Annotated in this window: 46 protein-coding genes and 2 pseudogenes (1 of these 48 running past the window's edge); 24 read left to right on the top strand and 24 right to left on the bottom strand. The window is 59.2% G+C overall.

Features of this window, described 5'->3' with window-relative positions:
- From BK659_RS22760 to BK659_RS22715, 8 genes are all read left to right on the top strand, one after another.
- Positions 1-474 carry the 3' portion of a fatty acid desaturase gene (locus BK659_RS22760; RefSeq protein ID WP_123427283.1) on the top strand. Its footprint begins 600 nt before the window's first position, so only the last 474 of its 1,074 coding nucleotides appear in the window; the start codon falls outside the window, past its left edge; the stop codon is at positions 472-474.
- A 531-nt stretch (positions 475-1,005) separates the two neighbouring features.
- A complete protein-coding gene (locus tag BK659_RS22750) occupies positions 1,006-1,587 on the top strand; it encodes an alpha/beta hydrolase (protein ID WP_123427279.1) in 582 nt (193 codons plus the stop codon).
- A gap of 56 nt (positions 1,588-1,643) precedes the next feature.
- Positions 1,644-2,576: a sigma 54-interacting transcriptional regulator gene (locus tag BK659_RS22745; RefSeq protein WP_123427277.1), complete on the top strand. Its 933-nt coding sequence runs from the start codon at positions 1,644-1,646 to the stop codon at positions 2,574-2,576.
- A gap of 239 nt (positions 2,577-2,815) precedes the next feature.
- Positions 2,816-3,598 (top strand): MetQ/NlpA family ABC transporter substrate-binding protein, encoded by a 783-nt coding sequence (locus tag BK659_RS22740; RefSeq protein WP_033058537.1) that lies wholly within the window; start codon positions 2,816-2,818, stop codon positions 3,596-3,598.
- 528 nt (positions 3,599-4,126) lie between these two features.
- On the top strand, positions 4,127-4,792 hold the full coding sequence (locus BK659_RS22730) for an amino acid ABC transporter permease (protein WP_054595068.1): 666 nt from the start codon (positions 4,127-4,129) through the stop codon (positions 4,790-4,792).
- On the top strand, positions 4,773-5,432 hold the full coding sequence (locus BK659_RS22725; RefSeq protein WP_123427273.1) for an amino acid ABC transporter permease: 660 nt from the start codon (positions 4,773-4,775) through the stop codon (positions 5,430-5,432). The genes BK659_RS22730 and BK659_RS22725 overlap by 20 nt, the downstream gene beginning before the upstream one ends.
- Positions 5,429-6,211, top strand: coding sequence for an amino acid ABC transporter ATP-binding protein (locus tag BK659_RS22720; protein ID WP_123427271.1), 783 nt, complete (start codon positions 5,429-5,431; stop codon positions 6,209-6,211). Before BK659_RS22725 ends, BK659_RS22720 begins: the two co-directional genes overlap by 4 nt.
- Positions 6,208-7,092 (top strand): transporter substrate-binding domain-containing protein, encoded by an 885-nt coding sequence (locus BK659_RS22715; RefSeq protein WP_123427269.1) that lies wholly within the window; start codon positions 6,208-6,210, stop codon positions 7,090-7,092. Before BK659_RS22720 ends, BK659_RS22715 begins: the two co-directional genes overlap by 4 nt.
- Before the next feature lie 102 nt (positions 7,093-7,194).
- Here BK659_RS22715 and BK659_RS22710 read toward each other — a convergent pair whose 3' ends face one another.
- Entirely contained in the window at positions 7,195-8,355 is a 1,161-nt protein-coding gene (locus BK659_RS22710; RefSeq protein ID WP_123427267.1) for an AAA family ATPase, read from the bottom strand.
- 264 nt (positions 8,356-8,619) lie between these two features.
- On the opposite strand from BK659_RS22710, the gene BK659_RS22705 reads away from it, so the two are divergent.
- From BK659_RS22705 to BK659_RS22695, 3 genes are read left to right on the top strand one after another with little or no spacing between them, the layout of a single operon-like run.
- Positions 8,620-9,720 carry an efflux RND transporter periplasmic adaptor subunit gene (locus BK659_RS22705; protein WP_123427265.1) on the top strand — a complete coding sequence of 367 codons (1,101 nt, stop codon included), beginning with the start codon at positions 8,620-8,622 and terminating at the stop codon, positions 9,718-9,720.
- Positions 9,717-10,787 carry an efflux RND transporter periplasmic adaptor subunit gene (locus tag BK659_RS22700; protein WP_123427263.1) on the top strand — a complete coding sequence of 357 codons (1,071 nt, stop codon included), beginning with the start codon at positions 9,717-9,719 and terminating at the stop codon, positions 10,785-10,787. Before BK659_RS22705 ends, BK659_RS22700 begins: the two co-directional genes overlap by 4 nt.
- Complete coding sequence (locus tag BK659_RS22695; RefSeq protein WP_123427261.1) at positions 10,784-13,837, top strand: efflux RND transporter permease subunit; 3,054 nt, start codon at positions 10,784-10,786, stop codon at positions 13,835-13,837. The genes BK659_RS22700 and BK659_RS22695 overlap by 4 nt, the downstream gene beginning before the upstream one ends.
- 107 nt (positions 13,838-13,944) lie before the next feature.
- Here the strand turns inward: BK659_RS22695 and BK659_RS22690 are convergent, their stop codons facing one another.
- Positions 13,945-14,574, bottom strand: coding sequence for a class I SAM-dependent methyltransferase (locus tag BK659_RS22690; protein WP_123427259.1), 630 nt, complete (start codon positions 14,572-14,574; stop codon positions 13,945-13,947).
- Here BK659_RS22690 and BK659_RS22685 point away from each other — a divergent pair.
- The 3 genes from BK659_RS22685 to BK659_RS22675 all read left to right on the top strand — a co-directional run bounded on the left by BK659_RS22685 (position 14,573) and on the right by BK659_RS22675 (position 23,482).
- The gene (locus BK659_RS22685) at positions 14,573-17,569 is read left to right on the top strand and encodes an RHS repeat domain-containing protein (protein ID WP_259740297.1); all 2,997 of its coding nucleotides are present in this window, start codon (positions 14,573-14,575) and stop codon (positions 17,567-17,569) included. The two genes, BK659_RS22690 and BK659_RS22685, sit on opposite strands and share 2 nt — an antisense overlap.
- A gap of 89 nt (positions 17,570-17,658) precedes the next feature.
- Positions 17,659-20,568, top strand: coding sequence for an RHS repeat domain-containing protein (locus BK659_RS22680; RefSeq protein WP_123427257.1), 2,910 nt, complete (start codon positions 17,659-17,661; stop codon positions 20,566-20,568).
- A gap of 88 nt (positions 20,569-20,656) precedes the next feature.
- On the top strand, positions 20,657-23,482 hold the full coding sequence (locus tag BK659_RS22675) for an RHS repeat domain-containing protein (protein ID WP_123427256.1): 2,826 nt from the start codon (positions 20,657-20,659) through the stop codon (positions 23,480-23,482).
- A 111-nt stretch (positions 23,483-23,593) separates the two neighbouring features.
- Here the strand turns inward: BK659_RS22675 and BK659_RS22670 are convergent, their stop codons facing one another.
- The 11 genes and pseudogenes from BK659_RS22670 to BK659_RS22620 all read right to left on the bottom strand — a co-directional run bounded on the left by BK659_RS22670 (position 23,594) and on the right by BK659_RS22620 (position 35,291).
- A complete protein-coding gene (locus tag BK659_RS22670) occupies positions 23,594-24,238 on the bottom strand; it encodes a methionine ABC transporter permease (RefSeq protein WP_123427253.1) in 645 nt (214 codons plus the stop codon).
- Complete coding sequence (locus BK659_RS22665; RefSeq protein WP_123427252.1) at positions 24,228-25,352, bottom strand: methionine ABC transporter ATP-binding protein; 1,125 nt, start codon at positions 25,350-25,352, stop codon at positions 24,228-24,230. Before BK659_RS22665 ends, BK659_RS22670 begins: the two co-directional genes overlap by 11 nt.
- Before the next feature lie 2 nt (positions 25,353-25,354).
- On the bottom strand, positions 25,355-26,164 hold the full coding sequence (locus BK659_RS22660; RefSeq protein ID WP_123427250.1) for a MetQ/NlpA family ABC transporter substrate-binding protein: 810 nt from the start codon (positions 26,162-26,164) through the stop codon (positions 25,355-25,357).
- 129 nt (positions 26,165-26,293) lie between these two features.
- Positions 26,294-27,661 (bottom strand): LLM class flavin-dependent oxidoreductase, encoded by a 1,368-nt coding sequence (locus BK659_RS22655; protein WP_123427248.1) that lies wholly within the window; start codon positions 27,659-27,661, stop codon positions 26,294-26,296.
- Complete coding sequence (locus BK659_RS22650; protein ID WP_123427246.1) at positions 27,661-28,854, bottom strand: SfnB family sulfur acquisition oxidoreductase; 1,194 nt, start codon at positions 28,852-28,854, stop codon at positions 27,661-27,663. Before BK659_RS22650 ends, BK659_RS22655 begins: the two co-directional genes overlap by 1 nt.
- A gap of 39 nt (positions 28,855-28,893) precedes the next feature.
- Complete coding sequence (locus tag BK659_RS22645) at positions 28,894-30,135, bottom strand: SfnB family sulfur acquisition oxidoreductase (RefSeq protein WP_123427244.1); 1,242 nt, start codon at positions 30,133-30,135, stop codon at positions 28,894-28,896.
- A gap of 402 nt (positions 30,136-30,537) precedes the next feature.
- A pseudogene (locus BK659_RS22640) lies at positions 30,538-31,301 on the bottom strand (hypothetical protein).
- A gap of 510 nt (positions 31,302-31,811) precedes the next feature.
- Positions 31,812-32,558 carry an L-cystine ABC transporter ATP-binding protein TcyN gene (gene tcyN / locus BK659_RS22635; RefSeq protein WP_123427240.1) on the bottom strand — a complete coding sequence of 249 codons (747 nt, stop codon included), beginning with the start codon at positions 32,556-32,558 and terminating at the stop codon, positions 31,812-31,814.
- A 4-nt stretch (positions 32,559-32,562) separates the two neighbouring features.
- Entirely contained in the window at positions 32,563-33,228 is a 666-nt protein-coding gene (gene tcyL, locus BK659_RS22630) for a cystine ABC transporter permease (protein WP_123427238.1), read from the bottom strand.
- Positions 33,228-34,022 (bottom strand): cystine ABC transporter substrate-binding protein, encoded by a 795-nt coding sequence (gene tcyJ / locus BK659_RS22625; RefSeq protein WP_123427236.1) that lies wholly within the window; start codon positions 34,020-34,022, stop codon positions 33,228-33,230. Before tcyJ ends, tcyL begins: the two co-directional genes overlap by 1 nt.
- Before the next feature lie 276 nt (positions 34,023-34,298).
- Positions 34,299-35,291, bottom strand: a complete 993-nt coding sequence (locus tag BK659_RS22620) for a D-cysteine desulfhydrase (protein WP_123427234.1) — start codon at positions 35,289-35,291, stop codon at positions 34,299-34,301.
- Positions 35,292-35,485: 194 nt separating this feature from the next.
- On the opposite strand from BK659_RS22620, the gene epsC reads away from it, so the two are divergent.
- Positions 35,486-36,412, top strand: coding sequence for a serine O-acetyltransferase EpsC (gene epsC / locus BK659_RS22615; protein WP_123427232.1), 927 nt, complete (start codon positions 35,486-35,488; stop codon positions 36,410-36,412).
- A 425-nt stretch (positions 36,413-36,837) separates the two neighbouring features.
- Entirely contained in the window at positions 36,838-38,799 is a 1,962-nt protein-coding gene (betT, locus tag BK659_RS22610; protein ID WP_185015450.1) for a choline transporter BetT, read from the top strand.
- A gap of 16 nt (positions 38,800-38,815) precedes the next feature.
- Here the strand turns inward: betT and BK659_RS22605 are convergent, their stop codons facing one another.
- Together BK659_RS22605 and BK659_RS22600 are read right to left on the bottom strand one after the other, a co-directional pair.
- A complete protein-coding gene (locus tag BK659_RS22605) occupies positions 38,816-39,073 on the bottom strand; it encodes a hypothetical protein (protein WP_123427228.1) in 258 nt (85 codons plus the stop codon).
- 64 nt (positions 39,074-39,137) lie between these two features.
- Positions 39,138-39,440, bottom strand: a pseudogene (locus BK659_RS22600) (SDR family oxidoreductase); the annotation flags it as partial.
- A gap of 133 nt (positions 39,441-39,573) precedes the next feature.
- Between BK659_RS22600 and BK659_RS22595 the strand changes: the two are divergent.
- From BK659_RS22595 to mgrA, 3 genes are all read left to right on the top strand, one after another.
- On the top strand, positions 39,574-39,756 hold the full coding sequence (locus BK659_RS22595) for a type II toxin-antitoxin system HicA family toxin (RefSeq protein WP_123427226.1): 183 nt from the start codon (positions 39,574-39,576) through the stop codon (positions 39,754-39,756).
- Positions 39,757-39,848: 92 nt separating this feature from the next.
- Positions 39,849-40,250 carry a type II toxin-antitoxin system HicB family antitoxin gene (locus BK659_RS22590; RefSeq protein WP_123427394.1) on the top strand — a complete coding sequence of 134 codons (402 nt, stop codon included), beginning with the start codon at positions 39,849-39,851 and terminating at the stop codon, positions 40,248-40,250.
- A gap of 125 nt (positions 40,251-40,375) precedes the next feature.
- Positions 40,376-41,413 (top strand): L-glyceraldehyde 3-phosphate reductase, encoded by a 1,038-nt coding sequence (mgrA, locus tag BK659_RS22585; protein ID WP_123427224.1) that lies wholly within the window; start codon positions 40,376-40,378, stop codon positions 41,411-41,413.
- 163 nt (positions 41,414-41,576) lie between these two features.
- On the opposite strand, the gene tauD is transcribed toward mgrA, so the two are convergent.
- From tauD to BK659_RS22550, 7 genes are all read right to left on the bottom strand, one after another.
- A complete protein-coding gene (gene tauD / locus BK659_RS22580; protein ID WP_123427222.1) occupies positions 41,577-42,419 on the bottom strand; it encodes a taurine dioxygenase in 843 nt (280 codons plus the stop codon).
- A 59-nt stretch (positions 42,420-42,478) separates the two neighbouring features.
- On the bottom strand, positions 42,479-43,318 hold the full coding sequence (gene tauC, locus BK659_RS22575) for a taurine ABC transporter permease TauC (protein WP_123427220.1): 840 nt from the start codon (positions 43,316-43,318) through the stop codon (positions 42,479-42,481).
- Complete coding sequence (gene tauB / locus BK659_RS22570; protein WP_123427218.1) at positions 43,318-44,097, bottom strand: taurine ABC transporter ATP-binding subunit; 780 nt, start codon at positions 44,095-44,097, stop codon at positions 43,318-43,320. The genes tauC and tauB overlap by 1 nt, the downstream gene beginning before the upstream one ends.
- A 16-nt stretch (positions 44,098-44,113) precedes the next feature.
- The gene (gene tauA / locus BK659_RS22565) at positions 44,114-45,091 is read right to left on the bottom strand and encodes a taurine ABC transporter substrate-binding protein (protein WP_123427392.1); all 978 of its coding nucleotides are present in this window, start codon (positions 45,089-45,091) and stop codon (positions 44,114-44,116) included.
- 247 nt (positions 45,092-45,338) lie between these two features.
- Positions 45,339-46,922 (bottom strand): glutamate--cysteine ligase, encoded by a 1,584-nt coding sequence (gshA, locus tag BK659_RS22560; protein ID WP_123427216.1) that lies wholly within the window; start codon positions 46,920-46,922, stop codon positions 45,339-45,341.
- A gap of 273 nt (positions 46,923-47,195) precedes the next feature.
- Positions 47,196-47,579 (bottom strand): PaaI family thioesterase, encoded by a 384-nt coding sequence (locus BK659_RS22555; RefSeq protein WP_123427214.1) that lies wholly within the window; start codon positions 47,577-47,579, stop codon positions 47,196-47,198.
- A complete protein-coding gene (locus BK659_RS22550) occupies positions 47,579-49,903 on the bottom strand; it encodes a Tex family protein (RefSeq protein WP_123427212.1) in 2,325 nt (774 codons plus the stop codon). The genes BK659_RS22555 and BK659_RS22550 overlap by 1 nt, the downstream gene beginning before the upstream one ends.
- Positions 49,904-50,262: 359 nt before the next feature.
- Here BK659_RS22550 and ompR point away from each other — a divergent pair, with 359 nt between their 5' ends.
- Positions 50,263-51,003, top strand: coding sequence for an osmolarity response regulator transcription factor OmpR (gene ompR, locus BK659_RS22545; RefSeq protein ID WP_123427210.1), 741 nt, complete (start codon positions 50,263-50,265; stop codon positions 51,001-51,003).
- Between the two features lie 108 nt (positions 51,004-51,111).
- Positions 51,112-52,425, top strand: a complete 1,314-nt coding sequence (locus BK659_RS22540) for an ATP-binding protein (protein WP_123427209.1) — start codon at positions 51,112-51,114, stop codon at positions 52,423-52,425.
- A 156-nt stretch (positions 52,426-52,581) separates the two neighbouring features.
- On the opposite strand, the gene rimK is transcribed toward BK659_RS22540, so the two are convergent.
- Together rimK and rimB are read right to left on the bottom strand one after the other, a co-directional pair.
- Positions 52,582-53,487: a 30S ribosomal protein S6--L-glutamate ligase gene (gene rimK / locus BK659_RS22535; protein ID WP_123427207.1), complete on the bottom strand. Its 906-nt coding sequence runs from the start codon at positions 53,485-53,487 to the stop codon at positions 52,582-52,584.
- The gene (gene rimB / locus BK659_RS22530; RefSeq protein ID WP_123427205.1) at positions 53,484-53,966 is read right to left on the bottom strand and encodes a retropepsin-like aspartic endopeptidase RimB; all 483 of its coding nucleotides are present in this window, start codon (positions 53,964-53,966) and stop codon (positions 53,484-53,486) included. Before rimB ends, rimK begins: the two co-directional genes overlap by 4 nt.
- A 219-nt stretch (positions 53,967-54,185) precedes the next feature.
- On the opposite strand from rimB, the gene BK659_RS22525 reads away from it, so the two are divergent.
- The 3 genes from BK659_RS22525 to BK659_RS22510 all read left to right on the top strand — a co-directional run bounded on the left by BK659_RS22525 (position 54,186) and on the right by BK659_RS22510 (position 57,400).
- On the top strand, positions 54,186-54,593 hold the full coding sequence (locus BK659_RS22525; protein WP_054595099.1) for an RNA-binding S4 domain-containing protein: 408 nt from the start codon (positions 54,186-54,188) through the stop codon (positions 54,591-54,593).
- 183 nt (positions 54,594-54,776) lie between these two features.
- Positions 54,777-55,679: an Hsp33 family molecular chaperone HslO gene (hslO, locus tag BK659_RS22520; protein ID WP_123427203.1), complete on the top strand. Its 903-nt coding sequence runs from the start codon at positions 54,777-54,779 to the stop codon at positions 55,677-55,679.
- Positions 55,680-55,858: 179 nt separating this feature from the next.
- A complete protein-coding gene (locus BK659_RS22510; RefSeq protein WP_123427201.1) occupies positions 55,859-57,400 on the top strand; it encodes a phosphoenolpyruvate carboxykinase in 1,542 nt (513 codons plus the stop codon).
- Positions 57,401-57,671 lie beyond the last annotated feature (271 nt).

Raw genomic sequence — 57,671 nt, 5'->3', positions numbered from 1 at the left:
GCGTGGTACATGTTTCTTGGTTTCCATGCGGCCAACGGCATTGCGTATTTGCTGGGTACCTCGGTGGAGTGGTCGGCGACCACGCTGTCGGTGATGCAGGTGATCAATATCGCTGCGGTGGTGATCATCGGCCCGAACGTGCTGCGCACCTTCTGCCTGCACTTCATCAGTTCGAACATGCACTACTACGGCGACATTGAGCCGGGCAACGTGATCCAGCAGACCCAGGTGCTCAATCCATGGTGGATGTGGCCGTTGCAGGCGTTCTGCTTCAACTTCGGCAGCAGCCACGGCATCCATCATTTTGTGGTGAAGGAACCGTTTTACATCCGCCAACTGACCGTGCCGGTGGCGCACAAAGTGATGCGCGAGATGGGTGTGCGCTTCAATGATTTCGGTACGTTTGGACGGGCGAACCGGTTTGAGCGCAAGGAGCAGCAGACAACCGAAACGGTGCGGGAAGCTCAAGCGTAGATCGTTCTCAGGCGTGTTCCTCGGCAGCCCTTTGATTCCGGGCGCTGGCAGGAAATGTTGATTTTTTATACGATAAAATTATATATAAATCATAAAATATTACTTTCGGAAATAAGTCATTGAAGCAATGATTCATCCGTCGAAGCGGTCACGTGGGGGCGTCAGGCGCAGGCGGATCTATTCATTGAACCGCAACCTGTCCGTGTTAAACATTTGAGGATTACCGAGCTGTCGGTGATTACCGCGGGTTAACAGATTTTCGATTTCCGGGGCCGTCTCCTTGGCAGGGTGCGGCCCCTTTTTTTTTGAAAGCAAAACACAATCCCTGTGGGAGCGAGCCTGCTCGCGATAGCGGAGTGTCAACGGGCACCAATGTTGACTGACACGGCCCCATCGCGAGCAAGCTCGCTCCCACAGGGTGATTAGTTAATATTCGATATAGATCTTAATAAATAGCTTCTTATTCCTTAACGAATATAAATCCCGTCCCTATACTCGATCAGGAACAGACACGCACCGGAGAGCTCCCCCATGCGCAACGAATCAATTCGCTACCTGATCGTGCCGGGCTGGCAAGGATCGCCAGAGGATCATTGGCAAAGCCATTGGCAGAACAGCCTGCCGAACAGCGCACGAGTGGAGCAGGCCGACTGGCTGAAGCCACGCCGTGAGGATTGGGTGGCGGCGCTGGCTGAAGCGATTGATGCCGACAGCACGCCGGTGATCCTGATTGCCCACAGCCTGGGTTGCATCACGGTTGCCCATTGGGCGGCCACGGCGCCATTGCAGGCGTTGCGTCAGGTTCGCGGAGCGTTGCTGGTGGCGCCTGCAGACGTCGAACGCCCGGCCTGCGCGCCAGCGTTGCGCAACTTTGCGCCGATTCCGACGCACCTGCTGCCGTTCCCGAGCCAGGTTGTGAGCTCCGACAACGACGCCGCCGTCAGCGCTCCACGGGCGCTTGAGTTGGCACGCAACTGGGGCGCCGAAGCGGGAATTCTGGCGGGTGCCGGGCACATCAACGTGAAGTCCGGCCACCATCGTTGGGAGCAAGGTTTCGCCTACCTGTATCGCCTGCAAAACCGCATGGAACATCACGCCCTGCGCCGCGCTTGAACCTGTTTTTTATTTAAACGCCCCCGTCTCCCGGCGGTTATGGGCGGGAGTCTGCCATGAGTTTGCATGAATCTTTCGGTCAGCCATTGCTGACCTTTCCCGATGCTGAAAAAAGTCCGCTAAGCATTCGCGCCAAGGCACTGGTGTTCGTCGACCCACGCTCGCGACAGTTGCGCCAGGAGCTGGAGCAACTGGCGCCGCGCTCGATTTCGGTGTTGATTCGCGGTGAAACCGGCAGTGGCAAAGAGCTGTTGGCACGGCACATTCACCGCGCCAGTGATCGTGGCGGTTTGTTCGTGTCGGTCAACTGCGGTGCCATCAGCCCGACCTACGCCGATGCCGAGTTGTTTGGTTATGCCGGCGGCAGTTTCAGCGGCTCGGCCAGCAGTCGTGCCGGGTGGTTTGGTTCGGCCAATGGCGGGACGTTGTACCTGGATGAAATCGGCGATTTGCCGTTGCCGATTCAGATCAAACTGCTCGCCGCCCTGGAGAATCACGAAGTCACCCGCGTGGGTGCCCAGCAACCGAGCCCGGTGGATGTGCGACTCGTGGCGGCGACCAGCATCGATCTGGCACAAGCCGTGACGGCCGGTAAGTTCCATGAGCGGCTCTATCACTACCTGAGCGAAGGACAGCTCGAATTGCCGGCCTTGCGCGAGCGAGTCGGTGATATTCAATCACTGGCCGAGTATTTCCTCGGTATCTACAGCCAGCGCCTCGATCTGCCGGTGCCGTTTATCAGCGACGCGGCACAGCAGGTTCTGGAACGGCACAGCTGGCCGGGCAATACCCGTGAGCTGGAAAACGTCATTCACTTTGCGTTACTGGTCAGCAGTGGCGAGGAGATAAAGCCTGCGCATTTGAATCTGCCGCAGGTGTTGTCGCCGCTCGAACAGATCGAGCAGCAACTCAAGCGCATAGTCGACAACGGTTCAGCGCCAGAGCTGCAAGCCCTGAAACGACTTCTCGAACAAACAGGGCTCGCGTAGGAGCTGGCGCAGCCTGCGATCTTTCTGCATTCAACGGAGCCTGAAGATCAAAAGATCGCAGCCTTCGGCAGCTCCTACGGGCGTGGTTTTGCTGTATGAACAAAATGGAATATGGAAGTGAATAAAAGATATTGTTCGGGAATAAAAAATCTCGGTATTGTCCGCTCCACACCAGCGATAGCACTTCACTGGCACTTCATTTTTTAGCCGTTGTCGACAACGACAAATAAGGACACTGCATGAAAAAGGTTCTGTTGTTCACCGCATTGGCGGCTGCCCTGACTGCGGGCTTGGCCCAGGCTGGCGAAAAACTGGTGGTTGCCGCAACGCCGGTGCCGCACGCCGAGATCCTCGAACTGATCAAACCGACCCTCGCCAAAGAAGGCGTGGATCTGGAAATCAAGGTCTTCACCGACTACGTACAACCGAACGTGCAGGTCGATCAGAAGCGTCTGGACGCCAACTACTTCCAGACCCTGCCGTACCTGAAAAGCTTCAACGAAGGCAAAGGTACTCACCTGGTGACCGTGATCGGCGTACACGTCGAACCGTTCGGCGGCTACTCGAAGAAAGTCAAAACCCTGGCTGAGCTGAAAGACGGCGCAACCATCGCTATCCCGAACGAAGGCAGCAACAGCGGCCGTGCGCTGATCCTGTTGCAGAAGGCCGGCCTGATCGAGTTGAAAGACCCGAAAAATGCCCTGGCTACCCCAAAAGACATCGCCAAGAACCCGCACAACTTCAAGTTCAAGGAACTGGAATCGGCCATGCTGCCGCGTGTGCTGGATCAGGTCGACCTGGACATGATCAACACCAACTACGCACTGGAAGCGGGTCTGAACCCGGCTAAAGACGCGCTGGTGATCGAAGGTGCAGATTCGCCATACGTGAACTTCCTGGTCGCGCGTCCAGACAACAAGGACAGCGTGGCGATCCAGAAACTGGCCAAGGCCCTCACCAGCCCTGAAGTCAAAGCGTTCATCGAGAAGAAGTACAGCGGCGCGGTACTGCCAGCGTTCTGATTGAGCGGTAAAACCCTTCAAGGTTTCAACGCCGACGGCTTTCGATAGCGTCGGCGTTTTTTATTGCACGCGAAAATCAAAAGATCGCAGCCTGCGGCAGCTCCTACATTAGATCGGCGTAGGAGCTGCCACAGGCTGCGATCTCTTTGTTCAGGCCACTCTGGCCCTCAACGCCCGGCGCAACGCCGTCAATAACTTCACGATGTCCTGCGGATCCAGCCGCTGGGGTGTTTTCACGTCTGCCATTTTTATCGTCCTTGTGATGGTTCGACCGGGGAGTGTGGCCGCACGCTGCATGTCCTTGGAGGGGGATTTTGAAAAATAGATCCCTCCTACAGCGAAAAGGAAAATAGCTGTCTCCCGCTGACAGCGCCAACCCATCAGATAGTTTTTTGCGTGATATCAATATGCTTTATCGGTATTTAAATGTTTCTTTTTATACCTTTAAAGTCAGTGCCTGCCGGGCTGTTATCCACAGCTCAATGGACTGCGCCACCGTCGCTTACCCTGCGGCGTTCAGGATCTTCAATGACGTTCGATTACGCTTTCATCCTCAGCACCCTGCCGGCGTTTCTCCGCGCCGTGGGCGTGACGCTGCAGGTCGGCCTGATCGCCATCGGCACTTCGTTGCTGGTAGCACTGATCAACGCGACCCTTCTGGTGTTCCGCACGCCGTATTTGCAGCGCCTCGTGGCGTTGTACGTGGAACTGGCGCGCAACACTCCGCTGCTGATTCAACTGTTTTTCGTCTACTTCGCGTTGCCGGCACTGGGGGTGAAGGTTTCCGGCTTTGCGGCGGCGATCATCACCATGACGTTTCTTGGCGGTGCCTACCTCACTGAGGTACTGCGGGCCGGCGTTGAAGCGGTGCCTGCGGCGCAACTGGAATCGGGGCGCTCCATCGGTCTGTCCCACTGGCAATTGCTGCGTTACGTGATCCTGCCGCAAGCGGGGATCCTCAGCCTGCCTTCGCTGTTCGCCAACTTCATTTTCCTGCTCAAGGAGACCACCGTGGTGTCGGCGGTGGCGGTGCCGGAGATTCTCTACACCACCAAGAGCTACATCGCGCTGTATTACAAAACCTACGAAATGCTCGCTGTATTGACGCTGATTTGCGTGCTGCTGTTCTTGCCGTTGTCGCTGCTGCTGAGCCGTCTGGAAAGGAGGCTCCAGCATGGCCAGTTCGGGTCTTGAGCTGCTTTGGGTGTCCTTGCCTCAGTTGGCCAAAGGCGCCGGACAAACCTTGTCGATTTCGTTTTTGAGTATCGCCATCAGCACCGTGGGCGGGGTGCTCTACGGCGTGCTGTGCAGTCTGAACTCGAAGTGGCTGAACGCGTTGCTTCGGGTCTATCTGGAACTGTTTCGGGCGATCCCGGTGCTGGTCTGGCTGTATTTGCTGTTCTTCGGCCTGCCGATTTTTTTCGGCCTGAGCCTGCCGAGTTTCTGGTGCGCGGTGCTGGTGTTGTCGTTGTGGGGCGCCAGTGAAGTCGGCGAAGTGGTGCGCGGCGCATTACATTCCTTACCGCGAGGCCAGCGTGAAGCGGGGCTGTCGATCGGGCTGTCCGGCCCACAGCTCTTCGGTTACGTGCTGCTACCCCAGGCACTGAAACGCATGACGCCGCCGACCATCAACGTCTACACGCGAATCATCAAGACCAGCTCGCTGGCGGTGTTGATCGGCGTGGTCGACGTGATCAAGGTCGGCCAGCAGATCATCGAGCGCACCTACGAATCGGTGTTGATCTACGGCGCACTGTTCCTGTTTTTCTTCTTTATCTGCTACCCGCTCTCGGCCGCTTCCCGCGTGCTGGAACGGCGCTGGACGCAAGCATGAGCGCATTGATCGAGTTCAAGGGTTTCAACAAATTTTTCGGTGAGCATCAGGTCCTCAACAGGATCGACTTGAGCGTCGAAGCCGGTGAGGTGATCGTCATCCTCGGCCCTAGCGGCTGCGGTAAAAGCACCTTGCTGCGCTGCCTCAATGGCCTGGAAGTCGCCCACAGCGGCGAGCTGCGGTTTGCCGGGCGCGAGTTGCTGAGCAAGGCCACCGACTGGCGCGAAGTGCGCCAGCAGATCGGCATGGTGTTCCAGAGTTATCACCTGTTCCCGCACATGAGCGTGCTCGACAACCTCCTGCTCGGCCCGCTCAAGGTGCAAAAACGCCCAGCGCGTGAAGCTCGCGAGCAGGCCTTGGCGTTGCTCGAACGGGTAGGTCTGGCAGACAAGCGCGACGCCTTCCCGCGTCAGCTTTCCGGTGGTCAGCAACAACGCATCGCCATCATCCGTTCACTGTGCATGAACCCGCAGGTGATGCTGTTCGATGAAGTCACCGCAGCCCTTGATCCGGAGATGGTCAAGGAAGTGCTGGAAGTGATTCAGGGCCTGGCCCGCGATGGCATGACCCTGTTGATTGTCACCCACGAGATGGCTTTCGCCCGCGCTGTGGCCGACCGCATTGTGTTCATGGATGCCGGGCGCATCCTCGAACAAAACCCTCCCGAGATTTTCTTTACGAACCCGCAAACCGCACGAGCGCAGCAGTTCCTGGAGAAGTTCTCCTACGTCGAAGCACTGCCTAAAAAGACTCTTGTAAAGGAACTGGAACCCTCATGAAAACTGCCAAGTCTTCACTGCTGCTACTCCCGTTGTTCGGTCTCGCACTGCTGGCCGGTTGCAACAAATCCGAAGAGGCTGCCAAGCCTGCGACCTCTACCGCCAGCGCCAGGCCTGCGGCCAGTTACCTGGAAAAAATCAAAGCCCGGGACAAACTGATCGTCGGCGTGTTCACCGACAAACCGCCGTTCGGTTTCGTCGATGAAACCGGTCGTTATGTGGGTTTTGATACCGATATCGGCCGTCAATTCGCCAAGGATCTGTTGGGCGACGAGAATAAGGTCGAGTTCGTCGCGGTCGAGCCGGCGAGCCGGATTCCGTTTCTGCAAAGCGACAAGGTCGACCTGATTCTCGCCAACATGACCGTCACCCCGGAGCGCAAGGAAGCGGTGGAATTCACCAATCCGAACCTCAAGGTTGCGGTGCAGGCGCTGGTGCCGCAGGCCAGCGTGGTCAAAAGCCTCGATGACCTGGCAACCCGCACCACTATCGTCACCACCGGCACCACCGCCGATATCTGGCTGACCAAGAACCACCCGGACTGGAAGTTGCTCAAGTTCGAGAAAAACTCCGAGTCCCTGCAAGCCCTGGCCAGCGGGCGCGGCGATGCTTATGCACAAGACAACCTGGTGTTGTTCAGCTGGGCAAAACAGAACCCGGGTTACCGTGTGTTGACTGAAACCCTCGGTGCCGAGGCGCCGATTGCGCCGGCGGTGAAGAAAGGCAACATCGAGCTGCGTGACTGGGTCAACGCCGAGCTGGCAAAGCTGGGTGAGGACAAGTACCTGCTCAAGCTATACGACCAGTACGTGCGTAAAGAACTGAGCGATGACACCAACCCTGAGAGCGTGATTGTCGAAGGCGGGAAGTGGCAGGGCTGATCCGCTCGGATATCTGACTGACCGCTAAAAGATCGCAGCCTGCGGCAGCTCCTACGGGTGTACGTCATTCCCCTGTAGGAGCTGCCGCAGGCTGCGATCTTTTCAATCCGGCCAGTTCCAGGCAGGTGTATCCAGTATCCCCTGACCGACGATCCCGGTCTGACCGAAGCTTTTCTCCAGCACGATGGAGTTGCATTCAGGGGCTTGCTGCAACGCCGCGATCAAGCGGCTGGCATGAGACACCACCCACACCTGACACTGCTCAGAGGCGCGGACGATCAGTCGCGCCAATGCCGGCAGCAGGTCAGGGTGCAGGCTGGTTTCCGGTTCGTTGAGCACCATCAACGTCGGCGGCCTTGGTGTCAGTAGCGCGGCGATCAGCAACAAGTAACGCAAGGTCCCGTCCGACAGCTCGGCGGCGGACAGCGGTCGCAATAATCCTTCCTGATAAAACTCGATGGCAAACCGCGCTCCTTGCAGCGGCTGGATGTTCAGCCTGGCGCCGGGGAACGCGTCGCTGATCGCCGCGTGCAGAGCCTCTGGATCGCCGATTTCGAGGATGGTTTGCAACGCTGCCGCCAGGTCGCGACCATCGTGATGCAGCACCGGCGTGCGAGTACCCAGTTGCGGTTGACGCACTGGTGCGTCGGCGTCGCTGCGAAAGTGATCGTAAAAGCGCCAGCGGCGAATGAACTCGCGCAGCTGCAATACCTCTGGCGAGGCACGCAGGCTGCCGACCTGATCGAACAGGCTGTCGAATGCCGGTGTGTGCTGGGCCAGCACATCCCAATCGCGCTCGACCCGCGAGCGAATCACCGCCCCGGCACGATTCACCAGCAGACTCGCCGGGCGGTACAGCTGACCCGACCAGATGCATTCACGCTTGATTTCCGGGTCCAGGGAAAACGCTGAGCGCGACGGTTCCGGCAGGCCCAGGGCGATCGCGTAACTGAAATCCTCACCGGCGAAGCCCAGGCGCAAGCGCTTGGGCGACTGGCGCACGCTGGCTTCGACTGCCACCTCACCGTTGCGCATGCGCCGGCTGATGTTTTCCGGCCCGGCCCAGAAGGTCGAGTCCAGCCCACCCTCGCGCGCGAGTGCGTTGACCACGCCGCCCTGAGCGGTCTCGGCTAATAGCCGCAGAGCGCGGTAAAGGTTGGATTTTCCGCTGCCATTGGGCCCGGTGATCAGATTCAACCGCCCGAGCGGAATCACCAATTTATTGATCGAGCGGTAATTGGCCACAGCAAGGGTTTTGAGCATGGAAGACTTTCTCTGTGGCCCTGAGTCGGCATCAGGATAACTGCGTTAGTGAATTTACAACGTAGGAGCTGCCGAAGGCTGCGATCTTTCACACAGGTTTACATGAGAGGCTCAAAGATCGTCCGAACGCGGCCCGAACCTTCGGCAGCTCCTACGGGGACCCTATCAGACCGAGGCGAAACTGGAACCCTGATCTAAGCTCTCAGTCGTATCGTCACGTGTCCGCCCGCATCACGCCCGCCCGTATAACGCAAAGGAGCTTGCATGGCCGGTCCCGGATTGAAATGTATCGTTGGCCTGAGTCTCTTTGCTCTGCTGGCCGCGTGCGGCGATAAGAAGCCGGTCGAGAAGGAACGCCCACGGGTGTTCGTGCAAGAGGTAAAACCCACGGATTTCGCCGCCTCGGTGACCCTGACCGGGGATGTTCAGGCGCGGGTTCAGACCGAGTTGTCGTTTCGCGTTGCGGGCAAGATCATCCAGCGCATGGTGGATGTCGGCGATCGTGTTTCCGCCAGGCAGGTGTTAGCCAGACTCGACCCGAAAGACCTGCAGACCAGCGTTGACTCAGCGCAGGCCCAGGTGGTCGCCGAGCAGGCGCGGGTCAAACAGAGCGCGGCCGCGTTCGTGCGCCAGCAAAAACTCCTGCCCAAGGGCTACACCAGCCAAAGCGAATACGATTCTGCCCAGGCTGCATTGCGCAGCAGCCAGAGCGCGTTGACCGCAGCACAGGCGCAGTTGGCCAATGCCCGCGAGCAACTGAGTTACACCGCGCTGGTTGCCGACGCGCCCGGCGTGATCACCGCGCGTCAGGCTGAAGTCGGTCAGGTGGTGCAAGCCACGGTGCCGATATTCAGCCTGGCTCGGGATGGCGAGCGTGACGCGGTGTTCAATGTCTACGAATCGCTGTTGAGCGCGCCGCCATCGAATCGGTCGGTGGTGGTCAGCCTGCTCGACAACCCGAAGATCAACACCACTGGCACGGTGCGCGAAATCACCCCGGCGGTATCGGCGCAAACCGGTACGGTGCAGGTCAAGGTCACCCTCAGCGCATTGCCGGCAGGCATGCAACTGGGCTCGGTAGTCAGTGCCACGGCCAAGGTACCGGGCAAGCCTGCGGTCGAGTTGCCTTGGTCAGCGCTGACCAAGAACCTCAGCGAGCCCGCTGTGTGGCGGGTGGATGCCAATGGCAAGGCGCAGTTGCAGACCGTCAAAGTGGGGCGTTACCTGACTGGCAAAGTGATCATCAGCGAAGGCCTGAATGGCGGCGAAAAAGTCGTCACTGCCGGCGGCCAGTTGTTGCACCCCGACGTGTTGGTGGAGATTGTCACGCCGCCCGCCGAAGGTTCGACGGGAGCACAGCCATGAAGCGCGTGTTACTGCTGTTGTCGGCGGGGCTGTTGCTGGCCGCCTGCTCGAAAAAGGAAGAACCCCCGGAGCCTGTGCGTCCGGTGCTGTCCATCGAAGTGCGATCCTTTGACCAGCAGGACCTCGGGCGTTTTGCCGGGAGCATTCAGGCGCGCTTCGAAAGCAACATCGGTTTCCGTGTGCCGGGACGTATCGCCAGCCGTAATGTCGACGTTGGCAGTGAGGTCAAGAAGGGCGCGTTGCTGGCAACCCTCGACCCGACCGATCAGCAGAACCAGTTACGTGCCGCCGAGGGCGATCAGGCGAAGGTCGAGGCGCAGTTGATCAATGCCCGGGCCAGTGCACGCCGTCAGCAGGAACTGTTCAACAAGGGAGTGGGCGCCCAGGCGCAGCTGGACATTGCCCAGACCGAACTGAAAACCACCCAGGCTTCACTGGATCAGGCCAGGGCGTCGGTCAGTCAGGCCAGGGACCAGCTCAATTACACCGAACTGCGTACCGATCACGCCGCCATCGTGACGGCCTGGAACGCCGAGGCCGGACAGGTGGTGACGGCGGGGCAGCAAGTGGTGACGCTGGCGCGGCCGGACATCAAGGAAGCAGTGATCGATCTGCCGGCGGGCCTCGCCGAGCAACTGCCTGCCGATGTGGTGTTTGAAGTCGCAGCGCAACTTGATCCGAGTATCCACAGCACGGCGATCATCCGCGAGATCGAGCCGCAGGCGCAAAGCGCGACCCGTACTCGCCGCGCGCGTCTGACCCTGGCCGAGACCCCGCGGGGCTTTCGTCTCGGCACGGCAATCAGCGTGACCTTGAGCTCGGCCATCGAGCCGCGTATCGAATTGCCGCTGACGGCCTTGCAGGAAGTCGACGGTAAAACCCGTATCTGGGTGGTCGACAAACAGACCCGGACCGTTTCCCCGCGAGACGTCACCCTGCTCAGTCGTGGCGTTGACAGCGTGATCGTCGGGCACGGGGTCAAAAGCGGTGAGCGAGTGGTCAGCGCCGGTGTGAACAGCCTCAAACCGGGGCAGAAAGTCAAAGTCGACGAGGACAGCCCGCGATGAAAGGGAGCTTCAACTTATCCGAATGGGCCATCAAGCATCAGTCCTTCGTCTGGTATTTGATGTTCGTCGCCTTGCTGATGGGTGTTTTCTCCTACCTCAACCTGGGGCGCGAAGAAGACCCGTCCTTCACCATCAAAACCATGGTGATCCAGACCCGTTGGCCCGGTGCGACCCAGGAAGAAACCCTCAAGCAGGTCACTGACCGTATCGAGAAAAAACTCGAAGAGCTCGACTCGCTCGACTATGTGAAAAGCTACACCCGGCCCGGTGAATCCACGGTCTACGTCAACTTGCGTGACACCACCAGTGCCAAGGACGTCCCGGAAATCTGGTACCAGGTGCGCAAGAAGATCAACGACATTCGCGGCACCTTCCCCCAGGGCATACAGGGTCCGTCGTTCAACGACGAGTTCGGTGATGTATTCGGCTCGGTGTACGCCTTTACCTCCGACGGCCTGTCGATGCGCGAATTGCGCGATTACGTCGAGCAGGCTCGCGCCGAGATCCGCGACATACCGGGGCTGGGCAAAATCGAGATGGTCGGCCAGCAGAATGAAGTGCTCTACCTGAATTTCTCCACCCGCAAACTGGCGGCGCTCGGCATCGACCAGCGTCAAGTGGTGCAGAGCCTGCAAACCCAGAACGCGGTGACCCCGGCCGGGGTGATCGAGGCCGGTCCAGAGCGAATCTCCGTGCGCACGTCCGGGCAGTTCGCCTCGGAAAAAGACCTGGCGGCGGTCAATCTGCGGCTCAATGATCGCTTCTACCGTTTGGCCGATATCGCCGAAATCACCCGTGGCTACGTCGACCCGGCATCACCGCTGTTCCGCTTCAACGGGCAACCGGCCATCGGCCTGGCGATTGCCATGCAGAAGGGCGGCAACATTCAGGCCTTTGGTAAGGCTCTGCACCAGCGCATAGACGAACTGACAGCCGAGCTGCCGGTGGGCGTCGGTGTACACAACGTGTCGGATCAGGCTTCCGTGGTGGAAGAGGCGGTCGGTGGCTTTACCAGTGCGTTGTTCGAGGCGGTCATCATCGTGCTGGCGGTCAGCTTCATCAGCCTTGGCGTGCGTGCCGGGCTGGTGGTGGCCTGTTCGATTCCACTGGTGCTGGCGATGGTCTTCGTGTTCATGGAATACAGTGGCATCACCATGCAACGGATTTCCCTCGGTGCGCTGATTATCTCCCTCGGGCTGTTGGTGGACGACGCGATGATCACCGTCGAGATGATGGTCACGCGTCTGGAAATGGGCGAAACCAAGGAACAGGCCGCGACCTTCGCCTACACCTCGACCGCGTTCCCGATGCTGACCGGGACCCTGGTAACCGTCGCCGGCTTCGTGCCGATTGGTCTGAACGCCAGCTCTGCCGGTGAGTACACCTTCAGCTTGTTTGCGGTCCTTGCCGTGGCCATGCTCGTGTCGTGGATCGTCGCGGTGCTGTTCGCCCCGGTGATCGGCGTGCACATCCTCAGCGCCAACATAAAACCCCATTCCGAGGAGCCTGGGCGTATCGGCAAGGCCTTCAACAGTGGCTTGTTGTGGAGCATGCGCAATCGCTGGTGGGCTATCAGCATTACGGTGCTGTGCTTCCTGCTGGCGGTGTTTTCCATGCGTTTCGTGCAGAACCAGTTCTTCCCGTCGTCGGACCGCCCGGAAATCCTCGTCGATCTCAACCTGCCGCAAAACGCCTCGATGGATGAAACCCGCAGGGCCGTCGACCGTTTCGAAGCGACCCTCAAGGGCGATCCGGACATCGTGCGCTGGAGCAGCTACATCGGCCAGGGCGCGATTCGTTTCTACCTGCCCCTCGATCAGCAATTGCAGAACCCGTACTACGCGCAACTGGTGATCGTCAGCAAGGATTTCAAAACCCGACAGGTGCTGAGCGAGCGCTTGCGCGAACGGCTGCGCAAGGACTTCGTCGGCATTGGCAGCTTCGTGCAAGCCCTGGAAATGGGGCCGCCCGTAGGCCGGCCGATCCAGTACCGGGTCAGCGGCAAAGACATCGATCAGGTGCGCAAGCACGCCATCGACCTGGCCAGCGAACTGGACAAGAGTCCGCACATCGGCGAGATCATTTTCGACTGGAACGAACCGGGCAAAGTCCTGCGCATTGACATCGCCCAGGACAAGGCGCGGCAACTCGGGTTGTCATCCGCAGACGTGGCGAACCTGATGAACAGCATCGTCAGCGGCTCGGCGGTGACTCAGGTCGACGATGACATCTATTTGATCAACGTGGTTGGACGCGCCGTGGACGCCGAGCGCGGTACGCCGGAAACCCTGCAAAACCTGCAAATCGTCACGCCCGGCGGAACGTCGATCCCTCTACTGGCCTTTGCCACCGTGCGTTATGAACTGGAGCAGCCGCTGGTCTGGCGTCGCGACCGCCAACCGACCGTCACCATCAAGGCGGCGGTGCGCGACGAGATTCAACCGACCGACCTGGTGATGCTGCTCAAGCCTGCGATCGAGAAGTTCACTGCCGGGTTGCCGGTGGGCTATAAGGTCGCCACCGGCGGTACGGTCGAAGCAAGCGGCAAGGCCCAAGGGCCGATCGCCAAAGTCGTGCCGCTGATGCTGTTCCTGATGGCGACCTTCCTGATGATCCAGTTGCACAGCGTGCAGAAGCTGTTTCTGGTGGCGAGTGTCGCGCCGCTGGGTTTGATCGGTGTGGCGCTGGCGCTGATTCCGACGGGGACGCCGATGGGCTTTGTGGCGATTCTCGGGATCCTGGCGCTGATCGGCATCATCATCCGCAACTCGGTGATTCTGGTGACTCAGATTGATGAGTTCGAGAGCAACGGATATTCACCGTGGGACGCCGTAGTGCAAGCCACCGAGCACCGGCGCCGACCGATCCTGCTCACCGCCGCATCGGCCTGCCTGGGCATGATCCCGATTGCCCGGGAAGTGTTCTGGGGGCCGATGGCCTACGCGATGATTGGCGGGATCATCGTCGCCACCTTGCTGACGCTGCTGTTCCTGCCAGCGCTGTATGTGGCCTGGTACAAGATCAAGGAACCGAAGAAAACCGCACAGTAACGGCGAGCGCTTCGCGCTCATCGCGAGCAAGCTCGCTCCCACACTGGATCTGTTAACGACGAAGAACCCTGTGGGAGCGAGCTTGCTCGCGAAGGCGTCCGAATTGACTACGCCGCTTTACGCCAGACACTCGCCAACCAAGGCTGCTGATCACGTGGCAGCCCGGCCGGCCGGTAGTAATGCTCCAACTCGACAAACCCCGCCTCTGTCAGCAGTTTCTGCCACGCCGCCAGATCGTGATACGCGCCAAAGCGCTCACCATTCCAGCCTTCACGGTTATCCCCGCGCGGATTCGAACTGAACAACACACCGCCCGGTTTCAACGTCCCGTGCAACTGCTTCAGCACCCTAGGCAGTTCCTGAACAGGAACGTGAAACAGCACCGCGTTGGCGAAGATCCCGTCGAAGCGTTCGGCCGGCAGATCGAGTTTCAGAAAGTCCTGCTGCCAGACCTCGCAACCACTGTCCTCGCGGGCCATCTGGGCGAACCGTTCCGAACCGTCGAGGCCGATGGCGATGTGGCCCATGTGGGTGAAGGTTTGCAGATCGCGGCCCGGGCCACAGCCAAAGTCGAGCACGGTGAACGGCGCCGTGCCCTGAATGTGCCGCAACAGCGCGTCGATGTTCTGGCTGACATCGTGATCGCGCGTGCCTTCACGGAAACTCTCGGCCACCTGGTCGTAGTGCCCCAGTGTGGTCGCGGTGATCTGTTTGAGGTCGTCTGGGGTGTGTTTCATGGCGGCTGCGCAGGCAAAGGGAGATGTGTCGACTATAAGCGCTTTTGCGCCTTTGAATCATCGTTGCACCTGTTACTTCTTACAGTATCGGTCAGACGAAAAATCACCCATTCTTCAGGGAGGCTCAGGCAAGCAAGGGATCGCGATGGTCGTCCAGACTTCTCACGACACAGCCACACCGACATTGTCGGTCATGGACCCGCGTGGGTTGGCGATCCGCAGCGTGGGGTACTGTCGTCAGCGCGTCGAGCAAGCGATTGATACACGGATTACCCGGCAGAGCTTTGATACGGCGGGGCGGTTGATCGAGAGCTGGGATCCGCGATTGTGGGGAACTGCGTCGAAGCCGAACCTGGCGACCGTCTATGACTTGACGGGCCAAAGCCTGCTGACCGATAGCGTCGACGGTGGTTGGCAGTTGGGTTTGCTGGATGAAACGGGTCAGTTGCTGTCGAGCTGGGACAGCCGCGGCAGCCAGCGCCACACCGAATATGACGGGCAACAGAGACCGCTTGAGGTTCGGGAGTGGACAGACGACGAGCAGCCCTGTGTGGTCGAACGCTTCACTTACGCCGAGGCCAGCGAACAGTGTGCCGTTCACAATCAGTGCGGTCAGCTGATTCGTCATGACGACCCGGCAGGAACTCAGCGGTTTGCCGAGTACGCGTTGAACGGCCAGAGGCTTTCGGAACAAAGGCATTTTTTGCTCAGCCGGGGTCGGCCCGACTGGCCGCTCGATAGCGATGCGCGTGACGTGTTGCTGGAAACACGTAGCTACGTCAGCGCTCAGGTCTACACCGCGTCAGGGGAAATACAGAGCCACGCTGATGCCAAGGGTAATAACCGGGTGTTTAGCCATACGCGGGCGGGCCAACTGAAGGACGTCCGACTGCAACTGGCGGACCCTTTAGAACCTGCCAGATTGCTGGTCAGCGGTATTCGTTACAGCGCCTTTGGTCAGGTCGAAAGTGAAATGGCCGGCAACGGTGTGAAGACCTCCACTGAATACGCCACCGACGATGGACGACTGACCCGTTTGCGGGTTTGCAACGCTGCCGGTAAACCCTATCAGGACCTCCACTATTGCTACGACCCTGTCGGCAATATTCGCCGTATCGAAGACCGGACTCAGTCGGTTCGTTACTTCAAGAATCAACAGGTCGAAGCGATCAGCGATTTCCGCTATGACAGCCTCTATCAGCTGGTCGAAGCCAGTGCTCGGGAAGTCAACACACCGAGCTACGGCCCCGCGCTGCCGGTGATGCAACCATCACCGCTGGACCCTAACCAGCTGCGCCGTTACACCCGGACGTTCGACTATGACCGGGCTGGCAATCTGCTGAGCCGGCATCACAGTGGCACCAACACGTTCACAATGTTCAGCTCATTCAGCAGCAACCGTAGCCTGGCCCAGCATGAGGACGGCTCATTGCCCGATGAGCAAGACATCCTTGACCGCTTCGATGCCTGCGGCAATCAACGGCAACTTCAGCGCGGTCAGGCAATGCGCTGGGACGCGCGTAATCAGTTGCGCGAAGTGACGCTGGTGGAGCGCGACGATGGGTCGCCAGACATCGAGCAGTATGTCTATGACCGTCCCGGTCATCGCCTGCGCAAAGTGAGGCTCACACAGGCGCACAGTCGCACATTGCTGAGCGAAGTTCGTTATCTGCCGGGGCTGGAAGTGCATTGCAACACGGCCAACGACGAGGAGCGCCACGTTATAAGCGTCGAAGCCGGACGCGGCAGTGTGCGGGTGTTGCATTGGCCGGGAGAACGGCCCAAAGGGCTTAGTAACAACCTGGTGCGTTTTGGCTTTCACGATCACTTGGGTTCCAGCAGCCTGGAGCTGGATGAAGATGCCAGGGTGCTGAGTCAGGAAGCTTATTACCCGTTTGGTGGAACGGCGTGGTGGGCGGGGGAAAATGCGATTGAGGCCAAATACAGGACCATTCGTTATTCGGGAAAAGAACGGGATGCGACGGGGCTTTACTATTATGGGTATCGGTATTACGCGCCTTGGTTGCAGCGGTGGGTGAGTCCGGATCCGGCGGGGAGTGTTGATGGGCTCAATCTCTTCAAAATGGTTGGTAATTGTCCGGTTAACTATTACGACATGGAAGGAACTAACAAGGTTTCTTCAGGGATTAGACCTCCCGTAGATGTGTTCGTCGAAGATATTCTTAATCCAGGCGCAAAAGGTTTAGGGACGGGCTGGTTTGAGGAGCTGGTCTGGAATGAGCAGAGTATGCGGTTGGAAAGTGTGGGGGGCGTTTACACTCGAAATATGGGGCTACTTAGTGAGGGGGATTCAGACTGGTATCACGATATTGAAAACTCCTCTCGTGCTTTTGCTGTTTTTCTGGATGGGAAAAATAAGCCGCGTTTGTTTATGAATGCGTACGAACAGCACATGGGTATTCAACCAGGAATGGGTTTGCCGATCATGGCCGGGCTGTTAACGGTTGCACCTGGAGTACCCTCCACGATCACCATCAGCAATCACTCAGGACATTACAAACCAGACGGTGCCATCGACGCGAAATCGTATTTAAGCGAGATAGCCCCGGGCGCAACAATAAACTACGAGTCCGTGAGTGTGTCGGATGCGTTTTCTTCTGCCATCAGACTGCCCGATATAAAGTCACCTGAGGAGTATGTGGATTTGGTTAACCATTTCAAAGGTGCTGGAAAGCAGGTGGAATTAGTCGAGTATTTAAAGGGGCAGGGTGTTTGGGATGGTTTTGTTGGGACACAATCAAAGAACTGGTTCGCAAAGGCGCTGTCTGTAATGAGTGAAACAGGAGCATCGTTCAGTGAAGCGTTCAATGCACATGTTGCCAAAGAAACCGCAACGGCAACTTCCTCTCCCCAAGCAGCTGCTCAACCTTCTCGAAGGGCTTTGAGTGTCAGGCCCCCAAACAACACTCCCTTGCCGCGACAGAAGCATTCATCTTTTTTTGGCGGTATCAGGAAAATTTTTGGCAAACGGTAGTCGACACGATCTACCTGTTACTTCTTACAGTATCGGCCAGATGAAAAATCACCCATGCTTCCGGGCACTCAAGCGAGCAAGGGATCGCGATGACCATCCAGGCTTCTCACGACACAGCCACACCGACGTTGTCGGTCATGGACCCGCGTGGGTTGGCGATCCGCAGCGTGGGGTACTGCCGTCAGCGCGTCGAGCAAGCGATTGATACACGGATTACCCGGCAAATCTTTGATGCGGCCGGACGGTTGAGCGAGAGTTGGGACCCTCGACTGTGGGGTGTTGCGTCGAAGCCGAACCTGGCGACCGTCTATGACTTGACGGGCCAAAGCCTGCTGACCGATAGCGTCGACGGTGGTTGGCAGTTGGGTTTGCTGGATGAAACGGGTCAGTTGCTGTCGAGCTGGGACAGCCGCGGCAGCCAGCGCCACACCGATTACGACGGTTTACAGCGCCCGGTTGCGATCACGGAACAGGCCAGTGACGAACCTCCCCGAATAGTCGAACGCCTCAGTTATGGCGGTTCGGACGAAGGATTCGCTGAACACAATCAGTGCGGGCAAGTCATTCGCCACGACGACCCTGCCGGTACTCAAGTCTTCACTGAATACGGCCTCAATGGCCTGGCACTGAGCGAAAGCCGGCGCGTACTCGCTGACCTGGAAACACCCAATTGGCCGCTGACAGTCGACGCTCGGGACGCATTGCTGGAAGAAACCTCTTTCGTCACCACGCAAACCTGCAATCCCCTCGGTGAGCTTCAGACTCAGAGCGATGCGAAACGCAACGTCAGAACCTTCGCCCACACCGTCGCGGGCGAGCTCAAGGCGGTTTGGCTGAAACAGGCAGCGTCCAACGAACCGCAGCTGCTAGTCAGCCATATCCGCTACAACGCCTTCGGCCAGATCGACAGCGAAACCGCGGGCAATGGCGTGGTGACCAACATCGAGTACGCGGCCGACAATGGGCGGCTGATCAGGCTGGTGGCCGGTCTTGCACAGCAAAAGCCCTTGCAGGATCTGAACTATGCCTACGACCCGGTGGGCAACATCGTCGAGCTGGAAGACCAGGCGCAGACGGTCAGTCATTTCAATCATCAACGCATCGAGCCGATCAACCGCTACCGCTACGACAGCCTCTATCAACTGGTCGAAGCCAAGGGCTGGGAGGTCAGTAGCCCAAGCCATGGGCCGGCGCTGCCGGCGGTGTTGCCGACGCCGCTGGACCCCAACCAGCGGCGCACTTACACCCAGACGTTCGACTATGACCGGGCGGGCAACCTGATCACCCGCCATCACAGCGGCGCCCCGAGCTTTTCGATGTTCACCTCCAGCCGCAGTGATCGCAGCCTTGGCCAACGCGACGACGGCGGGTTGCCGGGGGAGGAGGAAATCGCCCAGAGCTTCGATGCCAACGGCAACCAGCAGGAACTGCAACGCGGCCAAACGATGAGCTGGGACACGCGCAATCAGCTGAGCCGGGTGACTTTGGTCAAGCGTGACGACGGACCGGATGATGACGAACATTACGTCTACGACCGCCCTGGCCATCGCTTGCGCAAGGTGCGTCTCACCCACACCGGCGCCCGAACCTTGCGGGCTGAAGTGCGTTATCTGCCGGGTCTGGATATCCACCGGGATGCCGATGGCGAAGAGCACCATGTCATCAGCGTGGACGCCGGACGCAGCAGCGTGCGGGTGCTGCATTGGCCGAGCTCCGCGCCCGAGGGTGTCGACAACGATCAACAGCGCTACAGCCTGAGTGATCATCTGGGCTCCAGTACTTTGGAGCTGGATGATCAGGCGGGTGTACTGACGCAGGAACACTATTACCCGTTCGGTGGCACGGCCTGTTGGGCGGGTAAAAGTGCAGTGGCGGCGAAGTACAAGACGATTCGATATTCGGGGAAAGAGCGGGATGCGACCGGGCTTTATTATTATGGGTATCGGTATTACGCGCCGTGGTTGCAGCGGTGGATATGTCCGGATCCAGCCGGTGATAGAGATGGGCTCAATCGTTATGAGATGGTAGGCAATAACCCGATAAACCTCATTGATCGATTCGGGCTGGAGGGGGAGCGAGCTCTCGGCACCCAAATGTTGGGGGGGATCATAATAATGATTCTGCTGGCCATGATCGGGGCTGGACTCGGTTGGCTAGCGGGTGACGCCGGGACGGGTGCTGCCATTGGTGCACTATTAGGGGGCGCTTTGTATGCAACCAGCCGATGGCATGACTATCAACAGTCACGACCGGAGTCTATTGCTGCAAAAACCGAAGAGGTGCAAAGGCAGTTTGGCGAAGCTGTAACGAACCTGGCTATTGGTCTTGCGACACAGGGTGGATTGACGCACAACGAAACCAGCAGACTTGTGACGTTCGCGTATGAACGACGTAATGCTCACGGAAGTGACGGTGTGGCCATCAATCTTTTCAACACTGCAGCAGGGCGTACTTATGGGTATGTAGGGCCAGCGGAAACAGGTAGGCAGGCGCAGCAAATCCTTCACTCCGACAAGAATCCGGTTCGTGCACTAAAACAACTGGGCCACAGCTCACTGCTGCTTCGAGACACGCCGCGCGAGCAATCGCCCACCACCACGGGAAGCACCAACGCTGGTCAATTTGAGGTGGGAGTTGCTACACGAGTCACGAGCAGGCGGGGAGGTGGCAGATCTTCACCGCCAGGTACGAGCTCGATCCAACCGCAAAGAATGGGGCCCGCATCGGCCGAAAACTGGGATATCGATACTCGAGAAGTGGACACGATTCTTGGCGATTTGGCTGACCCTCGCAGCAGGAGCATTTCCTTAGCGATTGGTCATGTGAATGAAGGCCGTACTGGAGCGGTCAATTGGCATCGGCATAGTGACGGTCTCTGGTCCGCGGACTTGCATGGATTTCCGGGAAATCGAGGACGGGGAGCCCACAGGCTTATGTTTGAGCACTTGGGGGGACCTCGCTACAAGGTCGTGGGGATACGCGACCCACATAGCCGTTGAATCACCGTCGTACCTGTTACTTCTTACAGTATCGGCCAGATGAAAAATCACCCATGCTTCCGGGCACTCAAGCGAGCAAGGGATCGCGATGACCATCCAGGCTTCTCACGACACAGCCACACCGACGTTGTCGGTCATGGACCCGCGTGGGTTGGCGATCCGCAGCGTGGGGTACTGCCGTCAGCGCGCCGGGCAAGCGATTGATACACGGATTACCCGGCAAATCTTTGATGCGGCCGGACGGTTGAGCGAGAGTTGGGACCCTCGACTGTGGGGTGTTGCGTCGAAGCCGAACCTGGCGACCGTCTATGACTTGACGGGCCAAAGCCTGCTGACCGACAGCGTCGACGGTGGTTGGCAGTTGGGTTTGCTGGATGAAACGGGTCAATTGCTGTCGAGTTGGGACAGCCGCGGCAGTCAGCGTCACACCGATTACGACGGTTTACAGCGTCCGGTTGCGATCGCGGAACAGGCCAGTGACGAACCTCCCCGGATAGTCGAACGGCTAAGCTATGGCGGTTCGGATGCAGGATTCGCCGAGCACAATCAGTGCGGGCAAGTCATTCGCCACGACGACCCTGCCGGTACTCAAGTCTTCACTGAATACGGTCTCAATGGCCTGGCACTGAGCGAAAGCCGGCGCGTGCTCGCTGACCTGGAAACACCCAATTGGCCGCTGACAGTCGACGCTCGGGACGCATTGCTGGAAGAAACCTCTTTCGTCTCGACGCAAACCTGCAATCCCCTCGGTGAGTTTCAGACTCAGACCGATGCCAAACGCAACGTCAGAACCTTCGCTCACACCGTCGCGGGCGAGCTCAAGGCGGTTTGGTTGAAACAGGCCGCGGCCAACGAACCGCAGCTGCTGGTCAGCCATATCCGCTACAACGCCTTCGGCCAGATCGACAGCGAAACCGCGGGCAATGGGGTGGTAACCAACGTCGAGTATGCGGCCGACAATGGGCGGCTGATCAGGCTGGTGGCCGGTCTTGCACAGCAAAAGCCCTTGCAGGATCTGAACTATGCCTACGACCCGGTGGGCAACATCGTCGAGCTGGAAGACCAGGCGCAGAGCGTCAGTCATTTCAATCATCAACGCATCGAGCCGATCAACCGCTACCGCTACGACAGCCTCTATCAACTGGTCGAAGCCAAGGGCTGGGAGGTCAGCAGCCCAAGCCATGGGCCGGCGCTGCCGGGGGTGTTGCCGACGCCGCTGGACCCCAACCAGCGGCGCACTTACACCCAGACGTTCGACTATGATCGGGCGGGCAACCTGATCACCCGCCACCACAGCGGTGCGGCGAGCTTCTCAATGTTCACCTCCAACCACAGTAATCGCAGCCTTGGCGAACGGGATGACGGCGGGTTGCCGGGGGAGGACGAAATCGCCCGTGGCTTCGATGCCAACGGCAATCAGCGCGAGCTGCAACGCGGACAAACCATGAGTTGGGACACGCGTAATCAACTGAGCCGGGTGGCTTTGGTCAAGCGTGACGACGGGCTCGATGATGACGAGTGTTACGTCTACGACCGTCCTGGGCATCGCTTGCGCAAGGTGCGTCTCACACACACCGGCGCCCGAACCTTGCGTTCCGAAGTGCGTTATCTGCCGGGTCTGGAAATCCACCGGGATGCCGATGGCGAAGAACACCATGTCATTAGCGTAGAAGCCGGCCGCAGCAGCGTGCGCGTTTTGCACTGGCCGACATCCGCGCCCGAGGGCATCGACAACGATCAGTTGCGCTACAGCCTGAGTGATCACCTGGGTTCCAGCACTCTGGAGCTGGATGATCAGGCCGGTGTGCTGACGCAGGAACAGTATTACTCGTTCGGCGGCACGGCGTGTTGGGCGGGTAAAAGTGCGGTAGTGGCGAAGTACAAAACGATTCGGTATTCGGGGAAAGAGCGGGATGCAACGGGGCTTTATTATTATGGGTATCGGTATTACTCGCCTTGGTTGCAGCGTTGGATTAATCCGGACCCCGCGGGGCCGGTAAATGGACTTAATTTCTTTTGCTTTGTTGCAAATAAACCTATCGATATAAAAGATGTAGATGGGCGGTTTTATCAGGGGCGGGATGATGAATCTGAGCGGAAAATAACTTCAAAGGGTGGAAAAATTATTGCGCGCGGGTTGGAACAATTTTCGCCCGAGTACAGTAATAGCATCATGTCGGGGCTGGTAGAAGTTGAGAGCGTGTACTCCGGTGCTCTCGCTGCGCTAAATATGCAGCTTTCAGGAAGCTCCAAGATTTTGCAAGATTATTTTGGTCCAAGGTATTCAATGATTACAGATAATCTTATGTACTTTTGGGGGCGAGGGGCGTCGCTGGCCAATGACTATCAAACGCCTTTAGGGCAATCTAAGTTTGTGGGTGCTGTTATGGAGTCTGAGTCTAGTGCACATGTTGATCCCGAAGATGTTCACGGTCGCGTGGTCCTTAATATGAAAAACATACAGTATCTTCCTATGGTCCATATTTTGGCTCATGAGCTCATGCATGTAAGTCAAGTCGATGAGGTGGGCAACTTTGTGCTGGGCGCGGTGGATTATTTTTATTTGAATGGCTCTGCGGCACCAGCTCCCGGGGTTAATGCGGTTCATCACGCTGATCCACATCAGCGTCTATCCGAAGTTATTATGCAAGGTGGATTAACTGTGGAGTATCTGAAAGGTTCTACCAGTCCGCCGGAATATTTTATTGCTGCTGTTGCCGAAGCTTCTGGGTTAATCGATATCCCTATAGAGCTTGATTTTGCGGTGGGCTATTTTAATGGCGATGATATGTTACGCGCCAGGGTGGGAGCCTCAAATCCTGACAATATTGCGTATGCAGCAAAAAGCATGAATGATTTATTGCGCTCCAAAAGTGAAGGTAGCCAACTTTTTCTAAGTCTTCTTAATGAGTGAGTTTTGTATGATGCAAGTAAAACTAATATAAATGGCCTTATAGGGGAGACTAATTACTCTCAGTCGCCCTGCATCCTCTGGGTCTTTGAGTTTTTCATCGGTAAGTCGACTTCAACGCTTATTCAACCCCCTTGCCAACCGATCCCCACCCAATTGAATCACCGCCACCAGCACCACCAACAACACAATCACCGTCAGCATGATCTGGCTATCGAACCGCTGGTACCCGTAGCGGTACGCAATATCGCCCAGCCCACCGGCACCAATTGCCCCGGCCATGGCCGACGAGTTGATCATCGTAACCAACGTGATGGTGAAACCACCGACGATTCCCGGCAGCGCCTCGGGCAACAACACATGCCAGACGATGTGCCAGCGCCGGCAACCCATGGCCTGGGCGGCTTCGATCAAGCCGTGGTCGACCTCGCGCAGGCTGACCTCGGCGATACGCGCAAAGAACGGCGTGGCGGCGATGGTCAGCGGCACCACGGCAGCCCAGACGCCGTAGGTGGTGCCGACGACCAAGCGGGTGAACGGAATCAGCGCGACCATCAGAATCAGAAACGGAATCGAGCGGAACAGGTTGACGAAGGCCCCCAGCGCACGGTTCAGCGCCGGTGCTTGGTAGATACCGCCCTTGGAACTGGTGACCAGAATCACCGCCAGCGGAATGCCCGCCAACAGCGCGATCAGCGATGACACGCCGACCATCAGAAAGGTGTCGATAGCGCCTTGCAGCAATCGATCAAACCACATAACCGAGCACCTCCACGTGTTGCGCCCAGTGACTGGCGCGCTGGCGCATTTCTTCGGCACCCAAGGACGAGCCGGTCACTGCCAACAACAATTGCCCGAGGGCGTGGCCCTGAATCCGTTCGACGCCGCCTTGCAGCAAGCGCACTCGCCCGCCGAGCATACTGAACAGCGCCGCCAGGTCCGGTTCATCATGGCTGCTGCCGGTGAACTGCAAGCGCAGCACTACCGCGGATTCCGCCGAGCGTGGTTGGGCCTGCAAACGGCGTTGCAGTTCTTCCGGCAAGCTATGTTGCAGAGGCGCCAGCAGGGTTTTGCTGACCTCGTGCTGCGGATTGCCAAACACTTCCCAGACCGGCCCTTGCTCAACAATTCGTCCATGTTCGAGCACCACTACCCGATCGCAGATATCGCGGATCACCGCCATTTCGTGGGTGATCAGAATGATCGTCAGCCCCAGGCGCTGATTGATCTCGCGCAGCAGGCCGAGGATCGACTGCGTGGTCTCCGGGTCGAGGGCCGAAGTGGCTTCGTCACAGAGCAGAATCGCCGGGTCGTGCACCAGCGCCCGGGCGATGCCGACGCGCTGTTTTTGCCCACCCGAGAGCTGGGCCGGGTAGGCCTTGTGTTTGCCTTGCAGGCCGACCAGCTCCAGCAGTTCACGAACCTTTTTTTCACGCTCGGCTTTCGGCACACCCGCGACCTTGAGCGGCAGTTCGACGTTCTGCCACACGGTTTTGGCCGACATCAGGTTGAAGTGCTGAAAGATCATGCCGATCCGCCGCCGCAGCGCCACCAGACGGTCCTCATCGAACTCGCCAATGTCCACCTGATCAATCAGCACCCGACCGGTGCTCGGTTGTTCGAGACGGTTGATGGTGCGGATCAGTGATGATTTGCCGGCACCGCTGCGGCCGATGATGCCGAACACTTCACCGTGCTGGATCGCCAGGTCGATGCCCTGCAGCGCAGCGACCGGGCCTTGTTGGCCGTTGTAGGTTTTGCCGAGGCCGATAAATCGTACGTGGGCGCGATTGAGCTCTGGATGCAGTTCAGTCTGTTCAGCGCTGCGAGACGGCGCAATTTCCAGTCGAAGCTGGGCGTTGGCGGCATTCATGGTCAGCCTTCCCAGCCAGCTTGATAGAGCTTGCCGTGAGCTTTATCCAAAGCGGCGCGAACCACCGGCGAATGCTGGTAGATGTCGACGAACTTGATCAGGCGCGGGTCGGTTTTGCTTTTCGGCTGGATCACGAACTGAATCACGTATTCCTTGTGATCGAGGCCGTCGAACAGCAGCGCCGAGCCGGCATCGAAGGTCTTGGCCAGACGAATGTAGGCCGGGTAGCCCTGCACCAGGTCGGCGTCCTCATAAGCGCGCACCAGTTGCACGGCTTCGACCTGAAGGATTTTCAGTTTTTTCGGATTGGCGACGATGTCGTCTTCGGTGGCCTTGTAACCGACTCCCGGTTTGAGGCTGATCAACCCGGCCTTGGCCAGCAGTTGCAGCCCACGACCGCTGTTGATCGGATCGTTGGCGATGGCCACGCTGGCTCCGATGGGAAGCTCGTCGAAGCTTTTGTATTTCTTCGAGTACAGGCCGACGTTGTTGATGATGCCCGGCGCGAACGGCACCAGATCAAAACCGGCGGCGGCCTTGGCGTTTTCGAGGAACGGGATGTGCTGGAAATAGTTCACGTCGATGTCGCCCGAGGCCAGGCTGACGTTCGGCGCGATCCAGTCGCTGAACTCCACCAGTTCGACCTTCAGGCCTTGTTTACCGGCTTCTTCGACCGCCGCTTCCAATGGGATAGCGAAGGCGGCGGTGGTGCCGATTTTCAGCGGTGCGTCGGTGGCGAAAGTCATGGAACTGAAGAGGCCGAGGGCCAGGGCCAGTGCTTTGACTGGGTGTTTTAAGAGCTTCTTGGTCATGATGGGTTTTCCAGTCAGTGCATGAAATGTGGGGTGTCTGGTCGGGCCTCATCGCGAGCAAGCTCGCTCCCACAGTGGATCTCCGGTGTTCACAAAACCCATGTGGGAGCGAGCTTGCTCGCGATGCTTTTAGCGTCGGAACGCCGAGCCGGTGTGTTGCTCGGGCAAATGCGCCTCTGCGTGAAACAGCTTTTCGCGCAAGGTGCCTTCGTCGTAAGCAGTCTTGTACGAGCCGCGTCGTTGCAACTCGGGGATCACCAGGTCGATGAAATCGACATAGCTTTCCGGGGTGACGATGCGGGTCAGGTTGAAGCCGTCCAGGCCGGTTTCAGCGATCCAGGATTCCAGCTCGTCGGCGACCTGTTCAGGCGAGCCGACTACGGTGATGTAGCGGCCGCCCAAGGCGTGTTGCTCAAGCAACTTGCGCCGGGTCCAGTCGTTGTTTTGCAGGTTCTTGGTAGCGGACTGGATGGCGTTGCTTTTCACGTACTGGATCGGCTCGTCGAGTTCGTACTCGGAAAAGTCGATCCCGGTCGACGCGGAAAAATGCGCCACCCCGGCCTCGGCGCTGGCGTAGCTCAGGTACTCGGCGTGCTTGGCCCAGGCAAGCGCCTCGGTTGCACCGACGATCACGTTCAGCCCCATGAAGACCTTGATGTCCTCGGGGTTACGCCCGGCAGCGGCGGCGCTGCCGTGGACCTTGTCCACCTGGACCTTGGTCGAGACCTTGTTCTGGCCGCTGATGAACACGCACTCGGCGTGTTGTCCGGCGAACACCAGACCACGCTCCGAACTGCCGGCTTGAAATAGCACCGGCGTGCGCTGTGGTGAAGGCTCGCAGAGGTGATAACCCTCGACCTGATAGAACTCGCCGTGGTGTTCGACCTTGTGGACTTTCGCAGGTGTCGCGTAGATCCGCTGCTCGCGGTCGTTGATCACCGCGTCGTTTTCCCAACTGCCTTCCCAGAGTTTGTACAGCACCTGGAGGTACTCATCGGCCTGGTCGTAACGTCGGTCGTGCTCGACTTGTTCGCTCAGGCCCATGGCCTTGGCGGCGCTGTCGAGGTAGCCGGTGACGATGTTCCAGCCGACCCGGCCACGGCTCAGGTGATCGAGGGTCGACATGCGACGGGCGAACAGGTAGGGCGGCTCATACGTCAGGTTGGCGGTCAGGCCGAAGCCGAGGTTGCGGGTCACGGCCGCCATGGCCGATACCAGCAGCAACGGGTCGTTGACCGGCAACTGGATCGACTCTTTGAGCGGTACGTCGACCGAGTGTTGGTACACGTCGTAAACCCCGACGATGTCGGCGATGAACAGCCCGTCGAACAGTCCGCGCTCCAGCAACTGCGCGAGCTCGGTCCAGTACTCGACAGTCTTGTACTGGGTCGAGTTGTCCCGTGGATGAGTCCACAGGCCGTGGTTGATGTGCCCGATGCAGTTCATGTTGAAGGCATTGAGCAGGATCTTTTTTCTCTTTGTCAGAGGCGAGGGCATCAAATAGTCCCCCGCAACGGCGGGTTTTCATTGTTGAGGTAGTAGTTGCCCACCGCGTGATACTTCCAGCGTACCGGGTCGTGCAGGGTGTGCACGCGGGCGTTGCGCCAGTGACGATCCAGGCCGTGCTCGGCCAGGGTGGCCTGGCTGCCGGAGAGTTCGAACAGTGTGCTGCCGGCCGCCAGGGATATTTCGGTGCTGATGGCGCGCACTTCGGCCACGGCAATCGAGGCCGCCGCGATGGTTTCGGCGTTGGTGTCGGCCTGGGCGCGGTCGAGAAACTCTCCTGCGCGTTCCAGCAGTGCTTCTGTCGCGTGAAGGCGAATGCTCAGGTGGCCGAAGCTTTTGATTGTCAGCGGGTCTTCGGTGGCTTTGTCGTTACCGGAATCGATCCACGGGCGGGTTTTGCTCCGCACAAAATGCAGCGCGTCTTCGTAGGCGGCGCGAGCGATGCCGGTGTCGATGGCCGCATGGAGAATCTGTGCCAGAGGGCCGACCGGGGTCGGACGTTCGAAGGCGCTTTGAAAGGGGATCACGTCATCAGCCGAAACGTAGACATCTTCAAACACTACCGAACCGCTGCCGGTGGTGCGCTGGCCGAAGCCGCTCCAGTCATCGATGACCGTCAAGCCCTGGCTGTCACGCGGGACGAAGGCCAGTTGCTGGACGCCGCGTTCATCGACCACCGTGGTCGGAATCCGTTGCGCGTAGATCGCCCCGGTGGAGTAGAACTTGCGGCCGTTGATGCGAAAACCGTCGCCATCTCTCGTCAGGCTGGTGACCCGGTCGTGAGCGGTTTTGGTACCGAGTTCGGCCAGCGCATTGCCGAAGCGCTGACCGGCGAGGACTTCGGCGTACAGGCGCTTTTGCTGCTCGGGCGTACCGTTCACCCGCAGCACTTCGAGGGCATAAAAGTGGTTCTGCGGAATTTGCCCCAGCGAACCGTCGGCCTGGGCGATCAGCGCGATGACCTTGGCCAGGGTGACGTTGGAAACCCCCGCACCGCCGAATTCCCTGGGCACGCTGATGCCCCACAGGCCGGAGCGCGAAAAGACTTCCAGTTCGGGGTAGGGCAGGCGTCGTTCACGGTCGCGCAGGGCGCTGTCGCGTTTGAAGTCTTCGGCCAGATCGCTGGCGACGACGAGGGCTTGTTCATCGCTGGTGATGACCGCGACGGGGTGAGAAAGAGTCATGTGTTTCTCCAGAGATCTGGTCAAAAGTGTTCTGGTCGTTCAGATCCAGGAATGCCGTGCAGGCAAGGTGCCGTTCAGGTGATAAGTGCCCACGGCGTGGTACTTCCAGCGCACCGGATCGTGAAGGGTGTGCACGCGTGCGTTGCGCCAGTGGCGATCGAAATTGAACTCGGCGAGGGTGGCGCGGCTGCCGGCCAGCTCGAAGAGTTTTTCGCTGGCCAGCAGCGAGATCTCGGTGGTCAGCACCTTGGCTTCGGCGACCGCAATCGAAGCGCGGGCGGCGGATTCGGCGGTGACCGGCGCGGCGCTGACTTGATCGAGCACTTTCCCGGCTTTGCGCAGCAGCGCTTCAGCGGCGTGCAGTTCGATTTTCAGTTTGCCGATGTCGGCAATCACGTAGAGGTCATCGCTGGCGCGTTCGACCTTGGCATCGATCCACGGCCGAGCCCGTTCGCGAACGAAGCTGATGGCGTCGTCGATGGCGCCGCGTGCAATACCGGCGTCGATGGCGGCTTGAATCAGCTGTGACACGGCGCCCTGGATGTTCGGGCTGTCGTTGATTCGCCAGTTGTCCACCACCAGATCAGCATCGACCCGTACGTTGTTCAGCAGCACGGTGCCGCTGGCCGTGGTGCGCTGGCCGAAACCCGACCAGTCGTCGACGATGCGCAGCCCCGGGGTGCCGCGACGGACGAAGGCGATGACTTGCTTGCCGTCGTCATTGAGTGCCTTTACCGCGACCCAGTGAGCGAACAGTGCGCCCGTGGAGTAAAACTTCTGGCCGCTGATGACGTAACCATCACCGTCGGCGGTGATTCGGGCTTTGAGTTCCAGGGTATTTTTGGTGCCGCGTTCAGGCCCCGCATTGCCGATTCGCCAGCCGTCTAGCACGCTCTGAAACAGCTGCTTTTTCTGCCGCTCGTTGGCGGTGTGCTGGAGCAGATTGAGAATCCCGAAGTGGTTCTGCGGGATTTGTCCCAGTGCCGGGTCTGCCGCGGAAATGATCGCGAAGACTTCGGCGAGGGTGACGAATGAAACGTCGGGGCCGCCGAACGCCTTGCCAATGGCAATACTGCCCAGGCCACTGCGAGTGAATTGTTCGATTTCCGCCCAGGGCAACTTGCGCTGTTGATCGCGTCGCGCGGCTTGCAGGCGGGCGACCTGAGCGAGTTCGTGGGCTGCTTCGAGGGCTTGCGCGTCGTCGCGCAAAACCTGCGCGGGCAACAACAGCGGGGGAATGTCCAGATCACTCTGAACGTTTGCATCTGCCAGATTAGACATCAGCGCCGCTCCCTGGCTGCACGCAATGCCCTGGCGATTTGCACCGGGGTGATTTTGTTCCTGACCATACCTACCTCACATCTCATGGATAAGCCGCAGCGTGCGGCGAAATCAAAATCAAGAATGTCCGGTGGTCCGGTGCATATACCCTAAGCGCGTATAAAAAATAAATAAACTAACTTTTAGGAATATGTATAGAAGGGTGTCGACAGGCCCTGCGGTCTTTAGCATGTGACCCCGAAAGGGCGGTGTAAACGCAACCTTGTAGCAGCTGCCGCAGGCTGCGTTCGGCTGCGCAGCAGTCGTGAATCCTGAAATCGCGATTAATCTGAATAAACGTTGCGTCCAATTTTGCGACTGCTGCGCAGCCGAACGCAGGCTTCGCCAGCTGCTACAGGGATCTCATCGGTCGCGGGGTTCAGGGGCCTTCAGCACTTCCTGGCCGGTACTTTCAGATAAGGATTGGCGCAGCCGACTTTCAAGGTGCGCGCCGGCGCCCAGCGCGAGTTGTTACCTACGCGATCAAGAATGCAGTAGGTGACTTCCAGTCGATGGTCTTCACCTGCCTCAAGAATCACTGCAGGTGGCACCCAGACGTTGATCGATTGGCCGACTTCGCTCGGTTTGATCTTGGGCAGGTCCATGCGCACATCGCCCCAGCGCAGGGTGATTTCATCGTCAGCCGCCATGTTCAGGTAGGGCTCGATGGTCAACGGCACACCGCGTTTGATCTGGTTCGGGTTGACCCCGTGTCGACGGATCATCTCGGGAATACCCAAGGGCTCCAGGCGCTGGTTTTCATCCGCGCACAGGGTGTGGGGCTGACCGCCCGGGCAGTCGAGTTTGACCTGAACCCGTTTCGCCGCGGACAGCGCCGGGCCTTGCCCGACTTGCATGAGCCGGTAGTGGATGCGCGAGCTGCCATTGCGGATAAAACTCTCCGGCACTCGCAGGCTGAGTGGCTGACCGACGTCCGTGGTGTTGAGCACCCTGGAGGCCACATAGCAGTTGTCCCAGAACAGTTCGATCAGATCACCTTCGTCCATGCCGGAGTAGGGCGGTATCTCGATCAACAGGTGAGCAGCGGAAGTGATGTTGATGGCAGATCTGACCGATTGCGCAAGGCCAGGCGCCGCCAATTCAACTTTGTTCGACAGACAGGTCATGAGTGTTCTCCTTGAAACATCGCAGCGAAATCCATTTCGGAAGTGTCGAAGGCGTAGTGTAGTAGCAGTTCAGGTTGTTCAATGTTTGGTGGTGAATTTTTAAATAGGTTCAGGTGCTGTGAAGTACCGGTAGATGCCTAGATAAGTGAGGGAGCTATAGGGTGTCAATAGACGTAAGTTGAGAACTTTGGAATGCCGGGCTATTCAGATCTTTCCTACTCGCAATAATAGATTGGTGGACATGCTGTCCGGCTTTTTCTTATATGCTGTCGATTTGTGAGCCAGTGTTTCCGGCGCTTCAAGGCTTTGGCTCGAGCTGAGTGTGCTTGAGGCTACGCGATAGTAGCTTGTTGCAGGAGGTATCTATATACCGCTTTTAACAGAAAGGATTAAGTAACTCTGAACGTTGGCGGGAGGCGGGGGTAATGTCGGTTAAGTAGTGCGGTAAGTGTCACTTCCGTCCGTGGAAGTTGACAGCGGTTAATACGGTTCTGGTGGTGTGCAGAACCTTCAGGAGTTGAGAAACTTGCTGAGAAATTGCCGGGTTCGTTCTTCTTTTGGGTTGGCGAACAACGCCTTCGCTTCACCCTGTTCGACAATGACGCCCTTGTCGAAAAACACTACCCGGTTCGCCACATCACGGGCGAAGCCCATTTCGTGGGTGACGATGACCATGGTGCGCTTTTCTTCGGCCAGACCGCGAATGGTCGCCAGCACTTCGCCAACCAGTTCCGGATCGAGGGCCGAGGTTGGCTCATCGAAGAGAATGACTTCCGGCTCCATGGCCAGCGCCCGGGCGATCGCCACACGCTGTTGCTGCCCACCGGAAAGCCTGCGCGGGTAAGCGTCTTCCTTGCCCGCCAGACCGACTTTGGCCAGCAGTTTTCGACCCAGCGCCAGTGCTTGATCCCTTGGGATTTTCTTCACCACCAAAGGGCCTTCGATGACGTTTTCGAGTGCCGTGCGATGGGGGAACAGGTTGAAGTTCTGAAATACGAAACCGACGTGCTGACGCAAACGGCGCACCAGGCTCTGCTGCTGGTTCAACGGGCGGCTGCCATCGATTTCGATGTCACCGACCTTGATCCGGCCGCTGGTGGGTTCTTCGAGAAAGTTCAGGCAACGCAGGAAGGTGGTCTTGCCCGAGCCGCTGGGGCCGATGATCGCCACCACCTCGCCTTCTTCAACCTTGAGATCGATGCCATTGAGCACCACTTGACCCTTGAACTGCTTTGTCAGTTTTTCCACGACAATCATGGGGTCAGGACTCCTGGTCGTGCCGATTGACCCGCTCTTCCAACTGGTTTTGCAGGTGCGAAAGCACCGTTGCAAGAATCCAGTAGATCAGTGCGGCGGCAAGATACATGGTGAAAATTTCGAAGGTACGGGCGGTGATCAGCTGTGCCTGACGGAACAGTTCCGGCACCTGAATGGTCGCCGCCAGTGCAGTGTCCTTGACCAGCGAAATGAAGCTGTTGCCCAGTGGTGGCAGCGCCGTTCGCGCAGCCTGCGGCAGGATGGCCCGGCGCAGGGTTTGCGCGCGGGTCATGCCGATACTGGCAGCGGCTTCCCACTGGCCACGTTCGATGGAGCTGATCGCGGCACGGAGGATTTCGCAGGCGTAGGCGGCCATGTTCAGCGAGAAGCCGATCAAGGCTGCCGGTAGCGGATCAAGTTCGATGCCCAATTGCGGCAAGCCGTAATAGATCACGAACAGTTGCACCAGCAACGGCGTGCCGCGAAAGAACGACACGTAGACGCGGGCGATCCAGCTCACCAGCTTGAAGCGCGAGAGGCGCATCAGCGCCAGGCCGAAACCCATCACCAGGCCGAAGAACATCCCGCCCAGGCTGAGGATCACTGTGTAGTACGCGCCCTTGAGCAGAAAGGGCGCGGAATCCAGTGCGAGTTGGAAAGCTTCTTCCATTATTGAGTGACGTCAGCGCTGAAGTATTTTTCCGAAAGCTTTTTCAGCGTACCGTCGGCACGCAGCTTGTCGATGGCCTTGTTCACTGCAGCCAGCAGTTCAGGCTCGCCTTTGCGCAGGGCAATGCCGGCTTCCTGACGGGAGAACGCTTCGCCGGCGGCGGCAGTGTCCTTGGCCTTTTTGGCGTATTCCAGCGCGGCGAGGCGGTCGATCAGAATGGCGTCGATACGGCCGACACGCAGGTCCTGGAACTTGGTCGGATCATCGTCATAGGTCTTGATGATGGCTTTTGGAACGTTGTCCTTGACCCATTGCTCGTAATTGGTGCCCAAGCCTACGCCGACTTTCTTGCCGGCCAGGTCGGCGGCGGTCTTGATAGTGTCTTTGTTTTTGGTCAGGGTCAGCGCCTGAATTCCGGAAACGGTATACGGCTCAGAGAAGTCATACTTTTTCTTGCGCTCTTCGGAGATGGTCACCTGGTTGATCACCGCGTCCAGACGCTTGGATTCCAGCGCCGCGAGAATGCCGTCCCATTTGGTCGGTTGCAGTTTGACCTTCACACCCAGCTCTTTGGCCAGGGCTTCGGAGAACTCCACTTCGAAGCCGGCCAGTTTGCCGTCGGCATCGACGAAACTGAACGGTGGGTAAGTGCCTTCCAGACCGACGTTGATCACGCCGGCCCCCTTGATTTTTTGCAACTGCTCACCGGCCACCGCTTGCCCCAACAGGCCAGCACCGAGTACCAGGCCCAGCGAGCCCACCAGCAGATTTCGACGGAATGCGGAAAAATTCATGACAAGCCCCTGTGTTTTTTTATGAAGACGTTTTTTGGAGAAGCAGGCAAAACCGGGAATTGAACGGCTGCAACATCGTGCCCTAAAAGCAGCGTATGCGTCTCGCAGCAATTGCGCCTGCGGCGGGACTATATGACGAGGCTTTTAGATATTAAAAATAATATAAATTCAGTTTGTTATTCGATTTTGGAATATGTGACGCTTTCGGTAAAGATCGCAGCCTTCGGCAGCTCCTACGCACGGACACCTGCCGGAGGCTGCGATCTTTTGATCCACTTACAGAAAGTTGTTATAGGCAAACAACGCCGGTGCACCGCCGGTGTGCAGGAAGATGATCGGGCCGTCATTGAAGCGCTGCCGGCCGATACCATCGAGCAGACCGGCCATGGCCTTGCCAGTGTAGACCGGGTCGAGCAACAGCCCTTCCTGGCTGGCCAGCAACTTGACTGCCGCCAGGGTGCCGGCATTTGGCTCACCGTAACGCGGGGCGAAATACTCGTCCCACAATTCAACCTTGAAACTCTTCGGCAGGCTTACGCCCAGCAGTTCCGCGGTGCGCTCCGCCAGACCCTGGACCTTCGGTCGCTGGTCTTCGTCGCTGCGCGAAACAGTGACACCGATCACCGGCAAGTTCGGCAGTACTTCGCTCAATGCCAACGCCAGACCGCTGTGAGTCCCGGCGCTGCCCGAAGCCAACACCACCGCGGCGAACTCCAGTCCGCTGTCTTCGATCTGCCCGGCCAGCTCCAGCCCCGCCCGTACATAACCCAACGCGCCCAAGGCGTTGGAGCCGCCAATCGGTACCAGATAAGGTTTTTTGCCGTTACTGCGCAGACGCTCGGCCAGTGCCTGCAACTGTAGGTCGGCGTTATCGAGGTTCTCTACCAGCTCGACCTTGGCATCGAACAAGTCCAGCAGCAGGCGATTGCCGTTGCCCAGGTAATTACTGTCATCAGTGCCGATCGGATTCTCCAGCAGGGCAATGCAACCCAGGCCCAGTTTGGCGGCCAGGGCTGCTGTCTGGCGCACGTGGTTGGACTGGATTGCACCTGCGGTGATTAGCGTGTCGGCGCCTTGCGCAAGTGCGTCGGCGGCGAGGTATTCGAGTTTGCGCAGCTTGTTGCCGCCCATGGCCAACGGTGTCAGGTCGTCACGTTTGACGTAGACATCGCGCTCTAGCCAGGCTGACAAGCGTTCGAGCTTTTCCAAAGGGGTGGCGTTGGCCAGAAGGTCCAGACGACTGAAGCGAGCAAGCTGTTGTTTGATCATGGGGCCGCACGGGTCGAAGAATGTCACTGGACTATAGGCAGGCCGATTTACTCGGGCAACCATCAACATCACTTATGCCAAAAAGTGCTGAGAACAGCACAATTAGTTCTTAATTCCGTTTTGAACGCATACCGTAAAGTGAATGCCGTTTAGGCGGCCCGACCGTCCGGCCGCAGCACGTGAGGAGTTTTACCGTGAGCCAGCGTTCCAGCCATTGGCAATTACAGACCATCGTCAGCCAACTGCGCACCGCCCGCGACCAGTGGCGTGCACAGAACGGTCGTATCAGCGGCGAGCAGGGCGGGCGTGAGCTGCCATCGCGCGCGGCGATGGCCGATATTCTCGAAGCGCTCTGTGGTGCGTTGTTCCCGATGCGCCTGGGCCCGGTGGACTTGCGTGAAGAGAGCGAAGACTTCTACGTCGGGCATACGCTGGATGTGGCGCTGAACGCATTGCTGGCTCAGGCGCGTCTGGAACTGCGCTATGTCGCGCGGCAAAGCGCCCAGGTCGATACCGAAGTCGAGGCGCGGGCGATCAGCCTGATCCAGGATTTCGCCCTGGCCTTGCCGGGCCTGCGCAGCCTGCTGGATTCCGATGTGCTGGCGGCGTATCACGGCGATCCGGCAGCCCGTAGCGTCGATGAAGTGCTGCTGTGCTATCCAGGGATTCTGGCGGTGATTCACCATCGTCTGGCCCACCATTTGTACCGCGCCGGGCTGCCATTGTTGGCGCGAATCAGTGCGGAAATCGCCCACTCGGCGACCGGTATCGACATTCACCCGGGCGCGCAGATCGGCCGTAGCTTCTTCATCGACCACGGGACAGGCGTGGTCATCGGCGAGACCGCGATCATCGGCGAGCGGGTGCGCATCTACCAGGCAGTGACCCTCGGCGCCAAACGCTTCCCGGCCGATGAAGACGGCCAGTTGCAGAAGGGCCATCCGCGTCATCCGATCGTTGAAGACGATGTGGTGATTTATGCCGGCGCGACCATTCTGGGACGGATCACCATCGGCAAGGGTTCGACCATCGGCGGCAACGTCTGGCTGACCCGCAGCGTGCCGGCCGGCTGCAACCTGACCCAGGCCAATCTGCAGCATGATGACGGGACGCAGAAGTAAGCCCGAGCCTTTCACTGCCTGACCGGCCGTCATCGCGAGCAAGCTCGCTCCCACAGTGGTTCATGTCGTTCACAACGTTGTGGGCTGACAAAGATTCAATGTGGGAGCGAGCTTGCTCGCGATTGATTTCAAGCCGGATCGAGATAATGGCATTCAGCCAATTTCCCACTGAACGAATTCCCCATACCCCGCGTCATACCTACCCCTGAGCCAGCGTACAAAACGCACCGCCGAGCCTTGCGATTAGTCCTCACAGCCTATCCATGTTTAACTTGAACGTTCATTCAAGTTAAACCGGTGGTTCGCTGCCCGCTCACAACAGGAGGCTAGCCTTTGCTGAGTCCGTTTTTTACAGCCACGTTTTACCCCCTCGAGGTGCACGCTTCATGAGTGCATCATTCACCCCTCCAAGCGGTCAGATCCGCATGAATCCGCCGGTGTTCTACTTCGCGGCGACCTTCATTTTACTGTTCGGCCTGGTGGTCATCGCCTTCCCGCAACAGTCCGGCGCCTGGCTTCTGGCGGCGCAAAACTGGGCGGCCAATACGGTCGGCTGGTACTACATGTTGGCGATGACCCTGTATCTGGTCTTCGTGGTGGTCACCGCCTTGTCTGGCTACGGCAAGATCAAGCTCGGTGCCGACCACGACGAGCCCGAATTCAGTTATCTGTCCTGGGCCGGCATGCTGTTCGCCGCCGGGATCAGCATCACGCTGTTTTTCTTCTGTGTGTCCGAACCCCTGACTCACCTGTTGCAACCGCCTCAGGGCGAGGCCGGCACGGCCGATGCGGCACGTCAGGCGATGCAGATACTGTTTCTGCATTGGGGCCTGCACGGCTGGGGTGTGTTCGCTTTTGTCGGCATGGCGCTGGCCTACTTCGCCTACCGGCATAACCTGCCGCTGGCCCTGCGTTCGGCGCTTTATCCGCTGATCGGCAAACGCATCAACGGCCCGATCGGTTACGCGGTGGATGGCTTCGGTATCATCGCCACGGTGTTCGGTCTGGGCGCCGACATGGGCTTCGGCGTGTTGCACCTCAACGCGGGCCTCGACTACTTGTTCGGCATCGCCCATACCCAGTGGATTCAGGTCGGCCTGATCACGCTGATGATGGGCGCGGCGATCATCGTTGCCGTTGCCGGCGTCGATAAAGGCGTGCGGGTGATGTCCGACATCAACATGCTGCTGGCCTGTGCACTGTTGCTGTTTGTGCTGTTCGCCGGCCCTACCCAGCACTTGCTCAATACCCTGATCCAGAACCTTGGCGATTACCTCGGCGCCTTGCCGATGAAGAGTTTCGACCTTTACGCCTACGATAAACCCAGCGACTGGCTGGGCGGCTGGACGGTGTTCTATTGGGCGTGGTGGATCGCATGGTCGCCGTTCGTGGGCCTGTTCATCGCGCGGATTTCCCGTGGCCGGACCATCCGCGAATTCGTCTTCGGCGTGCTGTTGATTCCGCTCGGTTTCACCCTGGCGTGGATGTCGATCTTCGGTAACAGCGCCATCGACCAGGTACTCAACCACGGCATGAGTGCCCTTGGCCTGTCGGCCATCGAAAACCCGTCGATGACCCTCTACCTGCTGCTGGAAACCTACCCCTGGAGCAAGACGGTGATCGCCGTCACGGTGTTCATCAGCTTCGTGTTCTTCGTCACCTCGGCCGACTCCGGCACCGTGGTGCTCTCGACGCTGTCGGCCAAGGGCGGCAGCGCCGATGAAGACGGGCCGAAATGGCTGCGGGTGTTCTGGGGCGCGATGACGGCACTGGTGACCAGTGCGCTGTTGTTCGCCGGCAGCATTGATTCATTGAAGTCAGCGGTGGTACTGACCTCGTTGCCGTTTTCGCTGATTTTGCTGCTGATGATGTGGGGGCTGCACAAGGCGTTTTACCTCGAGTCGCAGAAGCAGATCGCTCAGTTGCATTCGCTGGCGCCGGTTTCGGCATCACGACGTGGCAAGGGTGGCTGGCGTCAGCGCTTGAGTCAGGCCGTGCACTTTCCGTCGCGTGACGAGGTGTACCGTTTCCTCGACACGACGGTGCGTCCGGCGATTGAAGAAGTGACGGCGGTGTTCGCTGAAAAGGGTTTGAACGTGGTCACCCAACCGGACCCGGCCAACGACAGCGTCAGCCTGGAAATCGGTCACGGCGATCAGCATCCGTTCATCTACCAGGCACAAATGCGCGGTTACTTCACGCCGTCTTTCGCCCGTGGCGGGATGGGCTCCAAAGAGCTCAACAACCGTCGCTACTACCGGGCTGAAGTGCACCTGAGCGAAGGCAGTCAGGATTACGATCTGGTGGGCTACACCAAGGAGCAAATCATCAACGACATCCTCGATCAGTACGAGCGGCACATGCAGTTCCTGCATCTGGTGCGCTGACCGAGGCCGGTGGCGCTCAAGCGTTGTTCAGGGCCATGAACAGCACCAGAGCGGCCACCGGCACACCGAAGACCATGAAGCCCACCATCAATTCAGAGGTCAGCGGTTGCCCGGCGGTGATCATGCCGACGGCGCCGTTGATCACCGTCAGCGCCAGCCACAGGACTACAAAGCTGTAGGTCAGGGTCTGACGACTGAAGCCGAGCTTCTGACCGATGAACAGCATCAGCGCCAACAGGACCAGGCCGAAGGTGATGATGATTGTGGTGTGCATGTGGGTGTGCTCCTGAACCGGTGTTCGTCCTATCGAGCATAGGCGCCGTTCGCAAGAATGGCGCTTAAACCAACCCACCGTTGGTGCGCAGGATTTGCCCATTGACCCAGGCGGCAGCCGGGCTGACCAGAAAGGAAATGACCTGGGCGATGTCTTCTGGCTGACCGAGGCGTTCCAGCGGCGGCATCTTGGCGAAGGTCTGGATCTGCTCTTCGCTTTTGCCATGCAGGAACAGTTCAGTGGCGACCGGCCCCGGGGCCACCGCGTTGACCGTGATGTGGCGGCCGCGCAGTTCCTTGGCGAACACCTGGGTAAGGGATTCCACCGCCGCTTTGCTGGCGATGTACACCGCGTAACCGGGCAGGTTAGCCGCTGGTCTGGCAATAAAAGCCGTTTCGTTCTGATGGACTAATATTTATCAGAGTGTGTATGGTGTGTATTGAAATCGCCCTTTGCCGCGTACAGTGCGTCGCGGATGCTGTCGAAAAAGGGTGAAGGTGATGCGTAGTCGGGAAATGATCAGGATGATCGAAGAGGACGGCTGGTATTGGGTGGCGGTCAAAGGTAACCACCATCAATACAAACATTCGCGCAAATCAGGGAGGGTAACCATCAAGCATCCTGACGCGGATCTCCCCAAAGGAACAATCAACAGTATTTTGAAACAGGCGGGCCTGAAATGAGCCCGAGAAACAGCTATCAGATCCCCGATGAGGGCAGATTGAACAGGTTCCGGTCGCAAGTTCTGCCGGATTTACAGGAAGGGCCCATCCCCATGAAATTCCCAGTCGTTCTGCATAAGGATGCCGATTCAGAGTACGGAGTAATTATCCCCGACGTTGCGGGTTGTTTCTCTGCAGGTGGAACGGTGGCGCAGGCGCTCGAAAACGTTAAAGAGGCGCTGTCGTTACATTACGAGGGACTGGTCGCCGATGGCGATCCGCTGCCGCAGGTGCGCGAGATCGACGAGCACCTCGAGAACCCTGATTACGCGGGTGGTGTTTGGGCAGTGGTCGAGTTTGACGTGACGCCGTATTTCGGCAAGTCGGTGCGCTTCAATGCGACGCTGCCAGAGCAGTTGCTGGAGCGCATTGATCAGACAGTCAGACGCGATCAACGGTACAACTCAAGATCCGGCTTTCTGGCAGCAGCGGCCCTGCGCGAACTGTCGGCGTAAGGGCCAAAATCAAAAATGATGTGAAACGTTTCAGCATTTAGTCGAACACCCCGTTTTGGATGCGTTGCCTGAGCGTATGCTGGGCAACGCTGACGACTTCGTCGTTCAAAACAAGAGAGGGTTCGATGACTTACACCGCTGCTGCTGATCGTTACGACTCCATTCCTTACCGCCGCGTCGGTCGCAGCGGGCTGGTGCTGCCGGCACTGTCGCTGGGCCTGTGGCACAACTTCGGCGACAGCACGCCGATCGATACCCAGCGATCCTTGCTGCGTACCGCCTTCGACCAGGGCATCAACCACTTCGACCTGGCCAACAATTACGGCCCGCCGTACGGCAGTGCCGAGGTCAACTTCGGTCGTTTGCTGCGCGAAGATTTCAAGCCGTACCGCGATGAGCTGATCATCTCCAGCAAGGCCGGTTGGGACATGTGGCCGGGCCCTTACGGTCAGGGCGGTGGCTCACGCAAATACGTGCTGGCCAGCCTTGACCAGAGCTTGCAGCGCCTTGGCGTCGACTACGTGGATATCTTCTATTCCCACCGCTTCGACCCGGACACGCCACTGGAAGAAACTGCTGGTGCGCTGGCCACCGCCGTGCAGCAGGGCAAGGCGCTGTACATCGGTATCTCGTCGTATTCCGGAGCGAAAACCCGTGAAATCGCCGCATTGTTGAAAGAGTGGAAAGTCCCGCTGCTGATCCACCAACCGGCCTACAACCTGCTCAATCGCTGGGTGGAAAAAGACCTGCTGGACGCCACCGACGAACTCGGTGCTGGCGTGATTGCCTTCACTCCGTTGGCTCAAGGGCTGCTGACCGACAAGTACCTTAACGGCGTGCCGGCTGATGCGCGGGTCAATCGCCCGGGCGGTGGTTCATTGCAGGCATCGCACCTGTCCGAGGCCAACATTGCTCAGGTGCGTGCGCTCAACGAAATCGCCAAACGTCGTGGTCAGAGTCTGGCGCAATTAGCGCTGGCCTGGACTCTGCGCGACCCTCGGGTGACCTCTGCACTGATCGGCGCCAGCCGCCCGGAGCAAATCATCGAGAACGTCGGGGCATTGAAGAATTTGAGCTTCAGCGCTGAGGAACTGGCGGAGATTGACCGCTTTGCCCAGGAAGGCGGGATCAATTTGTGGGAGAAGCCTTCGACGGCGGAGTAAATGTCCGGCGCCGGATATTCTGGCGCCTGTCAGATTGCTTTCGCGAGCAAGCTCGCTCCCACAGGGTTTTCAGTTGGCCACAGATTTGTGGTCAACCCAAATCCAATGTGGGAGCGAGCTTGCTCGCGATGGGGCCATAAAAAGCAGTAAAGAAGTCAGTGGTTCACCGGAAAAACGGTACATCCCCCAACACCGTCGCCCGGTGCATCACGCGCCGCGCTGGCCGGTAATCATCCACGGCAAAATGCTGAGTCACGCGGTTGTCCCAGAACGCCACGTCGTTCTCCTGCCAACGCCAGCGAATGGTAAATTCCGGCCGGGTAGCATGGGCGAACAGCAGCTTCAGAATTGCTTCGCTTTCGGTTTCCGAGAGCTCGTTGATACGAGTAGTGAAGCCCTCGTTGACGAACAACGACCTGCGCCCACTCACCGGGTGCGTGCGGATCACCGGATGCGACAGCGGAGGGTTCTTCTTGCGGGCTGCTTCCCATTGGGCCAACGCTTCAGGCGTGGTACCAAAGCGCTCCAGAGGGAAGGATTTGACGAAGTCGTGAGTCGCGGTCAGGCCTTGCAACAGATTTTGCAGCGGTACTGAGAGAGCTTCGTACGCCGCAATGCCGCTGGCCCATAACGTGTCGCCACCAAACTCCGGCAGCAGCTTGGCGCTGAGTACCGCGCCGAGGGCCGGGGTCGGCAGGAAGGTCACGTCGGTGTGCCACACGGCGTTGTCGCGCACGTCGGTTTCGGCTGTGTCGAGGATCAGCACTTGTGGCTGTTCCGGCACGTTCGGGTAGATCGGGTGAATGTGTAATTCACCGAAATTCGCCGCAAAACGTGCTTGCTGCTGCGGATTGATCGGCTGCTCGCGGAAGAACAGCACCTGATGCTTGAGCAACGCCTGCTCGATAGCATCGCGCTGTTTGACGTTCAGCGGCTGGGAGATATCGACGCCGCTGATCTGCGCGCCGAGGGCGGTGCTGAGTGGGGTGATGGTCAGGCTGCTCATGGCTTTCTCTTCAATCCGGGGTGTCGACTGTGGGAACGGGCCTGCTCGCACATGAATACTCAGTGCGCCTGGCCATGCCACGGCACGAGTTTGCGTTGCAGGGCGCGCAGGCCCATTTCCATGGCGAAGGCAATCAGCGCGATCAGCAGAATCCCCAGCACCACCACATCGGTGACCAGAAATTGCGCGGCTGACTGCACCATGAAGCCCAAGCCACTGGTGGCGGCGATCAACTCGGCAGCCACCAGCGTCGACCAGCCCACGCCCAGGCCAATGCGCACGCCGGTCAGAATGTCCGGCAAGGCACTCGGCAAAATCACATGACGAATCAGCTGGACCCGAGTCGCGCCCAACGACTGCGCGGCGCGCAACTTGGCCGGGTCGACGGTGCGTACGCCAGTCGCGGTGGCAATGGCGATCGGGGCGAAGATCGCCAGATAGATCAACAACACCTTGGACAGCTCACCGATGCCGCACCAGATCACGATCAACGGCAGATAGGCCAACGGTGGAATCGGCCGGTAGAACTCGATCAGTGGATCGAGAACTCCGCGCGCGATGCGGTTATGGCCGATGGCGATACCGACCGGCACGGCGGTCAAAACCGCGAAGCCCAGACCCAAGCCGATACGGCTGAGACTCGCGCCCAGATGCTGCCAGAGGGTTGAGTCCATGTAGCCCGTGGTCGCCAGCAACCAACCTTTTTGCAGGACGGCGGACGGCGGCGGAAGGAACAAGGGCTCGATCAGGCCATTGGCGGTCACCGCCCACCAGAAACCAAGCAGCGCAAACAGCGTCAACAGGCTGATCCAGCGTGTGCTGAGGCTGCGACGGACTGGAATTACTGATGAAGGGCCGGACACTTTGACCGTGGCTGCCGGGATTTCATAACTGCTCATCAGGCACGCTCCTGCCGTTGGGAGAACACACTGGCAAGGACGTGTTCGCGGGTTTCGATAAAACGCGGGTCGGACTTGATCGCTCGCGCCGATTCACCGGCCGCGTAACGCTGACCGAAATCCAGGCTCAGACGCTCGACGATTTGCCCAGGGTTGGGGGCCAACAGAATCAGGTCCGTGGCGAGGAACACTGCCTCTTCAATGTCATGGGTGATCAGGAACACCGGTTTGGCGGTGCGTCGCCAGACTTGCAGCAACAGTTCTTGCATCTGTTCGCGGGTGAAGGCGTCGAGGGCGCCGAAGGGTTCGTCCATCAGCAACACGCGCGGGTCAGCGGCGAGCGCGCGGGCCAGGCCGACACGCTGTTTCTGGCCGCCCGAGAGCTGCCAGATGCGGCGTGCATCGAAGCCTGCAAGGTCGACCAGCGCGAGCATTTCCCGGGCGCGGATTTCGCGTTTATCACGCAGCACGCCGGCCAGTTCCAGACCGAATCCGACGTTGGCCAACACGTCCTGCCAAGGCAGCAACGCGTCGTCCTGAAACACCACGCCACGCTCGGCGCTCGGGCCTTTGACCGGCACACCGTCGAGGGTGATACGCCCGGCGCTGGGTTCGACGAAACCGGCAATCAGGTTCAACAGCGAGGTCTTGCCACTGCCGGACGGGCCGAGGGCGACCAGCAATTGCTGAGGCCCAAGGCTTAAGGAAATATCCGCCAGCACCGGTTCCGGGCTGCCTGGGTACTGTGCGCTGATGCGCTCCAGCTGAAGCAAGGCCATCGCGCTCAACTCCTGATCAGTTAGTGATGTACTTGGCGCTGACGTATGGGGCGTAGTCCGGCAGCACGGCTTCGACCTTGCCTTGTTCCTTGAGGAACGTGGCGGTGTCGGTGATGGCCTTGGTGGTCGGCGCACCGAGGCTGATCACCTGATCAGCCGCCAGTGGATAGACGTTGCCTTGCAGCAGTAACGGAATGTCGCTGGCCTTGGCGCCGGAGAGTTTCACCAGTTTGTCGACATTGCCCTTATCGGCCAGCCAGGCTTGTGGGTCTTTGCGGTAGTGGGCGTAGGCGTCGAGGGTGACTTTGGCGAAGGCGGTGACGATTTCCGGGTGCTTCTCGGCGAAATCCTTGCGCACGATCCAGGCATCGAAGGTCGGCGCGCCGAACCTGGCCAGTTCGCCGGACGTGATCAGTACCTTGCCGTTTTCCTTGGCCACACCCAGCGCCGGGTCCCACACGTAGGTTGCGTCGATATCACCGCGTTTCCACGCGGCAATAATCGCCGGCGGCGCGAGGTTGAGGATCTGTACTTTCGATGGGTCGATGTTCCAGTGCTTGAGCGCGGCCAGCAGGCTGTAGTGTCCGGTGGACACGAAGGGCACGGCGATTTTCTTGCCGATCAGGTCCTGCGGGGTTTTGATCCCGGAACCGTCGCGGGCCACCAGTGCTTCGGCGGCACCGATCTGGGTGGCGATGAGGAAGGTTTCGACTGGAACCTTGCGGGTGATCGCAGCCGTCAGCGGGCTGGAACCGAGGTAGCCGATCTGCACGTCGCCCGAGGCAATGGCGGCGATGATGTCGGCACCGTTGTCGAATTTGCGCCAGTCGATTTTGGCGTGGGTGGCGGTTTCGTAACTGCCATCGGCCTGGGCGACTTTCGCCGGGTCGACGGTGGTCTGGTAGGCAACAGTGAGGTCAGCCGCCTGAGCGAAAAAGCTCGCTGCAGCCAGGGACGCGGCCGCCAGGAGGCGAAGGGGGAAGTGCAGTTTCATCATGAAAGTCCTCATCAGGCGGCCGAGGCTTCGGCGTGTGATGAGACTAAATGATCTAAGAATTCGAAAATAAATAACTTTTTCGAATTAGCTTATGAGCGGAAAAAACTGACAGCGACCGCTGCGCGGTCATCGCGAGCAAGCTCGCTCCCACAGGGTTCAATGGTGTTTACACAATTGTGGTCACACCGAAAATCCAATGTGGGAGCGAGCCTGCTCGCGATAAGGTCCGCAGGACCTTCCGGGATCAGTTACTGATCGCCAGAATACTCGCCTGATACGACCCGACAAACACGTCGAAATCGCCGACTTCGTTTTGCTCCAGCTCGGTTTGCTGAGCCAGCGACGAGCGCGCCAACTCTTCAAAGCGCGCCTGCTCTTCGGCCACCAGCGGTTCGCTGCGGAAGAATTCGGCGTGAGCCTGGCTCTGACGCAGGGAGAACCGGGCGAAGCTTTCCTTGTGTTCGGTCATCGCCGCCAGCACTTGGGCGGAAGGGGTCAGGGACGAGTCCTTGATCTTCGCCAGTTGCGCGTCGAGGGCTGTGCTGTGAGCGTCACCACCGTGACTTTGATCCAGCAACGCGGCCAGCGGGGCGATTTTTTCCAGCAGCTCCAAGGCCCACTCTTTCATGTCTACCGGCTGGCCGTCCCGTTGCAGTTGCAGGCCCGGACGGCGACCTTCCTTGACCACGCTGAGGAAGTTCGAGGTGGCGTTGCCGCAGGTGGTGGCGGTCAGCAGCGGGCTTTCGTTCAGCGCGCAATACAGCAGGAACGCGTCGAGGAAACGCGCTTCCTGCAGGTCGATGCCCATCGGCATAAACGGGTTGATGTCCAGCAGGCGCACTTCGACGTACTGAATACCACGAGCCACCAGCGCCTGGATCGGCCGCTCGCCGGTGTAGGTCACGCGTTTCGGGCGAATGTTGGAGTAGTACTCGTTTTCGATCTGCAGGATGTTGGTGTTGAGCTGAACCCACTCACCGTCCTGGTGCGTGCCGATTTCGACGTACGGCGGGTACGGCGTGGCCACCGCTTTGCGCAGGCTGTCGGTGTAGCTGTTCAAGTCGTTGTAGCACGGCGTCAGCCCGGCTTGCGCGTTGCTCTGATAACCCAGATCGCTCATGCGCAGGCTGGTGGCGTACGGCAGGTACAGTGTTTCGGCGTCAAATTGTTCCAACTGATGGGAACGACCGCGCAGGAAGCCGGCGTCCAGCGCTGGCGAAGAACCGAACAGGTACATCAGCAGCCAGCTGTAGCGGCGGAAGTTGCGAATCAGCGCGATATAGGCCGCCGACTGATAGTCGCGGTCGGTGCCGACAAAGCCTTCAGCTTCTTTGAGCAGCGGCCAGAGTTTTTCCGGCAGGGAAAAGTTGTAGTGAATCCCGGCGATGCACTGCATGGTCTTGCCGTACCGCAGGGCCAGGCCCTTGCGGTAGACGTACTTGAGCTGACCGATGTTGGAGGTGCCGTAATAGGCGATCGGGATATCTTCCTCGGCCGGCAACGGGCACGGCATCGATGGACTCCACAGGTACTCGTTGCCGAGCTTGCTGTAGGCAAAACGGTGAATCTTGTCCAGGCTGCTCAGCGTGTCCGCCGGATCGGCCAAGGCAGGCGTGATGAACTCCAGCAGCGACTCTGAATAGTCGGTGGTGATCTGTTCGTTGGTCAGCGCGGAGCCCAGGCTTTCAGGGTGCGGCGTTTGCGCCAGGCGACCTTCGCCCGTCACGCGCAGGCATTCACGTTCGATGCCGTGAAGACACTGTTCGAGCAGAGAGAGGTTAGCGCGCTCGCCGAGCAGAGCCAGGCGGCGGTTGAGAAGTTCGCTCAAGTTGGATTCCTTCACGCGTCAGTCGCCCCAATATGGGGGTGGGCAGGACGGTCTACAAGGGTGAAGTTAAAACTGGCGTTTTCGCCTGGTTTTTTCGAGCCGCACAGGCCTAATGCCGGTCATTCAGAAACGGCGCAATCCCTGTGGGAGCGAGCTTGCTCGCGATGGCGGTGTGTCAGACGACTTATTGTTGACTGATACTCCCTCATCGCGAGCAAGCTCGCTCCCACAGGATTCGCAACGCCGAAATTAACTCAAATTGATGACAGGGAGCTACAGGACAGCGAACGTGCCTTGTGCTTTTGCGACCAATTTGTCGCCTTGCATCACATCCGCTTCGACCACCAGCGTGCGCCGGCCCGGGTGAATGACCCGCGCCGTGCACATCACCTCGCCTTCAGCCACGGCGCGGATGTAGTTGATCTTGCACTCGATGGTCGCGCTCTGCTGGTCAAAACCATGGGAGCTGGAACAGGCCAGCCCCATGGCAATGTCCACCAGACTGAACAACGCCCCGCCGTGCAGCTTGCCACCGCGATTACGCAGCTCAGGCTCAAGGGCCAGGGCGACTTGCGCCACCCCGACCTCAAGGCTGTGCAAACGGCAACCCAGCAGCTTGAAAAAAGCGCTTTCGGTCAACCCCGCAGGGATCTCCATCAGCGTTTCTTCAACTGCTTGGCATTGGCGAACAACGACGCCATGGCATTGTTGGATGGAGCTGCTGCCGTGGTTTCTTTACGCGGAGCGGTGCTCGAAGACTGACGCGGAGCCGAACCTGGACGCGCGCCACGAGCGCCGTCGATCTTCTCGCCCGGGGTGTCGCTCATGCGCATCGACAGGCCAACGCGTTTGCGCGGGATGTCGACTTCCATGACCTTGACCTTGACCACGTCGCCGGCCTTCACCGCTTCACGCGGATCCTTGATGAACTTCTCGGAAAGCGCGGAGATATGCACCAAACCGTCCTGATGCACGCCGATATCGACGAAAGCACCGAAGTTGGTCACGTTGGTCACCACACCCTCGAGGATCATCCCCAGTTGCAAGTCCTTGAGGTCTTCGACGCCTTCCTGGAACTCGGCGGTCTTGAACTCCGGACGCGGGTCGCGGCCCGGCTTCTCCAGTTCCTGGAGGATGTCGGTGACCGTTGGCAGACCGAAGGTTTCATCGGTGTACTTCTTCGGATCGAGACGCTTGAGGAAAGCGGCGTCGCCGATCAGCGAGCGGATGTCGCGGTCGGTTTCAGCGGCGATGCGTTGCACCAGCGGATAGGCTTCCGGGTGAACCGCGGAGGAGTCCAGCGGGTTGTCGCCGTTCATCACACGCAGGAAGCCGGCGGCTTGTTCGAAGGTCTTTTCGCCGAGACGGGCGACTTTCTTCAACGCGGCGCGGGTTTTGAAGGCGCCGTGTTCATCGCGATGGGTCACGATGTTCTGCGCCAGGGTCGCGTTGAGGCCGGAGATGCGGGCCAGCAGCGCGACGGAGGCGGTGTTCACGTCGACGCCGACGGCGTTCACGCAGTCCTCGACCACCGCGTCCAGGCCACGCGCCAGTTTCAGCTGCGACACGTCGTGCTGGTATTGGCCGACACCGATGGATTTCGGATCGATCTTCACCAGCTCGGCCAGCGGATCCTGCAAGCGACGGGCAATCGACACGGCGCCACGGATCGACACGTCGAGGTCCGGGAATTCCTTGGAGGCCAGTTCCGAGGCCGAGTACACCGAAGCGCCGGCTTCGGAGACCATGACCTTGGTCATTTTCATCGCCGGGTATTTTTTGATCAGGTCAGCGGCGAGTTTGTCGGTTTCACGGCTGGCGGTGCCGTTGCCGATAGCGATCAGGTCCACCGAGTGCTTGGCGCACAGGGCCGCGAGCACGGCGATGGTCTGGTCCCACTTGTTGTGCGGTACGTGCGGGTAAACCGTGGCGTGGTCCAGCAGCTTGCCGGTGGAGTCGACCACCGCCACCTTGCAACCGGTGCGCAGGCCCGGGTCCAGGCCCAGTGTGGCGCGTGGGCCGGCGGGAGCTGCCAGCAGCAAGTCGTGCAGGTTGTGCGCGAAGACGTTGATCGCTTCGGTCTCGGCGCCGTCACGCAGCTCACCGAGCAGGTCGGTTTCCAGGTGCGTGTAGAGCTTGACCTTCCAGGTCCAGCGCACCACTTCACCGAGCCATTTATCGGCCGGGCGATTCTGGTTGGCGATGCCGAATTGCTGACCGATCATGCCTTCGCATGGGTGCATGGTGCCCGGCAGTTCGTCACCGACCTTCAGTGCGGAGCTGAGAATGCCTTCGTTGCGGCCACGGAAAATTGCCAGGGCGCGGTGCGACGGCATGCTTTTCAGCGGTTCGTCGTGTTCGAAGTAATCGCGGAACTTGGCGCCTTCCTCTTCCTTGCCGGCGATCACGCGGGCACTGAGCGTGGCTTCCTGCTTCAGGTAGCCGCGCAGCTTGTCGAGCAGGTTGGCGTCTTCGGCGAAGCGTTCCATGAGGATGTATTTGGCGCCTTCGAGGGCCGCTTTCACGTCCGCCACGCCTTTTTCGGCGTCGACGAAGCGTGCGGCTTCGGTGTCTGGCGTCAGGTTCGGGTCGTTGAACAGGCCATCGGCCAGTTCGCCGAGGCCGGCTTCCAGGGCAATCTGACCCTTGGTGCGGCGCTTCTGCTTGTACGGCAGGTACAAGTCTTCGAGGCGGGTCTTGGTGTCGGCGAGCTTGATGTCGCGTTCCAATTGCGGGGTCAGTTTGCCTTGCTCTTCGATGCTGGCGAGGATGCTGATGCGCCGTTCGTCGAGTTCTCGCAGGTAGCGCAGACGCTCTTCCAGGTGCCGTAACTGGATGTCATCGAGGCTGCCGGTCACTTCTTTCCGGTAGCGGGCGATGAAGGGCACCGTGGAGCCTTCATCGAGTAGCGCGACGGCCGCTTCGACCTGTTGTGGGCGTACACCGAGTTCCTCGGCGATGCGGCTGTTGATGCTGTCCATAAAACCACCTGACAAATTGTGAAAGCAGGCTCGCGGGCGCAGGGAATAAGGCCCGGCGAGTCTGGTTGAGCGGCCTGGCCAGCGCCGCTACCTGGATCAAAAGGCATCCCATTGACCCGTGGAATCGAAAAATTACTGCCAGGCGTAAAAATAAAAAGCCGCCACTGACAGTAACGATCAGACGTTGCCCGACACAAAAGGCCGCGCATTATAACCGCCGTTCTGCCCGATGGGGGCATCGCAGCCTGTAGGTATAAAGGCCGTATCGCTGGCGGCACAGGAAAAATCTGCTAACAATGCACACGATGCGTATAACGACAGCTACGCCATAATGCGCACCGAGATCAAAGGAGCATCCAATGAGCAGCACTGCACAAACTGCTGAAGGCGAAAAAATTCTTATCGTTGACGACGATCCAGGGCTCAGCAGCCTGCTGGAACGTTTTTTCGTCAGCAAGGGCTATCGTGCCCGCGCCGTACCGAATACCGAACAGATGGATCGTCTGCTGGCGCGTGAAGTGTTCAACCTGGTCGTCCTCGACCTGATGTTGCCCGGCGAAGACGGCCTGACCGCCTGCCGCCGTCTGCGCGGCGCGAACAATCAGATTCCGATCATCATGCTCACCGCCAAGGGCGACGAGCTGAGCCGGATCAAAGGCCTGGAACTGGGCGCCGACGATTACCTGGCCAAGCCGTTCAACCCGGACGAGCTGATGGCGCGAGTCAAAGCGGTCCTGCGTCGTCAAGCGGCGCCGGTGCCGGGTGCGCCGGGCAGCGAAGACGAAAGCGTGACCTTCGGTGATTACGAATTGTCTTTGGCGACCCGTGAACTCAAGCGCGGCGACGAAGTACACATGCTCACCACCGGTGAGTTCGCGGTCCTCAAGGCGTTGGTGATGAACGCGCGTCAACCGCTGACCCGCGACAAGCTGATGAACCTGGCCCGTGGCCGCGAATGGGATGCCCTGGAGCGTTCCATCGACGTCCAGATCTCCCGCCTGCGCCGGATGATAGAGCCTGATCCGTCGAAACCTCGCTACATTCAAACGGTCTGGGGCGTAGGTTACGTGTTCGTTCCGGACGGCACCGCGACCAAGTGATCGGTGATTTGTAGGAGCGGGTCAGCCGGTTAATGCGTCACCCGGTTGATTCGCGATCCGCAATTCTGCGAGCCTCGCTCGCTCCTGCAAAGTGTGTAGCGGTTGTCTATGAAAACCCCCGTGTGGTTCCCCCAGAGTTTTTTCGCTCGCACCCTCTGGCTGGTGCTGATCGTCGTGCTGTTTTCCAAGGCGCTGACCCTGGTTTATCTGTTGATGAACGAGGACGTGCTGGTAGATCGCCAATACAGCCACGGCGTCGCGCTGACCTTGCGTGCCTACTGGGCCGCGGACGAAGAAAACCGAGCGAAGATTGCCGATGCCGCGACACTGATCCGTGTGGTGGGTGCCGGTGTTCCCGAGGGCGAGCAGCATTGGCCCTATAGTGAAATCTACCAACGACAGATGCAGGCCGAGTTGGGCGCCGACACTGAAGTGCGATTACGCATGCATTCACCGCCGGCGCTCTGGGTCCGGGCACCGAGCCTGGGCGATGGCTGGCTGAAAGTACCGCTGTATCCGCATCCGTTGCGTGGCCAGAAGATCTGGAACGTACTCGGCTGGTTCCTCGCCATCGGCTTGTTATCCACCGCGTCGGCGTGGATTTTCGTCAGCCAGCTCAATCAGCCACTCAAGCGTCTGGTCGATGCCGCCCGGCAACTGGGTCAGGGGCGCAGCGTGCGTCTGCCGATCAGCGACACCCCGAGTGAAATGACCGAGGTCTACCGAGCGTTCAACCAGATGGCGGAAGACGTCGAACAGGCCGGTCGCGAGCGTGAATTGATGCTCGCCGGGGTATCGCACGACCTGCGCACACCGCTGACCCGCTTGCGTCTGTCGCTGGAGCTGATGGGCAACCACAGCGACCTGAGCGACGATATGGTGCGTGACATCGAAGACATGGACGCGATTCTCGACCAGTTCCTGGCGTTCATTCGCGATGGTCGGGACGAGTCGGTCGAAGAGGTCGACCTGAGTGATCTGGTGCGTGAAGTGGCGGCGCCTTACAACCAGAACGAGGAGCGGGTACGCTTGCGTCTGGAGCCGATTCAGCCGTTCCCGTTGCGTCGGGTATCGATGAAACGCCTCTTGAACAACCTGATTGGCAACGCATTGCATCACGCCGGTAGCGGCGTTGAGGTGGCGGCGTATGTCTCGGGAGATGTCAGCGCGCCGTATGTGGTGCTGAGCGTCATGGACCGTGGCGCCGGGATCGATCCGTCAGAACTGGAAGCGATCTTCAACCCCTTCACCCGTGGCGATCGCGCGCGGGGCGGCAAGGGCACCGGGTTGGGGCTGGCTATCGTCAAGCGGATTGCTTCGATGCATGGCGGTAACGTTGAACTGCGTAATCGTTCGGGTGGCGGGTTGGAGGCGCGGGTGCGGTTGCCGCTTGGGTTGATGTTGCCGAGGGATGCTGTTTAAGAAGCCAGCATTGTTGTTGGGACTTAGGGCCTCTTCGCGAGCAAGCTCGCTCCCACAGGGATCTCGGTCGTACACAATAGTGTGTTCGCTGAAGATCAAAATGTGGGAGCGAGCTTGCTCGCGATGGCGGCGTCCCTGCCACCGAACAGCTTGAGGTCAACCCTTACCCTTGGTCCGCGTCATATTCGGCCCGCCGTTCTTCTCAAGGTGCTCAATGATGATCCCCGCCACGTCCTTGCTGGTGGTGGTTTCGATCCCTTCCAGTCCCGGCGACGAGTTCACTTCCATTACCAGCGGCCCGTGGTTGGAACGCAGGATATCCACGCCCGCGACGCTCAGCCCCATGACCTTGGCCGCACGCAACGCCGTCATGCGTTCTTCCGGGGTTATCTTGATCAGGCTGGCGCTGCCGCCACGGTGCAGGTTGGAGCGGAACTCGCCGGGCTTGGCCTGACGCTTCATCGCGGCGATCACTTTGTCACCCACCACGAAGCAGCGAATGTCCGCGCCACCGGCTTCCTTGATGTACTCCTGAACCATGATGTTCTGCTTGAGGCCCATGAACGCCTCGATCACCGACTCCGCCGCTGTGGCCGTTTCACACATCACCACGCCGATGCCCTGAGTGCCTTCCAGCACCTTGATCACCAGTGGCGCGCCGTTGACCATATCGATCAAGTCGGGAATGTCGTCCGGTGAGTGAGCAAAACCGGTGACCGGCAAACCGATACCGCGACGCGAAAGCAATTGCAGCGAACGCAGTTTGTCCCGCGAGCGGGCAATGGCCACCGACTCGTTGAGCGGGAACACACCCATCATTTCGAACTGGCGCAACACCGCGCAGCCATAAAATGTCACCGACGCGCCGATCCGCGGGATCACTGCGTCGAAGCCTTCCAGCGGCTTGCCGCGGTAGTGGATCTGCGGCTTATGACTGGCAATGTTCATATAGGCGCGCAGAGTGTCGACTACCACCATCTCATGGCCGCGTTCGGTGCCGGCCTCAACCAAACGACGAGTGGAATACAGACGCGGGTTCCGCGACAGCACAGCGATCTTCATGCAACACCTGTGGAAGAGGTAGTGGACACCGGGAACACCGGCTTGTCTTGAACGTATTTAATGCCCGGATTGACCACCAACTGGCCGTCGATCAGGGCTTTGGAACCGAGTAACAGGCGATAACGCATGGACTTGCGGCAGGCGAGGGTGAACTCCACTCGCCAAACCCGATCGCCGAGCGCCAGGGTGGTACTGATCACGTAACGCACCTGCGCCTGGCCGTTGGAGCTTTTAATGGTTTTCATCGTCACCAGCGGCGCTTCACAGCGGCGATGACGCAGCTGCACCACCGTGCCCAGGTGCGCGTTGAAACGCACCCACGTTTCCCCGTCGCGCTCGAACGGCTCGATTTCGGTGGCATGCAGGGTGGAGGTGCTGGCACCGGTGTCGATCTTCGCCCGCAGGCCCGCGACTCCCAAACCAGGAAGCGCCACCCACTCGCGCAGACCTACAACGGTCAAATGGTCAAATGTCTTCAAATGTGCTCAACCGGTGAGGAACCGTTCGCACCGCAAAGCGGCCGAATTCGCGGTATTCACGCAGAATAATAGGTAAAAGGCGACAGATATCTACGGCCCGGATTGCGTGCCCCTGAGCTCAGCTCAAAAGCGTCGCGCATTGTATGCTGAACCGGTGAAAATCATGGCACGACAGAAACGGTAGTACAGTTCAGAAATATTTCAGAATGAGGAAAACCCATGGCACAAAAAAACGAAGAGGACGACAAAGTCCGTCTCGATAAGTGGTTGTGGGCAGCGCGTTTTTACAAAACCCGCGCGTTAGCCAAGGCAGCCATTGAGAGCGGCAAGGTGCATTGCCGGGGTGAGCGCTGCAAACCGGGCAAAGAACCGAGGATTGGCGACGAGTTTCAGATCCGCGCCGGTTTCGATGAGCGTACCGTGGTGGTCCAGGCGCTATCGATCGTCCGTCGTGGTGCCCCCGAGGCCCAGACGTTGTACGTTGAGACCGAAGCCAGCATCGCCAAACGCGAAAATGCCGCAGCCCAGCGCAAGGCCGGTGCCTTGGGCGTCAGCACCGACGGCAAGCCGAGCAAGAAGCAGCGCCGGGATCTGTTCAAGTTTCATGGCGGGAATGCTGGCGAGTAAGTTGGCGTTCTGACTGGACTACATTACACAGCGTCAATACGCCGCGGTTCGACCTTGCTTGGAACAAACCCGGATTGTTCATAAAATGCCTGTCATGGCCAACATTAACGCACCGAAACGGTGCGCAAGGCGCGACTCTCAGCCCTTGTCATCCTTTAGTCTTCACTTCAGATACCCAGACCTATGACTGATCTACCGGATACCGACTACACCCAACGCTTCATCTTCGATGACAGCGACACCCGCGGCGAACTGGTGGCGTTGGAGCGTAGCTATGCCGAAGTCCTCGCCAAACACCCCTATCCGGAGCCGGTCGCACAACTGCTCGGCGAGTTGATGGCGGCTGCGGCGCTGCTGGTCGGCACCTTGAAGTTCGATGGCTTGCTGATCCTGCAGGCGCGTTCCGAAGGGCCGGTGTCGCTGTTGATGATCGAATGCTCCAGCGAGCGTGAAATCCGTGGTCTGGCCCGTTATGACGCAGACCTGATCGCTGCCGATGCGACCCTGGCCGACATGATGCCCAACGGCGTACTGGCGCTCACCGTCGACCCGACCCAAGGCCAGCGTTACCAAGGCATCGTCGACCTTGATGGCGGGACCCTGTCGGAATGCTTCACCAACTATTTCGTCATGTCCCAGCAAGTCGGCACGCGCTTCTGGCTGCACGCCGACGGTCGTCGCGCGCGTGGCCTGCTGCTGCAACAACTGCCGGCCGACCGCCTGAAAGACGAAGAAGAACGCGCCGCCAGCTGGCAGCACATCACCGCGCTGGGCAGCACCCTGACCGCCGATGAATTGCTGAGTCTGGACAACGAAACTATCTTGCATCGCCTCTACCACGAAGAGCAGGTGCGCCTGTTTGACGTGCAGAAACTGCGCTTTCGTTGCAGCTGCTCGCGTGAGCGTTCGGGCAATGCCCTGGTCAGTCTGGGTCTGGAAGATGCCCAGGCACTGGTGATCGAGCACGGTGGCCGCATCGAGATCGACTGCCAGTTCTGTAACCAGCGCTACCTGTTCGATGCGGCCGATATCACCCAATTGTTCGCTGGAGCGGGTGTGGATACACCGTCAGATACTCGTCACTAAAACGCTTCAGCGCAGGTAAATTCACTGGTAAACGCCGGAATAACGCCGTCCTGACGGGAGGACCCTACTCTTTTCAGGCTTTTCTGGCATAATCCGGCCCACTTTTTTAGCGGTAGTAGTGCGCGACTTTCTACTACAAAACGTTTGGAGCACTCGGCCACTGGCCGACGGGGAACCTCATGACGCAAGCCAATAATGCTGTGTACACCGATCTGAGTGTTGACGATCTGGTTAAAGAAGCCCTGAGTCGCGGTGAGGGCGAGCTTGCCGATACCGGCGCGCTGGTCGTTCGCACCGGTCACCGTACCGGTCGCTCGCCAGTCGACCGTTTCATCGTTGAAGAGCCAACCACTCAGGCAGCCATCGCCTGGGGCCCGATCAACCGCAAGTTCCCGGCCGACAAGTTCGATGCCCTGTGGGCTCGTGTTGAGGCGTTCAACAACGCGCAAGAGCATTTCGTTTCCCACGTGCACGTAGGTTCGGCTGAAGAGCACTACCTGGCCGTGAAAATGACCACCCAGACTGCCTGGCAGAACCTGTTCGGTCGTTGCCTGTTCATCAACCCGGCCCAGTACAACCCGGCCGGTCGTGAAGAGTGGCAAGTTCTCAACGTCGCCAACTTCGAGTGCGTGCCAGAGCGTGACGGCACCAACTCCGACGGCTGCGTGATCATCAACTTCGCCCAGAAGAAAGTGCTGCTCGCCGGCATGCGCTACGCCGGTGAAATGAAGAAAGCCATGTTCTCGGTGCAGAACTTCCTGCTGCCGGCCGCCGACGTGCTGCCAATGCACTGCGCCGCCAACATCGGCGAAGAGGGCGACGTGACCCTGTTCTTCGGTCTGTCCGGCACCGGCAAGACCACCCTGTCCGCCGACGAAAGCCGTTACCTGATCGGTGACGACGAGCACGGCTGGGGCGAGGGCGTGGTGTTCAACATCGAAGGCGGTTGCTATGCCAAGTGCATCGACCTGTCCGAGAAGAACGAGCCGGTCATCTGGAAAGCCATCAAGCACGGCGCAGTTCTGGAAAACGTTGTTATCGACGACGCCAAACACGCCGACTACACCGATGTCAGCCTGACCCAGAACAGCCGCGCCGCCTACCCGCTGGAGCACGTTGCCAAGCGATCCGAGAAGAACCTCGGTGGCGAGCCAAACGCAGTGATCTTCCTGACGTGCGACCTGACCGGCGTGCTGCCGCCAGTGTCGATCCTCAATGAAGAACAAGCGGCCTACCACTTCCTGTCCGGCTACACCGCACTGGTGGGCTCGACCGAAATGGGTTCGGGCAGCGGCATCAAGTCGACCTTCTCCACCTGCTTCGGCGCACCGTTCTTCCCGCGTCCGGCTGGCGAATACGCAGAGCTGCTGATCAAGCGCATCCGCGGCTTCGGCTCCAAGGTCTACCTGGTCAACACCGGCTGGACCGGCGGCGGCTACGGCGTCGGCAAACGCTTCAACATCCCGACCACTCGCGGCGTGATCGCAGCGATCCAGAGCGGCGCGTTGATCGGTGCAGCCACCGAACACCTCGACACCATCAACCTCGACGTGCCACTGGCTGTGCCAGGCGTTGAAACCGGCCTGTTGAACCCACGTAACACCTGGGCTGACAAGGCTGCTTACGATGAGGCTGCCAAGGCGTTGGCTGGGTTGTTCGTTGAGAACTTCAAGAAGTTTGAAGTGAGCGACGCGATCAAGGCTGCTGGGCCGAAGTTGTAAGAGTTGGTTTGATGTAATGAAAAAGCCGCCCTTTGAGGGCGGCTTTTTTGTGGGCGGAGGGTAGAGGAGGGCTTAGCCCGCCACAAGCAGATCAGAAGATCACAGCCTGCGGCAGCTACGGGTGTATGCGTTCCAACGTAGGAGCTGCCGAAGGCTGCGATCTTGGCATCTGTTGTTTCACCGCTAATCTTCAGAAAACAAAGAAGGCCCGCATCGCTGCGTAATGCTGTTCACTTAAGCATTTGAGTCCACGCCGGGCTTCCTAGAAAAT

Source organism: Pseudomonas brassicacearum (genome assembly GCF_003732225.1).
GTDB lineage: Bacteria > Pseudomonadota > Gammaproteobacteria > Pseudomonadales > Pseudomonadaceae > Aquipseudomonas > Aquipseudomonas brassicacearum_E.
Note: the sequence above shows the minus strand (reverse complement) of the source record. Positions and strands in the feature narration are given on the sequence as shown.

Excerpts from the sequence above, each read along its gene's own strand:
- BK659_RS22750 (WP_123427279.1), top strand. The coding sequence starts at position 1,006 with ATGCGCAACGAATCAATTCGCTACCTGATCGTGCCGGGCTGGCAAGGA.
- BK659_RS22745 (WP_123427277.1), top strand. The coding sequence starts at position 1,644 with ATGAGTTTGCATGAATCTTTCGGTCAGCCATTGCTGACCTTTCCCGAT.
- BK659_RS22740 (WP_033058537.1), top strand. The coding sequence starts at position 2,816 with ATGAAAAAGGTTCTGTTGTTCACCGCATTGGCGGCTGCCCTGACTGCG.
- BK659_RS22730 (WP_054595068.1), top strand. The coding sequence starts at position 4,127 with ATGACGTTCGATTACGCTTTCATCCTCAGCACCCTGCCGGCGTTTCTC.
- BK659_RS22725 (WP_123427273.1), top strand. The coding sequence starts at position 4,773 with ATGGCCAGTTCGGGTCTTGAGCTGCTTTGGGTGTCCTTGCCTCAGTTG.
- BK659_RS22720 (WP_123427271.1), top strand. The coding sequence starts at position 5,429 with ATGAGCGCATTGATCGAGTTCAAGGGTTTCAACAAATTTTTCGGTGAG.
- BK659_RS22715 (WP_123427269.1), top strand. The coding sequence starts at position 6,208 with ATGAAAACTGCCAAGTCTTCACTGCTGCTACTCCCGTTGTTCGGTCTC.
- BK659_RS22710 (WP_123427267.1), bottom strand. The coding sequence starts at position 8,355 with ATGCTCAAAACCCTTGCTGTGGCCAATTACCGCTCGATCAATAAATTG.
- BK659_RS22705 (WP_123427265.1), top strand. The coding sequence starts at position 8,620 with ATGGCCGGTCCCGGATTGAAATGTATCGTTGGCCTGAGTCTCTTTGCT.
- BK659_RS22700 (WP_123427263.1), top strand. The coding sequence starts at position 9,717 with ATGAAGCGCGTGTTACTGCTGTTGTCGGCGGGGCTGTTGCTGGCCGCC.
- BK659_RS22695 (WP_123427261.1), top strand. The coding sequence starts at position 10,784 with ATGAAAGGGAGCTTCAACTTATCCGAATGGGCCATCAAGCATCAGTCC.
- BK659_RS22685 (WP_259740297.1), top strand. The coding sequence starts at position 14,573 with ATGGCGGCTGCGCAGGCAAAGGGAGATGTGTCGACTATAAGCGCTTTT.
- BK659_RS22690 (WP_123427259.1), bottom strand. The coding sequence starts at position 14,574 with ATGAAACACACCCCAGACGACCTCAAACAGATCACCGCGACCACACTG.
- BK659_RS22680 (WP_123427257.1), top strand. The coding sequence starts at position 17,659 with ATGACCATCCAGGCTTCTCACGACACAGCCACACCGACGTTGTCGGTC.
- BK659_RS22675 (WP_123427256.1), top strand. The coding sequence starts at position 20,657 with ATGACCATCCAGGCTTCTCACGACACAGCCACACCGACGTTGTCGGTC.
- BK659_RS22670 (WP_123427253.1), bottom strand. The coding sequence starts at position 24,238 with ATGTGGTTTGATCGATTGCTGCAAGGCGCTATCGACACCTTTCTGATG.
- BK659_RS22665 (WP_123427252.1), bottom strand. The coding sequence starts at position 25,352 with ATGAATGCCGCCAACGCCCAGCTTCGACTGGAAATTGCGCCGTCTCGC.
- BK659_RS22660 (WP_123427250.1), bottom strand. The coding sequence starts at position 26,164 with ATGACCAAGAAGCTCTTAAAACACCCAGTCAAAGCACTGGCCCTGGCC.
- BK659_RS22655 (WP_123427248.1), bottom strand. The coding sequence starts at position 27,661 with ATGCCCTCGCCTCTGACAAAGAGAAAAAAGATCCTGCTCAATGCCTTC.
- BK659_RS22650 (WP_123427246.1), bottom strand. The coding sequence starts at position 28,854 with ATGACTCTTTCTCACCCCGTCGCGGTCATCACCAGCGATGAACAAGCC.
- BK659_RS22645 (WP_123427244.1), bottom strand. The coding sequence starts at position 30,135 with ATGTCTAATCTGGCAGATGCAAACGTTCAGAGTGATCTGGACATTCCC.
- tcyN (WP_123427240.1), bottom strand. The coding sequence starts at position 32,558 with ATGATTGTCGTGGAAAAACTGACAAAGCAGTTCAAGGGTCAAGTGGTG.
- tcyL (WP_123427238.1), bottom strand. The coding sequence starts at position 33,228 with ATGGAAGAAGCTTTCCAACTCGCACTGGATTCCGCGCCCTTTCTGCTC.
- tcyJ (WP_123427236.1), bottom strand. The coding sequence starts at position 34,022 with ATGAATTTTTCCGCATTCCGTCGAAATCTGCTGGTGGGCTCGCTGGGC.
- BK659_RS22620 (WP_123427234.1), bottom strand. The coding sequence starts at position 35,291 with ATGATCAAACAACAGCTTGCTCGCTTCAGTCGTCTGGACCTTCTGGCC.
- betT (WP_185015450.1), top strand. The coding sequence starts at position 36,838 with ATGAATCCGCCGGTGTTCTACTTCGCGGCGACCTTCATTTTACTGTTC.
- BK659_RS22605 (WP_123427228.1), bottom strand. The coding sequence starts at position 39,073 with ATGCACACCACAATCATCATCACCTTCGGCCTGGTCCTGTTGGCGCTG.
- BK659_RS22595 (WP_123427226.1), top strand. The coding sequence starts at position 39,574 with ATGCGTAGTCGGGAAATGATCAGGATGATCGAAGAGGACGGCTGGTAT.
- BK659_RS22590 (WP_123427394.1), top strand. The coding sequence starts at position 39,849 with ATGAAATTCCCAGTCGTTCTGCATAAGGATGCCGATTCAGAGTACGGA.
- mgrA (WP_123427224.1), top strand. The coding sequence starts at position 40,376 with ATGACTTACACCGCTGCTGCTGATCGTTACGACTCCATTCCTTACCGC.
- tauD (WP_123427222.1), bottom strand. The coding sequence starts at position 42,419 with ATGAGCAGCCTGACCATCACCCCACTCAGCACCGCCCTCGGCGCGCAG.
- tauC (WP_123427220.1), bottom strand. The coding sequence starts at position 43,318 with ATGAGCAGTTATGAAATCCCGGCAGCCACGGTCAAAGTGTCCGGCCCT.
- tauB (WP_123427218.1), bottom strand. The coding sequence starts at position 44,097 with ATGGCCTTGCTTCAGCTGGAGCGCATCAGCGCACAGTACCCAGGCAGC.
- tauA (WP_123427392.1), bottom strand. The coding sequence starts at position 45,091 with ATGAAACTGCACTTCCCCCTTCGCCTCCTGGCGGCCGCGTCCCTGGCT.
- BK659_RS22555 (WP_123427214.1), bottom strand. The coding sequence starts at position 47,579 with ATGGAGATCCCTGCGGGGTTGACCGAAAGCGCTTTTTTCAAGCTGCTG.
- BK659_RS22550 (WP_123427212.1), bottom strand. The coding sequence starts at position 49,903 with ATGGACAGCATCAACAGCCGCATCGCCGAGGAACTCGGTGTACGCCCA.
- ompR (WP_123427210.1), top strand. The coding sequence starts at position 50,263 with ATGAGCAGCACTGCACAAACTGCTGAAGGCGAAAAAATTCTTATCGTT.
- BK659_RS22540 (WP_123427209.1), top strand. The coding sequence starts at position 51,112 with ATGAAAACCCCCGTGTGGTTCCCCCAGAGTTTTTTCGCTCGCACCCTC.
- rimK (WP_123427207.1), bottom strand. The coding sequence starts at position 53,487 with ATGAAGATCGCTGTGCTGTCGCGGAACCCGCGTCTGTATTCCACTCGT.
- BK659_RS22525 (WP_054595099.1), top strand. The coding sequence starts at position 54,186 with ATGGCACAAAAAAACGAAGAGGACGACAAAGTCCGTCTCGATAAGTGG.
- hslO (WP_123427203.1), top strand. The coding sequence starts at position 54,777 with ATGACTGATCTACCGGATACCGACTACACCCAACGCTTCATCTTCGAT.
- BK659_RS22510 (WP_123427201.1), top strand. The coding sequence starts at position 55,859 with ATGACGCAAGCCAATAATGCTGTGTACACCGATCTGAGTGTTGACGAT.